The sequence below is a fragment of the Variovorax sp. DAIF25 genome (genome assembly GCF_050711835.1).
Lineage (GTDB): Bacteria > Pseudomonadota > Gammaproteobacteria > Burkholderiales > Burkholderiaceae_C > Variovorax.
In genome coordinates, this window is sequence record NZ_CP136636.1 from 1686385 (window position 1) to 1741877 (window position 55493).

The 55493-nt window shown below is 64.4% G+C and carries 56 protein-coding genes (2 of these 56 only partly in view); 50 read left to right on the forward strand and 6 right to left on the reverse strand.

The features are described from left to right. From R0232_RS07725 to R0232_RS07750, 6 genes are all read left to right on the forward strand, one after another. Positions 1-461, forward strand: partial view of a shikimate kinase gene (locus R0232_RS07725; protein ID WP_208509123.1) — the 3' portion only. Its footprint begins 103 nt before the window's first position; 461 of the gene's 564 nt are visible here — the last part of the coding sequence; its start codon lies off the left edge, out of view; the stop codon is at positions 459-461. Positions 462-556: 95 nt separating this feature from the next. Beyond that, positions 557-1684, forward strand: coding sequence for a 3-dehydroquinate synthase (gene aroB, locus R0232_RS07730; protein ID WP_431511766.1), 1128 nt, complete (start codon positions 557-559; stop codon positions 1682-1684). A gap of 35 nt (positions 1685-1719) precedes the next feature. After that, positions 1720-2871 carry a deoxyguanosinetriphosphate triphosphohydrolase gene (locus R0232_RS07735; RefSeq protein ID WP_431511767.1) on the forward strand — a complete coding sequence of 384 codons (1152 nt, stop codon included), beginning with the start codon at positions 1720-1722 and terminating at the stop codon, positions 2869-2871. After that, on the forward strand, positions 2868-4133 hold the full coding sequence (locus tag R0232_RS07740; protein WP_431511768.1) for a CynX/NimT family MFS transporter: 1266 nt from the start codon (positions 2868-2870) through the stop codon (positions 4131-4133). The genes R0232_RS07735 and R0232_RS07740 overlap by 4 nt, the downstream gene beginning before the upstream one ends. Continuing rightward, positions 4130-4705 (forward strand): DUF1415 domain-containing protein, encoded by a 576-nt coding sequence (locus R0232_RS07745; RefSeq protein WP_431511769.1) that lies wholly within the window; start codon positions 4130-4132, stop codon positions 4703-4705. The genes R0232_RS07740 and R0232_RS07745 overlap by 4 nt, the downstream gene beginning before the upstream one ends. Next, the gene (locus tag R0232_RS07750; RefSeq protein WP_431511770.1) at positions 4702-5610 is read left to right on the forward strand and encodes a class I SAM-dependent methyltransferase; all 909 of its coding nucleotides are present in this window, start codon (positions 4702-4704) and stop codon (positions 5608-5610) included. The genes R0232_RS07745 and R0232_RS07750 overlap by 4 nt, the downstream gene beginning before the upstream one ends. Before the next feature lie 18 nt (positions 5611-5628). On the opposite strand, the gene R0232_RS07755 is transcribed toward R0232_RS07750, so the two are convergent. Next, on the reverse strand, positions 5629-6336 hold the full coding sequence (locus R0232_RS07755) for a DUF1266 domain-containing protein (protein ID WP_431511771.1): 708 nt from the start codon (positions 6334-6336) through the stop codon (positions 5629-5631). Positions 6337-6420: 84 nt separating this feature from the next. Here R0232_RS07755 and R0232_RS07760 point away from each other — a divergent pair, with 84 nt between their 5' ends. The 9 genes from R0232_RS07760 (at position 6421) to R0232_RS07800 (ending at position 17824) form a co-directional block, all read left to right on the forward strand. Further along, positions 6421-7116, forward strand: a complete 696-nt coding sequence (locus R0232_RS07760) for a transposase (protein ID WP_296798341.1) — start codon at positions 6421-6423, stop codon at positions 7114-7116. 183 nt (positions 7117-7299) lie between these two features. After that, entirely contained in the window at positions 7300-12054 is a 4755-nt protein-coding gene (locus tag R0232_RS07765) for a glutamate synthase-related protein (protein WP_093351990.1), read from the forward strand. A 39-nt stretch (positions 12055-12093) separates the two neighbouring features. Beyond that, complete coding sequence (locus R0232_RS07770; protein WP_208508697.1) at positions 12094-13572, forward strand: glutamate synthase subunit beta; 1479 nt, start codon at positions 12094-12096, stop codon at positions 13570-13572. A 172-nt stretch (positions 13573-13744) separates the two neighbouring features. Continuing rightward, the gene (locus tag R0232_RS07775; protein ID WP_281077295.1) at positions 13745-14572 is read left to right on the forward strand and encodes an ABC transporter ATP-binding protein; all 828 of its coding nucleotides are present in this window, start codon (positions 13745-13747) and stop codon (positions 14570-14572) included. Next, on the forward strand, positions 14569-15351 hold the full coding sequence (gene mlaE / locus R0232_RS07780) for a lipid asymmetry maintenance ABC transporter permease subunit MlaE (RefSeq protein WP_208508699.1): 783 nt from the start codon (positions 14569-14571) through the stop codon (positions 15349-15351). Before R0232_RS07775 ends, mlaE begins: the two co-directional genes overlap by 4 nt. A gap of 40 nt (positions 15352-15391) precedes the next feature. Further along, complete coding sequence (mlaD, locus tag R0232_RS07785) at positions 15392-15880, forward strand: outer membrane lipid asymmetry maintenance protein MlaD (protein ID WP_093351981.1); 489 nt, start codon at positions 15392-15394, stop codon at positions 15878-15880. A 26-nt stretch (positions 15881-15906) separates the two neighbouring features. Beyond that, on the forward strand, positions 15907-16656 hold the full coding sequence (locus tag R0232_RS07790; protein WP_431511772.1) for an MlaA family lipoprotein: 750 nt from the start codon (positions 15907-15909) through the stop codon (positions 16654-16656). Positions 16657-16851: 195 nt separating this feature from the next. Continuing rightward, complete coding sequence (locus tag R0232_RS07795) at positions 16852-17514, forward strand: MlaC/ttg2D family ABC transporter substrate-binding protein (RefSeq protein WP_093351976.1); 663 nt, start codon at positions 16852-16854, stop codon at positions 17512-17514. A gap of 34 nt (positions 17515-17548) precedes the next feature. Next, entirely contained in the window at positions 17549-17824 is a 276-nt protein-coding gene (locus R0232_RS07800; protein WP_057596774.1) for an STAS domain-containing protein, read from the forward strand. Between the two features lie 27 nt (positions 17825-17851). Here the strand turns inward: R0232_RS07800 and R0232_RS07805 are convergent, their stop codons facing one another. Further along, positions 17852-19426, reverse strand: coding sequence for a serine hydrolase domain-containing protein (locus tag R0232_RS07805; protein ID WP_431511773.1), 1575 nt, complete (start codon positions 19424-19426; stop codon positions 17852-17854). Positions 19427-19585: 159 nt separating this feature from the next. Here R0232_RS07805 and R0232_RS07810 point away from each other — a divergent pair, with 159 nt between their 5' ends. From R0232_RS07810 to R0232_RS07870, 13 genes are all read left to right on the forward strand, one after another. Next, complete coding sequence (locus R0232_RS07810; protein ID WP_431511774.1) at positions 19586-20533, forward strand: ABC transporter ATP-binding protein; 948 nt, start codon at positions 19586-19588, stop codon at positions 20531-20533. Continuing rightward, the gene (locus R0232_RS07815) at positions 20530-21294 is read left to right on the forward strand and encodes an ABC transporter permease (protein WP_057596771.1); all 765 of its coding nucleotides are present in this window, start codon (positions 20530-20532) and stop codon (positions 21292-21294) included. The genes R0232_RS07810 and R0232_RS07815 overlap by 4 nt, the downstream gene beginning before the upstream one ends. A 119-nt stretch (positions 21295-21413) precedes the next feature. After that, entirely contained in the window at positions 21414-21656 is a 243-nt protein-coding gene (locus R0232_RS07820) for a BolA family protein (protein ID WP_057596770.1), read from the forward strand. A gap of 46 nt (positions 21657-21702) precedes the next feature. Next, on the forward strand, positions 21703-22998 hold the full coding sequence (murA, locus tag R0232_RS07825) for a UDP-N-acetylglucosamine 1-carboxyvinyltransferase (RefSeq protein ID WP_431511775.1): 1296 nt from the start codon (positions 21703-21705) through the stop codon (positions 22996-22998). After that, complete coding sequence (gene hisG, locus R0232_RS07830) at positions 22995-23636, forward strand: ATP phosphoribosyltransferase (RefSeq protein WP_057596768.1); 642 nt, start codon at positions 22995-22997, stop codon at positions 23634-23636. Before murA ends, hisG begins: the two co-directional genes overlap by 4 nt. Positions 23637-23659: 23 nt before the next feature. Continuing rightward, positions 23660-25030 carry a histidinol dehydrogenase gene (gene hisD, locus R0232_RS07835; protein WP_398501532.1) on the forward strand — a complete coding sequence of 457 codons (1371 nt, stop codon included), beginning with the start codon at positions 23660-23662 and terminating at the stop codon, positions 25028-25030. Positions 25031-25098: 68 nt separating this feature from the next. Beyond that, positions 25099-25947, forward strand: a complete 849-nt coding sequence (locus tag R0232_RS07840; protein ID WP_296798558.1) for a hypothetical protein — start codon at positions 25099-25101, stop codon at positions 25945-25947. Positions 25948-25955: 8 nt separating this feature from the next. Beyond that, positions 25956-26312: a hypothetical protein gene (locus R0232_RS07845; RefSeq protein ID WP_431511776.1), complete on the forward strand. Its 357-nt coding sequence runs from the start codon at positions 25956-25958 to the stop codon at positions 26310-26312. Between the two features lie 41 nt (positions 26313-26353). Further along, a complete protein-coding gene (gene hisC / locus R0232_RS07850) occupies positions 26354-27445 on the forward strand; it encodes a histidinol-phosphate transaminase (protein WP_431511777.1) in 1092 nt (363 codons plus the stop codon). Then, positions 27442-28077 carry an imidazoleglycerol-phosphate dehydratase HisB gene (gene hisB / locus R0232_RS07855; protein ID WP_203204635.1) on the forward strand — a complete coding sequence of 212 codons (636 nt, stop codon included), beginning with the start codon at positions 27442-27444 and terminating at the stop codon, positions 28075-28077. Before hisC ends, hisB begins: the two co-directional genes overlap by 4 nt. A gap of 51 nt (positions 28078-28128) precedes the next feature. Beyond that, positions 28129-28794 (forward strand): imidazole glycerol phosphate synthase subunit HisH, encoded by a 666-nt coding sequence (hisH, locus tag R0232_RS07860; RefSeq protein WP_398501506.1) that lies wholly within the window; start codon positions 28129-28131, stop codon positions 28792-28794. A gap of 66 nt (positions 28795-28860) precedes the next feature. Next, the gene (gene hisA, locus R0232_RS07865; protein ID WP_208513629.1) at positions 28861-29604 is read left to right on the forward strand and encodes a 1-(5-phosphoribosyl)-5-[(5-phosphoribosylamino)methylideneamino]imidazole-4-carboxamide isomerase; all 744 of its coding nucleotides are present in this window, start codon (positions 28861-28863) and stop codon (positions 29602-29604) included. Between the two features lie 16 nt (positions 29605-29620). After that, the gene (locus R0232_RS07870; RefSeq protein WP_431511778.1) at positions 29621-30808 is read left to right on the forward strand and encodes an AAA family ATPase; all 1188 of its coding nucleotides are present in this window, start codon (positions 29621-29623) and stop codon (positions 30806-30808) included. Positions 30809-30820: 12 nt separating this feature from the next. Here the strand turns inward: R0232_RS07870 and R0232_RS07875 are convergent, their stop codons facing one another. Together R0232_RS07875 and R0232_RS07880 are read right to left on the reverse strand one after the other, a co-directional pair. Continuing rightward, a complete protein-coding gene (locus R0232_RS07875; protein WP_431511779.1) occupies positions 30821-31717 on the reverse strand; it encodes an amino acid ABC transporter substrate-binding protein in 897 nt (298 codons plus the stop codon). 13 nt (positions 31718-31730) lie between these two features. Continuing rightward, entirely contained in the window at positions 31731-33038 is a 1308-nt protein-coding gene (locus tag R0232_RS07880) for a dicarboxylate/amino acid:cation symporter (protein ID WP_208513626.1), read from the reverse strand. 180 nt (positions 33039-33218) lie between these two features. Here R0232_RS07880 and R0232_RS07885 point away from each other — a divergent pair, with 180 nt between their 5' ends. The 9 genes from R0232_RS07885 (at position 33219) to tatC (ending at position 38136) form a co-directional block, all read left to right on the forward strand. Beyond that, positions 33219-34055 carry a D-hexose-6-phosphate mutarotase gene (locus R0232_RS07885; RefSeq protein WP_431511780.1) on the forward strand — a complete coding sequence of 279 codons (837 nt, stop codon included), beginning with the start codon at positions 33219-33221 and terminating at the stop codon, positions 34053-34055. A gap of 26 nt (positions 34056-34081) precedes the next feature. Next, entirely contained in the window at positions 34082-34861 is a 780-nt protein-coding gene (gene hisF / locus R0232_RS07890) for an imidazole glycerol phosphate synthase subunit HisF (protein ID WP_093351941.1), read from the forward strand. 40 nt (positions 34862-34901) lie between these two features. Then, positions 34902-35300 carry a phosphoribosyl-AMP cyclohydrolase gene (gene hisI, locus R0232_RS07895; RefSeq protein ID WP_431512873.1) on the forward strand — a complete coding sequence of 133 codons (399 nt, stop codon included), beginning with the start codon at positions 34902-34904 and terminating at the stop codon, positions 35298-35300. Beyond that, positions 35297-35677, forward strand: a complete 381-nt coding sequence (locus tag R0232_RS07900; protein ID WP_208513624.1) for a phosphoribosyl-ATP diphosphatase — start codon at positions 35297-35299, stop codon at positions 35675-35677. Before hisI ends, R0232_RS07900 begins: the two co-directional genes overlap by 4 nt. A 47-nt stretch (positions 35678-35724) precedes the next feature. After that, positions 35725-36114, forward strand: a complete 390-nt coding sequence (locus tag R0232_RS07905; RefSeq protein ID WP_057595255.1) for a DUF4870 family protein — start codon at positions 35725-35727, stop codon at positions 36112-36114. Beyond that, positions 36104-36463, forward strand: a complete 360-nt coding sequence (locus tag R0232_RS07910; protein ID WP_093351930.1) for a histidine triad nucleotide-binding protein — start codon at positions 36104-36106, stop codon at positions 36461-36463. The genes R0232_RS07905 and R0232_RS07910 overlap by 11 nt, the downstream gene beginning before the upstream one ends. A 62-nt stretch (positions 36464-36525) precedes the next feature. Next, positions 36526-36771, forward strand: coding sequence for a Sec-independent protein translocase subunit TatA (gene tatA / locus R0232_RS07915; RefSeq protein WP_093351928.1), 246 nt, complete (start codon positions 36526-36528; stop codon positions 36769-36771). 12 nt (positions 36772-36783) lie between these two features. Continuing rightward, entirely contained in the window at positions 36784-37245 is a 462-nt protein-coding gene (tatB, locus tag R0232_RS07920) for a Sec-independent protein translocase protein TatB (RefSeq protein ID WP_093351925.1), read from the forward strand. Positions 37246-37326: 81 nt separating this feature from the next. Further along, complete coding sequence (gene tatC / locus R0232_RS07925) at positions 37327-38136, forward strand: twin-arginine translocase subunit TatC (protein WP_093351923.1); 810 nt, start codon at positions 37327-37329, stop codon at positions 38134-38136. A gap of 95 nt (positions 38137-38231) precedes the next feature. On the opposite strand, the gene R0232_RS07930 is transcribed toward tatC, so the two are convergent. After that, positions 38232-39395: a S1C family serine protease gene (locus R0232_RS07930; RefSeq protein ID WP_093351920.1), complete on the reverse strand. Its 1164-nt coding sequence runs from the start codon at positions 39393-39395 to the stop codon at positions 38232-38234. A 304-nt stretch (positions 39396-39699) separates the two neighbouring features. Between R0232_RS07930 and R0232_RS07935 the strand changes: the two genes are divergently transcribed. Genes R0232_RS07935 through pdxA form a run of 3 tightly spaced genes read left to right on the forward strand, consistent with a single transcriptional unit; the run spans position 39700 to position 42883 of the window. Beyond that, positions 39700-41052 (forward strand): MFS transporter, encoded by a 1353-nt coding sequence (locus R0232_RS07935; RefSeq protein ID WP_431511781.1) that lies wholly within the window; start codon positions 39700-39702, stop codon positions 41050-41052. Next, the gene (locus tag R0232_RS07940; protein WP_431511782.1) at positions 41049-41822 is read left to right on the forward strand and encodes a Nif3-like dinuclear metal center hexameric protein; all 774 of its coding nucleotides are present in this window, start codon (positions 41049-41051) and stop codon (positions 41820-41822) included. Before R0232_RS07935 ends, R0232_RS07940 begins: the two co-directional genes overlap by 4 nt. Beyond that, on the forward strand, positions 41819-42883 hold the full coding sequence (pdxA, locus tag R0232_RS07945; protein ID WP_431511783.1) for a 4-hydroxythreonine-4-phosphate dehydrogenase PdxA: 1065 nt from the start codon (positions 41819-41821) through the stop codon (positions 42881-42883). The genes R0232_RS07940 and pdxA overlap by 4 nt, the downstream gene beginning before the upstream one ends. 36 nt (positions 42884-42919) lie before the next feature. On the opposite strand, the gene mscL is transcribed toward pdxA, so the two are convergent. Then, positions 42920-43351, reverse strand: coding sequence for a large conductance mechanosensitive channel protein MscL (gene mscL, locus R0232_RS07950; protein WP_208511627.1), 432 nt, complete (start codon positions 43349-43351; stop codon positions 42920-42922). Positions 43352-44044: 693 nt separating this feature from the next. On the opposite strand from mscL, the gene R0232_RS07955 reads away from it, so the two are divergent. The 10 genes from R0232_RS07955 to R0232_RS08000 all read left to right on the forward strand — a co-directional run. Beyond that, complete coding sequence (locus R0232_RS07955) at positions 44045-45208, forward strand: polysaccharide biosynthesis/export family protein (RefSeq protein WP_208511637.1); 1164 nt, start codon at positions 44045-44047, stop codon at positions 45206-45208. Continuing rightward, positions 45205-45660, forward strand: coding sequence for a low molecular weight protein-tyrosine-phosphatase (locus R0232_RS07960; protein WP_208511626.1), 456 nt, complete (start codon positions 45205-45207; stop codon positions 45658-45660). Before R0232_RS07955 ends, R0232_RS07960 begins: the two co-directional genes overlap by 4 nt. Then, positions 45657-47903 carry a polysaccharide biosynthesis tyrosine autokinase gene (locus tag R0232_RS07965; protein ID WP_208511625.1) on the forward strand — a complete coding sequence of 749 codons (2247 nt, stop codon included), beginning with the start codon at positions 45657-45659 and terminating at the stop codon, positions 47901-47903. The genes R0232_RS07960 and R0232_RS07965 overlap by 4 nt, the downstream gene beginning before the upstream one ends. Positions 47904-48127: 224 nt before the next feature. After that, positions 48128-49405 (forward strand): Vi polysaccharide biosynthesis UDP-N-acetylglucosamine C-6 dehydrogenase TviB, encoded by a 1278-nt coding sequence (gene tviB, locus R0232_RS07970; protein ID WP_431511784.1) that lies wholly within the window; start codon positions 48128-48130, stop codon positions 49403-49405. 16 nt (positions 49406-49421) lie between these two features. After that, on the forward strand, positions 49422-50483 hold the full coding sequence (locus tag R0232_RS07975) for an NAD-dependent epimerase/dehydratase family protein (RefSeq protein WP_208511636.1): 1062 nt from the start codon (positions 49422-49424) through the stop codon (positions 50481-50483). Between the two features lie 147 nt (positions 50484-50630). Further along, positions 50631-51569, forward strand: coding sequence for a WxcM-like domain-containing protein (locus R0232_RS07980; RefSeq protein ID WP_431511785.1), 939 nt, complete (start codon positions 50631-50633; stop codon positions 51567-51569). Further along, entirely contained in the window at positions 51563-52663 is a 1101-nt protein-coding gene (locus tag R0232_RS07985) for a DegT/DnrJ/EryC1/StrS family aminotransferase (RefSeq protein WP_208511635.1), read from the forward strand. Before R0232_RS07980 ends, R0232_RS07985 begins: the two co-directional genes overlap by 7 nt. After that, a complete protein-coding gene (locus R0232_RS07990) occupies positions 52641-53249 on the forward strand; it encodes an acyltransferase (protein ID WP_208511622.1) in 609 nt (202 codons plus the stop codon). Before R0232_RS07985 ends, R0232_RS07990 begins: the two co-directional genes overlap by 23 nt. Next, a complete protein-coding gene (locus R0232_RS07995) occupies positions 53246-54787 on the forward strand; it encodes an O-antigen translocase (RefSeq protein ID WP_431511786.1) in 1542 nt (513 codons plus the stop codon). Before R0232_RS07990 ends, R0232_RS07995 begins: the two co-directional genes overlap by 4 nt. Further along, positions 54784-55493 carry the 5' portion of a glycosyltransferase gene (locus tag R0232_RS08000; protein ID WP_208511620.1) on the forward strand. It continues 187 nt past the right edge of the window, so 710 of the gene's 897 nt are visible here — the first part of the coding sequence; it begins with the start codon at positions 54784-54786; its stop codon lies beyond the right edge, outside the window. Before R0232_RS07995 ends, R0232_RS08000 begins: the two co-directional genes overlap by 4 nt.

Sequence of the window (55493 nt, forward strand, 5' to 3'; positions counted from 1 at the left end):
TCGAGCAGCGCATCGGCTGCTCGATCCGCGATTACTTCGAGCGCGAAGGCGAAGCCGCCTTCCGAGACCTCGAGCAGCAGGTGATCGCCGAGCTGGCGGCGGGCGCGCATGGCGTGCTGGCCACCGGGGGCGGCGCGGTGCTGCGCGAGGCCAACCGGCAGCAGCTGCGCGGCCATTTCCACGTGATCTACCTGCGGTCCTCGCCCGAGGACCTGTTTCGGCGCCTGCGCCACGACGTCAAGCGACCGCTGCTGCAGGTGGCCGATCCGCTGGGCCGGCTGCGCGAGCTGCACGACGCGCGCGACCCCTTCTATCGCGAGACCGCTCACGATGTGGTCGACACGGGGCGTCCCACGGTCGCGACGCTCGTGAACATCATCGTGATGCAGCTCGAACTGGCCGGCATCGTGCCGCCCGGCGCGCACCCCGAGGGCCCCGAGCCGCCCGCTTCTTCGGGCTAGCCAGGCCCGGTCGGGGCACGGATCGCCCCTTGCGCGCCGAGGCGCTTGGCACCGGCGTTCCGGCCCCTGGGCGCCGCACCGCCTAAACTCCCGCCATGCCATCGCCTGCCGCTTCCGCTTCCGCTTCCTCGCCCCCCCTCGAACGCGTCGACATCCCGCTCGGCGACCGCAGCTATCCCATCCTCATCGGCGCCGGCCTGTTCGACGATCCCCGGACCTACGGCATCGTGCCGCAGGCGGCCAGCGCGCTGATCGTCAGCAACACCACGGTCGCGCCGCTCTACGCCCAGGCACTTCGCCAGGCGCTGGCCGGCCGGTTCCGCCAGGTGCATCTGCTCGAGCTGCCCGATGGCGAGGTCTACAAGAACCTCGAGACCCTGAACCTGATCTTCGACGCGCTGCTCGGACACGGCAGCGACCGCAAGACCGTGCTGTTCGCGCTCGGCGGCGGCGTGGTCGGCGACATGACCGGCTTCGCGGCCGCCAGCTACATGCGCGGCGTGCCCTTCGTCCAGGTGCCGACCACCTTGCTGGCGCAGGTCGATTCCTCGGTCGGCGGCAAGACGGCCATCAACCATCCGCTGGGCAAGAACATGATCGGCGCGTTCTACCAGCCCCAACTGGTGGTTTGCGACCTTGGCACCCTGCAGACGCTGCCGCCGCGCGAACTCAGCGCCGGCCTGGCCGAGGTGATCAAGTACGGGCCGATCCACGACATGGCCTTCCTCGACTGGATCGAAGCCAACATCGAAGCCCTGGTGGCGCGCGATCCCGCCGCGCTCGCGCATGCGGTCAAGCGCAGCTGCGAGATCAAGGCGCTGGTGGTCGGCCAGGACGAGCGCGAGACCGGCTTGCGCGCCATCCTCAATTTCGGCCACACCTTCGGCCATGCGATCGAATCGGGCCTGGGCTATGGCGAATGGCTGCATGGCGAGGCCGTGGGCTGCGGCATGGTGATGGCAGCGCGGCTGTCGCAGCGTCTCGGAGGCGTGGACGCGGCCTTCGTCGAGCGCCTGACCCGTCTGATCCAGCGCGCCGGCCTGCCCACAGTCGGTCCCGACCTGGGCGCTGACCGCTACCTGGAACTGATGCGCGTCGACAAGAAATCCGAGGCCGGCGAGATCCGCTTCGTGGTGATCGACAAGCCCGGCTCCGCGATCATGCGCGGCGCCCCCGACGCGCTGGTGCGCGAGGTGCTCGCGCAATCCTGCGCGGCCGCCTGACCCATTCCGATGGCCGGCATCGCCTCCGCGGATTCATGAGCCTCGCGCACTACGCCTCGCATCCCGCGCGTTCGCGCGGCCGCCGCCATCCCGAGCCGCCCGCGCCCACGCGCGACGCCTTCCAGCGCGACCGCGACCGCATCGTGCATTCGACGGCGTTCCGGCGGCTGGTCTACAAGACGCAGGTGTTCCTCAATCACGAGGGCGACCTGTTCCGCACGCGGCTCACGCATTCGCTCGAGGTGGCGCAACTCGGCCGCTCCATCGCGCGCGCGCTGCGGCTCAACGAGGACCTGGTCGAGGCGGTCGCGCTGGCCCATGACCTGGGCCACACGCCCTTCGGCCATGCGGGGCAGGACGCGCTCAATGCCTGCATGGCCGAGCACGGTGGCTTCGAGCACAACCTGCAGAGCCTGCGCGTGGTCGATGCGCTCGAACACCGCTATCCGCAGTACGACGGCCTCAACCTCAGCTTCGAGACGCGCGAGGGCATCCTCAAGCATTGCTCGCGCGCCAACGCCGAGAAGCTCGAGGCGGCCGAGCCCGGCGGCGTGGCGCGCCGCTTCATCGACCGCACCCAGCCCGGCCTCGAAGCGCAGCTGTGCAACCTGGCCGATGCGATCGCCTACAACGCCCACGACATCGACGACGGCGTGCGCTCCGGCCTGATCGCCGTCGAGCAACTGGCCGAGGTCGAGCTGTTCGAGCGCTACCGGCGCGAGGCGCTGGCCGAGTACCCCGCGCTGAGCGGCCGCCGCGTGCTCTACGAGACCATCCGCCGCATGCTCAGCGCCCAGGTCTACGACGTGATCGACGCCACCCGTGCCACGCTCGAGGCGCTCGCACCCGGCGATGCCGATGCGGTGCGCCGCGCGCCGCCGGTGGTCGCGTTCAGCGAGGGCATGCGCGCGCAGTCGGAGACGCTGCAGCGCTTCCTGTTCCGCAACCTCTACCGTCACCCGCAGGTGGTGCAGACCACCGACCAGGCGCGCGAGGTGGTGCGCGAACTGTTCGATGCCTACCTCGAGCGCGGCGCCGAGATGCCCGAGTCCTTCGCCGAGCGCGCCGACCGCCCACGCGCCGTGGCCGACTACATCGCGGGCATGACCGACCGCTTCGCGATGCGCGAGCACGAGCGGCTGACCGGCCGGCGCGGCATTGCGCGCGCCGACGGGCCGACGGCATGACATCGCCCGGCGCGCGCCCGCGCATCCCCGCGGCCGCCTTCGCGGTCGTGGTCGCGGGCGTCAGCGCCGCGCTGCACCTGGGCAAGCTGCCGCCCGCGGTGCCGGCGCTGCAGGCTTCGCTGGGCATCGGCCTGGTCGAGGCCGGCTTCCTGCTCTCGCTGGTACAGGTCGCGAGCATGACGCTGGGCCTGCTCGCGGGCCTGGCGGCCGACACCATCGGCCTGCGCCGCAGCATGCTCGGCGGACTGGCCGTGCTGACCCTGGCCAGCCTCGCGGGCGGCGCGGTCGGTAGCCACCTGCCCGCAGAGCAGGCCGTGCCCTGGCTGCTGGTGCTGCGCGCCGTCGAGGGCATTGGCTTCCTGTTGGCGGTGATGCCCGGCCCGGGCCTGATCCGCGCCCTCACGCCCGCGGGCGCCGACAAGGCGGCGCTGGGGCTCTGGGGTGCCTACATGCCGTTCGGCGTGGCGCTGGCACTGTTGCTCGGCCCGGTGCTGATCGGCTGGAACGGCTGGCCTGGCTGGTGGTGGGCGCTGTCGCTGGTGTCGGCGCTGGCGGCGGCCTGGCTGTTCGTCGCGGTGCCGGCCGACCGGCAACGCGCGCCGATCGCCGCCGCCGTGCCCGAGAGCGGCTGGTCGCGCCTGCGCACCACCGTCGGCGCGCGCGGCCCCTGGCTCACGGCGCTGAGCTTCGCCGTCTACTCGGCGCAGTGGATGGCGGTGATCGGCTTCCTGCCCGCGATCTATGCCGGCGCGGGCGTGCCGGCCGGCTGGAACGCGGTGCTCACGGCGCTGGCCGCGGCGATGAACATCGTCGGCAACATCATGGGCGGGCGCTGGCTGCAGCGCGGCATCGCGCCCGAGCGGCTGCTGCAGTGGGGCTTCCTGATCATGGCGCTGGGCGGCATCGCGGCCTTCGCGGAACTGCGCGGGCCGGGCGCCGATGCCATCGGGCTGCCCGCCTCGCTGCGCTTCGTGGCCGTCTGCGCCTTCTCGCTCGCGGGCGGCATGGTGCCGGCCACGCTGTTCCTGCTCGGCGTGCGCTTCGCGCCCGGACCGGCCACCGTGTCGACCACCGTCGGGCTGATGCAGCAGGCCTCGTCGCTGGGCCAGTTCCTGGCGCCGCCGACTGTCGCCTGGGTAGCGCACCGCGTCGGCGGATGGCACTGGACCTGGGTCGCGACGCTGGCCTGCTCGCTGACCGGCATCGCGATCGCGCGCCGGCTCGGCCGCGCGCGGCTGGCGCTGGAGGCCGCGGCGCCATGAGCAGCGGTGCCTTCGTCACGGCCGAGCAGGCCGTCGCCGACACGCGCCGCTGGCTCGAGCGCGCGGTGATCGGCCTCAACCTGTGCCCGTTCGCGAAGGCCGTGCACGTCAAGGGCCAGATCCACTACGCCACCTACCTGTCCGCCGAGCATGACGACCTGCTCGACGCATTGCTCGCCGAAGCCCGGCAGCTCGTCACGCTCGATGCTGCCGAGCGCGACACCACCTTGCTGATCGCGCCGAACGCGCTCGCGGACTTCCTCGATTTCAACGACTTCACGGCGCGTGCCGAGCGCCGGCTCGCCAAGGCCGGCTTCGACGGCGTGCTGCAGCTCGCGAGCTTCCATCCACGGTTCCAGTTCGGCGGCACCGAGCCCGACGACATCGGCAACGCGACCAACCGCGCGCCCTATCCCACGCTGCACCTGCTGCGCGAAGAGAGCGTGGACCGCGCGGTCGAGGCCTTTCCCGACGCCGAGGAGATCTTCGGCCGCAACATCGACACCCTCGAGGCCCTCGGACCCGAAGGCTGGGCCGCGCTCGACGTCGGCCCCGGGAGCACCCCCACATGAATGCCCACGCTTTGAACAAGACCCGCGACGACCATTCCGCCAAGGGCGGCAAGACCGCCAAGGTGGCGAAGGCCGATGCCGAGCTCGCCGAGGCCTTGCGCCCGGGCCAGTCGGTCGAGCTGCTCAAGGAGCTGCACATCCTCACGCGCGAGGGCCGGCTCAACCAGGACTCGCGCCGCAAGCTCAAGCAGGTCTATCACCTGTTCCAGTTCATCGAGCAGCTGCTGCGCGAGCTGCCCGAGGGCGGCGCCAACGCCACGCTGGCCGACCACGGCGCGGGCAAGTCGTACCTGGGCTTCATCGTCTACGACCTGTTCTTCCGCGCGGGGCGGGGCGGTCACGTCTACGGCATCGAGACGCGTGCCGAGCTGGTCAAGAAGTCGCGCGAACTGGCGCAGCGGCTGGGCTTCGACCGCATGTCCTTCCTCAACCTGACGGTCGCCGAATCGGCCAGCGCCAGCGAACTGCCGCCGCAGATCGACGTGGTGACCGCGCTGCATGCCTGCGACACCGCCACCGACGACGCCATCGCCTTCGGCCTCGCGAAGAAGGCGCGCTGCATGGTGCTGGTGCCCTGCTGCCAGGCGGAGGTGGCGGCCTGCCTGCGCGAGACCAAGGCGCTCGCGCTCTCGCGCACGCCGTTGGCCGAGCTCTGGCGCCATCCGCTGCACACGCGCGAGATCGGCAGCCAGCTCACCAACGTGCTGCGCTGCCTGTACCTCGAGGCCAACGGCTACAGCGTCACCGTGACCGAGCTCGTGGGCTGGGAGCACAGCATGAAGAACGAACTGATCCTCGCGCGCCATACCGGCCAGCGCAAGGCGAGTGCGGCCGCGCGGTTGCGCGAACTGCTGGCGCAGTTCGGGCTCGATGCGTTGGGCGATACGCGCTTTAGGCTCGACTGAGCCTGGCGCCGCGCCGGATCAGCGCGACGCGAGCAGCGCCGGCAGCGCGTCGCGCGCGGGCCAGTCCAGCGTCTTCCACGGGCTGCGCTCGTCTTCCAGCAGCCGTTCGGTCACCGAAGCCAGCACCTTGCGGCCCATGAAGTTGCTGCCCGCGGCATCGCGCTCGCCCTCGAGGAAGCTGCGGCCGTAGCGCTCCCAGCCGTCGAAGCGTTCGATCGCCAGCGCCACCGCCGGCTCGAGCGCGTCCAGCGCTTCGCGCGCTTCCAGGTAGCCGACCGCCGCCGAGCCGGTCGCGAGGTGCGCGAAACGGGCGATCCACACGGCCAGCTCGCCGTCCGCGCTGCGGGCCATCGCCTCGGCCGCGTCGTGGGTGTCGGCGATGGCTTCGCGTGCCTGTGCCTCGTCGCCCGCGTCGAAGTCGCGCGCCAGCAGCTTCTTCCACGGCGCGACTTCCTCGTCGGGGATCGGCACGCACAGCAGGTGCACCGCGCTGCGGTTCGCCTCCTTGGCGGCCTTGAGCTCGGGGGCGAAGGTCTCGCGGTAGATCGCGGCCAGCGCCACGGCCATGTTCTCGTAGCGCGACGAGGCCGCGAGCCGGGCCTCGAGCGTCGTGCCGTCCTGCTGGGCCTTGGCCTCGCGCTCGGCGGCTTCCTGCGCCAGCTCGGCGCGTCCCTCCGCCATGCCTTCCTTGACCGTATCGAGCATTTCCTTGAAGAACTTGAACATCGAATGGCTCCTCCCCCGCCAGGATGGAATGGTTCGGCGGGCGGCTTAGGATACAAGCCCCGCGCGTCAACCCCTTCCTGGCCCATGGCCCGCCTTCCCCGTCTCACCCTTGCCGGCCTGCCGCACCACGCGATCCAGCGCGGCAACAACCGCCAGCCGATCTTCGTGGACCGCGCGGACCACGAGAAGCTGCTCGCCCTGCTGGCCGACAGCGCCACGCGCTTCGGCGTCGCGGTGCATGCCTACGTGCTGATGGACAACCATTTCCACCTGCTGGCCACGCCCGACAGCGCCACCGGGTTGCCGCAGCTCATGCAGTCGGTCGGGCGCAGCTACGTGCGCTACTTCAACGACCGCCATGGCCGCAGCGGCACGTTGTGGGAAGGGCGCTACAGGTCGACCCTGATCCAGACCGAGCGCTACCTGCTGACCTGCATGGCCTACATCGACCTCAACCCGGTGCGCGCGGGGCTGGTGATCGATCCGCGCGACTTCGCGTGGTCCAGCCATGCGCACTACGCGGGGCTGCGGCACGACCGGCTGCTCACGCCCCATCCGCTGTACTGGGAGCTCGGCAACACCCCGTTCGCGCGCGAGGCGGCGTATGTCGAACTGGTGCGTGCGGGCGTCCGGGCCGCCGACCAGTCGGCGCTGACCGAAGCCACGCTGCGTGGCTGGGCGGCCGGCGATGCGGATTTTCTGGACGCGTTGCAGAAGAACACCGAGCGCCGAGTGCTGCCGGCCAAGGCCGGGCGGCCGCCTTCGGGTACCAAGAGCTGAACTGAAAAGGGCGGAAACCGCTGTCCAGTCGCGGCCTCCCGCTATCCAATTTGATGTGTCCCCAATTAAATTCTGACAAGAAAACTCAAGATTTAATTGGAATCTGACCCCCATTAAAGTGTTTGGCATTCTTTGTGCATCGCAATATGCTCCCAATCCCTGCGAAAACTGAAGGAGTGCGCCATGACGACGGCTGCCGAGATTCAACATCTCCAACAACACGGTCTGTATTCCGGTGCCGACGAGCACGATGCCTGCGGCGTCGGCTTCGTGGCCCACATCAAGGGCGAGAAGAGCCACGCCATCGTGCTGCAGGGCTTGAAGATTCTCGAGAACCTCGACCATCGCGGCGCCGTGGGCGCCGACAAGCTGATGGGCGACGGCGCCGGCATCCTGATCCAGCTGCCCGACCACCTGTACCGCGACGAGATGGCCAAGCAGGGCGTCACGCTGCCCCCGCCGGGCGAGTACGGCGTCGGCATGATCTTCCTGCCGAAGGAACACGCCTCGCGCCAGGCCTGCGAGCAGGAAATGGAACGCGCGATCAAGGCCGAGGGCCAGGTGCTGCTGGGCTGGCGCGACGTGCCGGTCAACCGCGACATGCCGATGTCGCCCACCGTGCGCGAAAAGGAACCGCTGCTGCGCCAGGTCTTCATCGGCCGCGGCAACGACGTGATCGTGCAGGACGCGCTCGAACGCAAGCTCTACGTGATCCGCAAGACCGCGAGCGCCAACATCCAGCGCCTGAAGCTCAAGCACAGCAAGGAATACTACGTTCCGAGCATGTCGAGCCGCACCGTGGTCTACAAGGGCCTGCTGCTCGCCGACCAGGTCGGCACCTACTACCTCGACCTGCAGGACAAGCGCTGCGTCTCGGCCCTGGGCCTGGTGCACCAGCGCTTCTCGACCAACACCTTCCCCGAGTGGCCGCTGGCCCACCCGTACCGCTACGTCGCGCACAACGGCGAAATCAACACCGTCAAGGGCAACTACAACTGGATGAAGGCGCGCGAGGGCGTGATGTCCTCGCCCGTGCTCGGCGCCGACCTGCAGAAGCTCTACCCGATCAGCTTCGCGGGCCAGTCCGACACCGCCACTTTCGACAACTGCCTCGAGCTGCTGACGATGGCCGGCTACCCGATCAGCCAGGCCGTGATGATGATGATTCCCGAGCCCTGGGAACAGCACAGCACCATGGACCCGCGTCGCCGCGCGTTCTATGAATACCATGCCGCCATGCTCGAGCCCTGGGACGGCCCGGCCTCGATCGTGTTCACCGACGGCCGCCAGATCGGTGCCACGCTCGACCGCAACGGCCTGCGTCCCTCGCGCTACTGCGTGACCGACGACGACCTCGTCATCATGGCTTCCGAGTCGGGCGTGCTGCCCGTGCCCGAGCAGAAGATCGTGCGCAAGTGGCGCCTGCAGCCCGGCAAGATGTTCCTGATCGACCTCGAGCAGGGCCGCATGATCGACGACGAGGAGGTCAAGGCCACCCTCGCCAACAGCAAGCCCTACAAGCAGTGGATCGAGAACCTGCGCATCAAGCTCGACAGCGTGCAGGCCGAGCCGGTGACCGCGCCGATCTCGCAGGTCGCGCTGCTCGACCGCCAGCAGGCCTTCGGCTACACCCAGGAAGACATCAAGTTCCTGATGAGCCCGATGGCGCAGGCCGGCGAAGAGGGCATCGGCTCGATGGGCAACGACAGCCCGCTGGCCGTGCTCTCGAGCAAGAACAAGCCGCTGTACAACTACTTCAAGCAGCTGTTCGCCCAGGTCACGAACCCGCCGATCGACCCGATCCGCGAAGCCATCGTGATGTCGCTGGTGTCCTTCATCGGACCCAAGCCCAATCTGCTCGACATCAACCAGGTCAACCCGCCGATGCGGCTCGAGGTGAGCCAGCCGATCCTCGACTTCGCCGACATGGCGAAGCTGCGCGACATCGGCAAGTACACGCAGGGCAAGTTCAAGAGCTACGTGCTCGACATCACCTACCCGCTCGCCTGGGGCGACGAAGGCGTCGAAGCCAAGCTGGCCTCGCTGTGCGCCGAAGCCGTCGATGCCATCAAGGGCGGCCACAACATCCTGATCGTCAGCGATCGCGGCGTCGGCCCGACGCAGGTCGCCATTCCGGCGGTGCTGGCGCTGTCGGCCGTGCACCAGTACCTGGTTCGCGAGGGCCTGCGCACCACGGCCGGCCTGGTGGTCGAGACCGGTTCGGCGCGCGAGGTGCACCACTTCGCCGTGCTCGCGGGCTACGGCGCCGAGGCGGTCCACCCCTACCTCGCGATGGACACCCTGGCCGGCATGCATGCCGACCTGCCGGGCGCGCTGAGCGCCGAGAAGGCGATCTACAACTACGTGAAGGCGATCGGCAAGGGTCTGTCGAAGATCATGTCGAAGATGGGTGTCAGCACCTACATGAGCTACTGCGGCGCCCAGCTGTTCGAGGCCATCGGCCTGAACAGCGAGACCGTCAGCAAGTACTTCACCGGCACCGCCAGCCGCGTGGAAGGCATCGGCGTGTTCGAGATCGCCGAGGAAGCCATCCGCATGCACAAGGCCGCCTTCGGCGACGACCCGGTGCTCGCCAGCATGCTCGACGCCGGCGGCGAATACGCCTGGCGCACGCGCGGCGAAGAGCACATGTGGACGCCCGACGCGATCGCCAAGCTGCAGCACAGCACGCGCGCCAACAACTGGAACACGTACAAGGAATACGCCCAGCTCATCAACGACCAGAACCGCCGCCACCTCACGCTGCGCGGCCTGTTCGAGTTCAAGATCGATCCGGCGAAGGCGATTCCGGTCGACGAGGTCGAATCGGCGGCCGACATCGTCAAGCGCTTCGCCACCGGCGCGATGTCGCTGGGCTCGATCAGCACCGAGGCGCACTCGGTGCTGGCCGTGGCCATGAACCGCATCGGCGGCAAGAGCAACACCGGCGAAGGCGGTGAAGACCCCGCGCGCTACCGCAATGAGCTCAAGGGCATCCCGATCAAGCAGGGCGACACGCTGCGCAGCGTGATCGGCGCCGAGAACGTCGAAGTCGACCTGCCGCTCAAGGACGGCGACTCGCTGCGCTCGCGCATCAAGCAGGTGGCCTCGGGCCGCTTCGGCGTCACGGCCGAGTACCTGCATTCGGCCGACCAGATCCAGATCAAGATGGCCCAGGGCGCGAAGCCGGGCGAGGGCGGCCAGCTGCCAGGCGGCAAGGTCACCGAGTACATCGGCAAGCAGCGCTACGCGGTGCCGGGCGTGGGCCTGATCTCGCCGCCGCCGCACCACGACATCTACTCGATCGAGGATCTGGCCCAACTGATCCACGACCTGAAGAACACCGCGCCGCACGCCAGCATCAGCGTGAAGCTGGTCAGCGAGATCGGCGTCGGCACCATCGCCGCGGGCGTGGCCAAGTGCAAGAGCGACCACGTCGTGATCGCCGGCCATGACGGCGGCACGGGCGCCTCGCCCTGGTCGTCGATCAAGCATGCGGGCAGCCCGTGGGAGATCGGCCTGGCAGAAACGCAGCAGACGCTGGTGCTGAACCGCCTGCGCAGCCGCATCCGCGTGCAGGCCGACGGCCAGATGAAGACCGGCCGCGACGTCGCGATCGGCGCGCTGCTGGGTGCCGACGAGTTCGGCTTCGCCACCGCGCCGCTGGTGGTCGAGGGCTGCATCATGATGCGCAAGTGCCACCTCAACACCTGCCCGGTGGGCGTGGCCACGCAGGACCCGGTGCTGCGCAAGAAGTTCTCGGGCAAGCCCGAGCACGTCGTCAACTACTTCTTCTTCGTCGCGGAAGAAGTGCGCCAGATCATGGCCCAGCTCGGTATCCGCAAGTTCGACGACATGATCGGCCGCGCCGACCTGCTCGACATGCGCAAGGGCATCGAGCACTGGAAGGCCTCGGGCCTCGACTTCAGCCGCCTGTTCGCGCTGCCGAACGTGCCGGCCGACGTCTCGCGCTTCCACGTCGAGAACCAGGACCACGGCCTCGACAAGGCGCTCGACGTCCGGCTGATCGAGAAGTCGCGTCCCGCGATCGACAAGGGCGAGAAGGTGCAGTTCATCGAGGTGGCGCGCAACGTCAACCGCTCGGTGGGCGCGATGCTCTCGGGCGCGCTGACCAAGGTGCATCCGCAGGGCCTGCCCGACGACTCGATCCGCATCCAGCTCGAGGGCACGGGCGGCCAGTCGTTCGGCGCCTTCCTGGCACGCGGCATCACGCTGTACCTGATCGGCGACGCCAACGACTACACCGGCAAGGGCCTGTCGGGCGGCCGCGTGGTGGTGCGCCCCAGCCTCGACTTCCGCGGCGAGGCCGTGCGCAACACCATCGTCGGCAACACCGCGCTGTACGGCGCGACCACCGGCGAGGCCTACCTGTGCGGCGTGGCCGGCGAGCGCTTCGCGGTCCGCCTGTCGGGCGCCACGGCGGTCATCGAAGGCACGGGCGACCACGGCTGCGAATACATGACCGGTGGAACCGTGGCCGTGCTCGGCAAGACCGGACGCAACTTCGCGGCCGGCATGAGCGGCGGCGTGGCCTTCGTCTACGACGAGGACGGCCAGTTCGCCTCGCGCTGCAACATGTCGATGGTCTCGCTCGAGAAGGTGCTGACCTCGGCCGAGCAGACCGCCAGCGTGCATCGCAAGATCTGGCACGGCGGCGAGACCGACGAGGCCCAGCTGAAGAAGCTGCTCGAGGAACACCACCGCTGGACCGGCAGCAAGCGCGCGCGCGAGCTGCTCGACACCTGGGCCGTGTCGCGCACCAAGTTCGTCAAGGTCTTCCCCAACGAGTACAAGCGCGCCCTCGGCGAGCTGCACGACCGCAAGGTCGAGCTCGCCAGCACCGGCAACAACGCGCACGTCGGCCTCGAGCCGCATGCGATCGCCGCCGCGCCCAAGACGGCGCCGGCCGCCGCCTGAAGGCGCCGGTGAACGAAGACACAACGAAGGAACAGCACGATGGGAAAGATCACCGGTTTTCTGGAGCATGAGCGCATCGAGGAGGGCTATCGCCCGGTCGAGGAACGGCTCAAGCACTACAAGGAATTCGTCGTCGGCCTGAACACCGACCAGGCGAAGGTGCAGGGCGCGCGCTGCATGGACTGCGGCACGCCGTTCTGCAACAGCGGCTGCCCGGTCAACAACATCATTCCGGACTTCAACGACCTGGTGTACCGCAACGATTGGCAGAACGCCTTCGCGGTGCTCGACTCGACCAACAACTTCCCGGAGTTCACCGGCCGCATCTGCCCCGCGCCCTGCGAGGCGGCCTGCGTGCTCAACGTGAACGACGACGCGGTCGGCATCAAGTCGCTGGAGCACGCGATCATCGACCGCGCCTGGGACGAGGGCTGGGTCGCGCCGCGCGTGGCCAAGCACAAGACCGGCAAGAAGGTCGCGGTGGTGGGCGCGGGCCCGGCCGGCATGGCCGCCGCGCAGCAGCTCGCGCGCGCCGGCCACGACGTGACGCTGTTCGAGAAGAACGACCGCATCGGCGGCTTGCTGCGCTATGGCATCCCCGACTTCAAGATGGAGAAGTCGCACATCGACCGCCGCGTCGAGCAGATGAAGGCCGAGGGCGTGGTGTTCCGCACCGGCGTGGTCGTCGGCGCCGCCAAGGATCCGCTGGGCAAGGGCTCCAAGGTCACCAACCTGGCCAAGGAAACCGTCACGCCCGAGCAGCTGCAGAAGGACTTCGACGCCGTGCTGCTGACCGGCGGCGCCGAGCAGTCGCGTGACCTGCCGGTGCCCGGCCGCGACCTCGACGGCATCCATTTCGCGATGGAGTTCCTGCCGCAGCAGAACCGCGTCAACGCGGGCGACAAGGTCAAGGGCCAGCTGCGCGCCGACGGCAAGCACGTGATCGTGATCGGCGGCGGTGACACCGGCTCCGACTGCGTGGGCACCAGCAACCGCCATGGCGCCGTGAGCGTCACGCAGTTCGAGCTGATGCCGCAGCCGCCCGAGGAAGAGAACCGCCCGCTGACCTGGCCCTACTGGCCGATCAAGCTGCGCACCAGCTCCAGCCACGACGAGGGCTGCGAGCGCGAGTTCGCGATCTCGACCAAGGAATTCATCGGCGAGAAGGGCAAGATCACCGGCCTGAAGACCGTTCGCGTCGAGTGGAAGGACGGCAAGATGCAGGAAGTGGCCGGCAGCGAGCAGGTGCTCAAGGCCGACCTCGTGCTGCTCGCGATGGGCTTCGTGAGCCCCGTGGCGACCGTGCTCGATGCCTTCGGCGTCGAGAAGGATGCGCGCGGGAATGCGAAGGCCAGCGTCGACTTCATCGGCGGCTATGCCACCAACGTACCGAAGGTCTTTGCCGCCGGCGACATCCGCCGCGGCCAGTCGCTGGTGGTGTGGGCGATCCGCGAGGGCCGCCAGGCCGCGCGCTCGGTCGACGAGTTCCTGATGGGCTTCAGCGACCTGCCGCGATAAGTCCAGGTGCCGCGCCCGCCCTCCCTCGGGAGGGCGGGCGTCTCCTCCAAACGGAGCAGGCCGGCCCGGCGGAAATTTGTTTCAATTCGGCGGGGCTTCTCGCGGCTCCTTTATCATCCGCGGAAACCGCATGCCGGGATGCCTCCTCAGGGCGCCCGGCTTTTTTATTGAGATGGACCCAGCCGCACAGCCACAGCCCTTCGTAGAGTTTCGCGACGTTCGCTTCGGCTATGGCGCGCGCGCGATTCTCGATGGCGTCTCGTTCTCGCTGCCGCGCGGCAAGGTCACGGCGCTCATGGGCGCGTCGGGCGGCGGCAAGACCACCGTGCTGCGCCTCATCGGCGGCCAGCAGCGCGCCCAGCGCGGCGAGGTGCTGTTCGACGGCCAGGACGTCGGCCGCATGGACTCCGCCGCGCTCTATGCCGCGCGGCGCCGCATGGGCATGCTGTTCCAGTTCGGCGCGTTGTTCACCGACATGAGCGTGCTCGACAACGTGGCCTTTCCGTTGCGCGAACACACCGAATTGCCCGAAGCGCTGGTGCGCGACATCGTGCTGATGAAGCTCGATGCCGTCGGCCTGCGCGGCGCGCGCGACCTGTTGCCCAGCGAAGTCTCGGGCGGCATGGCGCGGCGCGTGGCGCTGGCGCGCGCGATCGCGCTCGACCCCGACTTCGTGATGTACGACGAACCCTTCGCCGGCCTCGACCCGATCTCGCTCGGCACCGCGGCGCGGCTGATCCGCCAGCTCAACGACACGCTGGGACTCACCAGCATCATCGTGTCGCACGATGTGGAAGAGACCTTCCGCATCGCCGACCAGGTGATCGTGCTCGCCAACGGCGGCATCGCCGCGCAGGGCACGCCCGACGAGGTGCGCAACAGCAGCGACCCGCTGGTGCACCAGTTCGTGCATGCGCTGCCCGACGGGCCGGTGCGCTTCCACTACCCGGGCGTCAGCATCGAGGACGACTTCGGTCCGATGAGCGGGAGCGGGTCATGAGCTGGTGGAACCCCGGCGACGTCGGCTTCGCCGTGCGCAGCAAGCTGGCCGACCTCGGCTATGGCGCCAAGCTGTTCATGCGGCTCGCCTTCCAGGGCTCGCGCAGCCTGCGCCGCTTCGCGCTGGTGCGCGACCAGATCCATTTCCTCGGCAACTACTCGCTCGCGATCATCGCGGTGTCGGGGCTGTTCGTGGGCTTCGTGCTCGGCCTGCAGATGTACTACGCGCTGCAGCGCTACGGCTCCTCGGAAGCGCTCGGCCTGCTGGTCACGCTGAGCCTGGTGCGCGAGCTCGGGCCGGTGGTGGCGGCGCTGCTGTTCGCGGGCCGTGCCGGCACCTCCCTCACGGCCGAGATCGGCCTCATGAAGGCCGGCGAGCAGCTCAGTGCCATGGAGATGATGGCGGTCGACCCGGTGCAGCGCATCCTCGCGCCGCGCTTCTGGGCCGGCGTGATCACCATGCCGCTGCTGGCGGCCGTGTTCAGCGCGGTCGGCATCCTCGGCGGCTACGTGGTGGGCGTGCTGATGCTCGGCGTCGACCCCGGTGCGTTCTGGGGCCAGATGCAGGCGGGCGTCGATGTCTGGCGCGACGTCGGCAACGGCGTCATCAAGAGCATCGTGTTCGGCTTCACCGTGACCTTCATCGCGCTGCTGCAGGGCTACGAGGCGCAGCCCACGCCCGAGGGCGTGTCGCGCGCCACCACGCGCACGGTGGTGGCGGCCTCGCTGTCGGTGCTGGGGCTGGATTTCCTGCTCACCGCCATGATGTTCAGTATCTGAAGGGGCTCGCCCCCGATCGTTCTAGATAGAGAGTGCAACCATGCAACGTTCCAACAACGACATCTGGGTCGGCCTGTTCGTGCTGCTCGGTGCGGCCGGGCTGCTGTTCCTCGCGCTGCAGTCGGCCAACCTGCTGAGCCTGAACTTCCAGAAGACCTACACCGTCACCGCGCGCTTCGACAACATCGGCGGCCTCAAGCCGCAGACGGCCGTCAAGAGCGCTGGCGTGGTGATCGGCCGCGTGCAGTCCATCTCGTTCAACGACAAGACATTTCAGGCCGACGTGACGCTGGCATTGCAAAACCGTTACAGTTTTCCCAAGGACAGCTCGCTGAAGATCCTCACCAGTGGCCTGCTCGGCGAGCAGTACATCGGGATCGAGGCAGGCGTCGAAGAGAAGAACCTGCAGGCCGGCGACACGATCACAGCGACCCAATCGGCCGTGGTGCTCGAGAACCTGATCAGCCAGTTCCTCTACAGCAAGGCCGCCGAGGGAAGCTCCACGCCGGCCAACAGCAACAAGAAATGAAAAACCGTCACCCCATGTCGAATGCTATGAAGAACATAGCTACCTATGCCCGCTGGATGGGCGTTTCCGCCGTCCTGTCGGTGCTCGCCGCGTGCGCCACCGGCCCGCAGGCCAATCCGCTCGATCCGCTCGAGCCCTTCAATCGTGGCGTGACCCGCTTCAACGACGTCGTCGACGAGAACGTGCTCGTGCCGGTGGCCACCACCTACACCCGCGTGCTGCCCTCGCTCGTGCGCACCGGCGTCGCCAACTTCTTCAACAACGTGGGCGACGTCTGGAACCTCGCCAACAATGTGGCGCAGGCCAAGGTGCAGAACAGCGCGCAGACCTTCATGCGGCTGAACGTCAACACCATCTTCGGTCTGGGCGGCCTGCTCGACATCGCCACCGAGGCGGGCATCGACCGCCACGACGAGGACTTCGGCCAGACGCTGGGCTACTGGGGCGTCGGCTCGGGCCCGTACCTCGTGCTGCCGCTGCTCGGCCCCTCGACCGTGCGCGATACCGCGGCGCTGCCGGTGGACCGCTGGGGCGATCCGATCTCGCACATGAACGACGTGGCGTGGCGCAATTCGCTCAACGTGCTGAACCTGGTCGACACCCGCGCCAAGTACCTGCGCGCCGGCCGCCTGCTCGACGATGCGGCGCTCGACAAGTACACCTTCACGCGCGACGCCTACCTGCAGCACCGCCGCAGCGACATCTACGACGGCAACCCGCCCGACGAGCGCGAGGACATCGACGGCAAGGACAGCAAGGGCAACGACGGCAAGTAAGCGCCGGCCCGCCGTGCCTGGCGCATGGCGACCCAGGCCACCGGCTGCGGCATTTGCTTGCATCCGGTTGCAGGCTTCATCCGACGTTCAGGAACCCCGCGAGCCGGTACCCTGTCGAAACCGTTCCAGACTTGGCGCGGCTGCTCTCTTTTTCGAAGAGCCGCGCGGCAGATTCAACCAGAGGGACTCACGATCATGACAAAAACCCAGACCTTGATTCAACGACGCAGCCTCGGCCGCCTGGTGCTGGCCGGCGCGCTGCTGATCGGCGCCGGCGTCGCCTTCATGCGTCCCGCGCAGGCCGCGGACGAAGCGCCCGACGCGCTAGTCAAGCGCCTGTCGACCGACGTGCTCGAGACCATCAAGGCCGACACCTCGATCAAGGCCGGCGACGTCAACAAGATCATGCTGCTGGTCGACAGCAAGATCATGCCGAACGTCAACTTCCAGCGCATGACCGCCTCGGCCGTCGGCCCGGCCTGGCGCCAGGCCACCCCCGAGCAGCAGAAGCGCCTGCAGGAAGAGTTCAAGACCCTGCTGGTGCGCACCTATGCCGGCGCGCTCGACCAGGTGAGCGATCAGACCGTGACCGTGCGTCCCTACCGCGGTTCGCCCGACGACAAGGAAGTGCTGGTGCGTACCGAAGTCCGCGGCCGCGGCGATCCGGTCCAGCTCGACTACCGCCTCGAGAAGACGCCCGGCCAGGGCGGCGGCTGGAAGGTCTACAACCTCAACGTGCTCGGCGTGTGGCTGGTCGATACCTACCGCACCCAGTTCTCGCAGGAGATCAACGCCCGCGGCATCGACGGACTGATCACCGCGCTGGCCGCCCGCAACAAGGGCAGCGGCAAGGGCTGAGCCCGGCCGGCACGCCAAAAGAGGAGCCGAGGCCATGCTGGTCCTGCCGACGAAGCTCACGCACGACGAGGCACCCGCCTGCATGCGCATGCTGCAGAAGGGCCTCGCCGGCCAGGCCGATGCCTCCGCCACCGTGGTCGATGCCAGCGCGCTGGTGCAGTTCGACTCGTCGGCGCTGGCGGTGCTGCTCGAATGCCGCCGCGAGGCCAGCGCGCTCGGGCGCGGCTTCGCGGTGAAGGGCCTGTCGCCGCGGCTGCGCGAGTTGGCGGCGCTCTATGGGATCGCCGGCCTGCTGCCGGCCGCGCCCTGATCCCTTCTCCACCTCGTCTTTGTGCGCTCAGGAGGCCGGAACGGCCTCCATCAGCAGCTTCAGCGCATCGTTGAGCGACCGGCTGTAGACCGGCGCGCCCTTCGAGTGCCCGATGCGCACGATCACCAGGTCGTGCGAGGGCACGATCAGCACCACCTGCCCGTCGGCCCCCAGCATGTAGTAGGCCGAGGTCGGCACTGGGAACACGGTGGCACCGCTGATCGCGCCGTTGAGCCAGAAGAAACCGCCGTAGATCGGCCGCTTGTCGGCCGCCCAGCCCGGCGCCACGGTGCGCACGAAGTTCACATAGCCCTCGGGCAGCAGGCGCTCGCCGTTCCAGACCCCGTCCTGCAGGTACAGATTGGCCAGCCGCGCCCAGTCGCGGCCCGACATGAAGTCGTAGCCCTGCGCCAGGAAATTGCCGTAGGGGTCGGTCTCCAGCACCATCGAGCGGATGCCGATCTTGTCGAACAGCGCGCGCTGCGGGAACGAGAGGTACTCCTCGCCGCGCTTCTCGACCGCGAGGCGCACCAGGTAGCTGGCCAGCACCGGGTCGGTGTTGCGGTAGCGGCCCACGAGGTTGGGCTGCCATTGCTGCGGTCGCGTGGCGGCGTAGTTGAAGGCGTTGATGCGCCCCGTGTAGAAGTAGAGGTGGTCGGGGTAGGTGCCGTTGGGATCGAAGTCCGGATCGTCGGGCGCCTTGATGCGCAGCCCGCTCGACATGTGCAGCAGGTCCGAGATGCGGATCTTCTGGCGGCCGTCGCCTTCGCCCTGCCATTCGGGAATCGGCGCCGGCTGGTCGAGCGTGTAGACGCCCTGCTTGATCAGCACGCCCATCATCGTGGCCACGACGCTCTTGCCCATCGACCACGATTCCAGCGGCGTCGTCGGGCCGATGCCCTGCATGTAGCGCTCGCCGATGATCCGCCCCTTGTGCGTGACCACGAAGGCCGAGGTGTAGGCCTCGGGGATGGCGAAGGCGGCGTCCACGGCCTGCGCCACCTTGGCCATGTTCACGCCGACCGGCGGCGGGGTGCTCGGCAGCAGGTCGCCCATCGGCCAGGGCTGGGTGGCCGCATCGGGCAGCGTGCTCTTGACCTCGAGCGGCGTGAAGAACACGTCGTCGCGCCCGGGCGGCAGCGTCACGCAGCCCTGCGAGCCGAACTGGCGCGCGGTCAGCGTCGGGCCGCCGGGAATGGTGATGCGCACTTCGCGCTTCGTGCGGTCGACGACCGGCTTGCCCACCTTCCTGCGTTCCGAATACGGCCCGACGAAGTAGCCGATGGTCTCGGCGGCGACGTCCGGGTCGAGCCCGGTGATGAAGACCGCCGAGCACATCGCCTTGGCATAGCCCGAGGTGTTGTGTTCGAGCACGTTGCCGGGCGGCGGCACGTAGGGCGTGTTGAGCTCGAGCGACCGGGCGCGGGCGATCAGCGCCTCGCGGGCCGGCAGCTCGGCCGTGCTGGGCGGCGGCGCGCCGCCGACGCCGGGGAAGCCTCCGCCCCCGCCACCGCCACCGCCGCCACAGGCGGACAGCAGGCTCGCAAGAATGAGGGCCCCGGCGGCCAGCCAGGGCCGGGGAGGGCGGTGCAACGATCGCATCACGAGGGCTCCTTGCGACGGCCGGCGGTGGCGGTGCCCCGCCCGGTGTCGGGCGCGATTCTGACCCCAACCGGCCCCGCGGTCCTTAAGGGTCCGCCGGGCTTGCATTCCCGCACGAACTGCGCTGGGGGACCCGCGCCCTTAAAATCCCGGCCTCCCATGCCCGCGATCTCATTCCAATCGGTCTCCAAGACCTATCCTCCCTCACGACAGCAGCGGGCCCAGGGCAAGGCCGGGCTGCGAGCGGTCGACGAGGTCAGCTTCGACATCGAGCCCGGCGAGTTCTTCGGCCTGCTCGGCCCCAACGGCGCCGGCAAGACCACGCTGATCAGCATGCTCGCGGGCCTGTCGCGGCCCACGTCCGGGGCGATCCGCGTGCACGGCTTCGACGTGCAGCGCGACTACGCCGAGGCCCGCCGCCAGCTCGGCATCGTGCCGCAGGAGCTGGTGTTCGACCCCTTCTTCAACGTGCGCGAGTCGCTGCGCATCCAGTCGGGCTACTTCGGCATCAGGAACAACGAGGCCTGGATCGACGAGCTGCTGCAGAGCCTGGGCCTGGCCGACAAGGCCACCGCCAACATGCGCCAGCTCTCGGGCGGCATGAAGCGCCGGGTGCTGGTGGCGCAGGCGCTGGTCCACAAGCCGCCGGTGATCGTGCTCGACGAGCCCACCGCGGGCGTCGACGTCGAACTGCGCCAGACGCTGTGGCAGTTCGTCGCGCGGCTCAACAAGCAGGGCAGCACGGTGCTCCTGACCACCCATTACCTCGAGGAAGCCGAGGCGCTGTGCAACCGCATCGCGATGCTCAAGCTCGGCCGCGTGATCGCGCTCGACCGCACCAGCGAGCTGCTGAAGTCGGCGGCGAGCAACGTGCTGCGCTTCAAGACCGATGCGATGCTGCCCTGGGAAATCGCCCAGCACGCGCGCATCACGGGCCGCATCGTGCAGCTGCCGGCGCAGAACGCGCACGAGGTCGAACAACTGCTGGCCGCCATCCGGCAGGCCGGCGTGGCGGTGGAAGACGTGGAAATGCGCAAGGCGGACCTGGAAGACGTGTTCATCGACCTGATGGCGGGCGAGCAGACGCCGCTGGAGGTCGCGCGATGATGGCTGTCACGGGTTGGCGCGCGCTGCTCTACAAGGAAACGCTGCGCTTCTGGAAGGTCGGCTTCCAGACCGTCGGCGCGCCGGTGCTCACCGCGCTGCTGTACCTGATGGTGTTCGGCCATGTGCTCGAGGACCACGTGAAGGTCTACGGCACCGTCGGCTACACCGCCTTCCTGATCCCGGGCCTGGTGATGATGAGCGTGCTGCAGAACGCGTTCGCCAACAGCTCGTCCTCGATCATCCAGAGCAAGATCATGGGCAACCTCGTGTTCGTGCTGCTCACGCCGCTGTCGCACTGGGGCTGGTTCCTCGCCTACGTGGGCTCGTCGGTGATCCGCGGGCTGGCGGTGGGGCTCGGCGTGTTCCTGGTCACGATCTTCTTCGCCGTGCCGGACTTCGCGGCGCCCGTCTGGATCCTGGTGTTCGCGCTGCTCGGCTCGGCCATGCTTGGCACCTTGGGCCTGATCGCCGGGCTCTGGGCCGAGAAGTTCGACCAGATGGCCGTGTTCCAGAATTTCCTGATCATGCCCATGACCTTCCTGTCGGGCGTGTTCTATTCGATCGGTTCGCTGCCGCCGTTCTGGCAGTCGGTGAGCCACCTGAACCCCTTCTTCTACATGATCGACGGCTTCCGCTACGGCTTCTTCGGTGTCAGCGACGCCTCGCCGTGGCTGAGCTTCGGGATCGTCGGCAGTGCCTGGCTCGTGGTCAGCGCGATCGCGGTCCACCTGCTGAAGATCGGCTACAAAATCCGAGGCTGAAGCATGTTGACCCCCCGGCTTTTCACTCGCTGCGCTCGTGTAACTCCACCCCCCAAGGGGGAGGCGCGGACCGCCTTGGGGCGGCCCGGCGGCGTCCGCCACTGTCTCCCAATCCAACCATGACCGCAGACCAACTCAAGGCCATCATCCAGTCCCACCTGCCGTGCGAGCACATCGCGCTCGAGGGGGACGGCCGACATTGGTACGCCACCATCGTCTCGGCCGAATTCGAGGGCAAGCGCTCGATCCAGCGCCATCAGCGGGTCTACGCCACCCTCGGTGCGAAAATGCATACCGATGAGGTGCATGCGCTCTCGATGAAGACCTACACGCCGTCCGAATGGGCGGCGGCTGAAAAATAACTCTCCGGGCCTGCGGGCCCTTTGCGAGCCACTCGCTGGACCTTCGATGGACAAACTCCTGATTCGCGGCGGGCGCCAGCTCCGCGGCGAAGTACTCATTTCCGGCGCCAAGAACGCCGCGCTGCCCGAGCTGTGCGCGGCCCTGCTGACCGACCAGCCCGTGGTGCTGCACAACGTGCCGCGCCTGCAGGACGTGTCGACCATGCTCAAGCTGGTGCGCAACATGGGCGTGTCGGCCGAGCGCGACCCGAACGAGCAAGGTGGCGGCACGGTACGCCTGAACGCCGGCGACCTGACCCGCCCCGAGGCCCCGTACGAACTCGTGAAGACGATGCGCGCCTCGGTGCTGGCTCTGGGCCCGCTGCTGGCGCGCTTCGGCCACGCCAAGGTGTCGCTGCCGGGCGGCTGCGCCATCGGCTCGCGGCCGGTCGACCAGCACATCAAGGGCCTGCAGGCCATGGGCGCCGAGATCGTGGTCGAGCACGGCTACATGGTCGCGCGCCTGCCCGCGGGCCGCACGCGCCTGAAGGGCGCGCGCATCCTGACCGACATGGTCACGGTCACCGGCACCGAGAACTTCCTGATGGCTGCCGCACTGGCCGAGGGCGAGACGCTGCTCGAGAACGCCGCGCAGGAGCCCGAGATCGTCGACCTGGCCGAAATGCTGATCCGCATGGGCGCGAAGATCGAGGGCCACGGCACCAGCCACATCCGCATCCAGGGTGTCGAGACGCTGCACGGCTGCGAGCACGCCGTGGTGGCCGACCGCATCGAGGCCGGCACCTTCCTGTGCGCCGTGGCGGCCGCGGGCGGCGAGGCCTTCCTGCGCCATGCGCGCGGCGACCACCTCGACGCGGTGATCGACAAGCTGCGCGACGCCGGCTGCGAGGTCGGCTGCGAGCCGGACGGCATCCGCATCGCCTCGAAAGGCGCCGAACAGCTCAAGGCCCAGAGCTTCAGCACCACCGAGTACCCGGGCTTCCCGACCGACATGCAGGCGCAGTTCATGGCGCTCAACGTGATCGCGCACGGCGCCTCGATGGTCACCGAGACCATCTTCGAGAACCGCTTCATGCACGTGAACGAGATGGTGCGCCTGGGCGCGCGCATCCACGTCGAGGGCAAGGTGGCGATGGTCGAGGGCGTGCAGCAACTGTCGGGCGCCACCGTGATGGCGACCGACCTGCGCGCCTCGGCCAGCCTGGTCATCGCCGGCCTGGTGGCCGAGGGCGAGACCCTGGTCGACCGCATCTACCACCTGGACCGCGGCTACGACCGCATGGAAGCCAAGCTGCGCGGCCTCGGGGCCGACATCGAACGCGTGACCGGAGCCACCGCATGATCACCCTGGCGCTTTCCAAAGGCCGCATCTTCGAAGAGACCATGCCGCTGCTGGCCGCGGCCGGCATCGAAGTCACGGAAGACCCCGAGAAGTCGCGCAAGCTGATCCTCGGCACCACCCGTCCCGACGTGCGCGTGGTGCTGGTGCGCGCCTCCGACGTGCCGACCTACGTGCAGTACGGCGGTGCCGACCTCGGCGTGACCGGCCTCGACGTGCTGCTCGAGCACGGCAACCAGGGCCTGTACCAGCCGCTCGATCTGCGCATCGCCGCCTGCCGCCTCAGCGTGGCCGTGCGCGCCGACTACGACTACGCCTCGGCCGTGCGCCAGGGTTCGCGGCTCAAGGTCGCGACCAAGTACGTGGGCCTGGCGCGCGACTTCTTCGCCAGCAAGGGCGTGCACGTCGACCTGATCAAGCTCTACGGCAGCATGGAGCTCGCGCCGCTGACCGGCCTGGCCGACGCCATCGTCGACCTGGTCTCGACCGGCAACACGCTCAAGGCCAACCAGCTGGTCGAGGTCGAGCGCATCATGGACATCAGCGCGCGCCTGGTCGTCAACCAGGCCGCGCTCAAGCTCAAGCGCGAACCCATCCGCCGCATCATCGACGCCTTCGCGTCGGCCATTCCCTCCGCCTGATCCCTCGAACCGCACTTCGCCAAATGACCCTGCAAGCAGCCCCCGCCCGACTGTCCACGACTTCAGCCAGCTTCGATGCTGAATTCAAGGCGCGGCTGCATTGGTCCGCGGATGCCGATGCCGCGATCGAGAAGACGGTGGCCGACATCCTGGCCGACGTGCAGGCGCGCGGCGACGCGGCGGTGCTCGAGTACACGCGCCGCTTCGACGGCCTGGGTGCCGCTTCGGTGTCCGAACTCGAGCTGACCCAGGCCGACTTCAAGCAGGCCTTCGACTCGCTGCCCGCCGTGCAGCGCGAGGCGCTGCAGGCCGCGGCCGACCGCGTGCGCAGCTACCACGAGGCGCAGAAGAAGGCCTCGGGCGAGAGCTGGAGCTACCGCGACGCCGACGGCACGCTGCTGGGCCAGAAGGTCACGCCGCTCGATCGCGTCGGCATCTACGTGCCCGGCGGCAAGGCGGCCTATCCGTCGAGCCTGCTGATGAACGCGATTCCGGCCCACGTGGCCGGCGTGGGCGAGATCATCATGGTCGTGCCGACGCCCGTGAAGGGCAGCGTCGCCACCGGCGGCGCCGGCGGCGAATCGTCCGGCAAGGGCGAGCGCAACGTGCTGGTGCTGGCGGCCGCCTACGTGGCCGGCGTCACGCGCGCTTTCACCATCGGCGGCGCGCAGGCCGTGGCCGCGCTGGCCTACGGCACCGCGACCATTCCCGCGGTCGACAAGATCACCGGTCCCGGCAATGCCTACGTGGCGGCCGCCAAGCGCCGCGTGTTCGGCACCGTGGGCATCGACATGATCGCGGGCCCGAGCGAGATCCTGGTGCTGGCCGACGGCAGCACGCCGCCCGACTGGGTGGCGATGGACCTGTTCAGCCAGGCCGAACACGACGAGCTCGCGCAGAGCATCCTGCTGTGCCCCGACGCCGCCTACATCGACCGCGTGCAGGCCGAGATCGACCGCCTGCTGCCGACCATGCCGCGCGCGGCGATCATCGCCGCCTCGCTCAACGGCCGCGGCGCGCTGATCCACACGAAGAGCATGGAAGAGGCCTGCGAGATCAGCAACCGCATCGCGCCCGAACACCTGGAGGTCAGCAGCAGCGAGCCGCAGCGCTGGGAGCCGCTGCTGCGCCACGCCGGCGCGATCTTCCTCGGCGCCTTCACCAGCGAGAGCCTCGGCGACTACTGCGCCGGCCCGAACCACGTGCTGCCCACCAGCGGCACCGCGCGCTTCTCGAGCCCGCTGGGCGTGTACGACTTCCAGAAGCGCTCGAGCCTGATCGAGGTCAGCGAGGCCGGGGCCCAGGTGCTCGGGCCGATCGCCGTCACGCTGGCCGAGGGCGAGGGCCTGCAGGGCCACGCCGAGGCCGCGCGCATGCGGCTGCGCAAGGTTTGAGGGCCGCGGCCGCGGGCCCGGTTCCGATGGCATTTCCGTCCACAACCCGCTCGGGAGGAGCAAGCCTGATGATGAATCAACGTCTGCGTCGTTCGCGCCTGTTCAAGTTCGCCCTCGGCCTGCTGGCCGGTACCGCGCTGCTCGTGGCCTGCACCCCGATGCCGCGCACCCAGAGCCAGGCCGAGGCGGTGCCGAGCACGGCCGCCGCCGTTGCCGCGCCCGCCGCGCCGGCGCCGCGCCTGGGCACCCAGTGGGGCGAGGGCCGCGAATCGAACACGCGCAGCGTGCAGGTCCAGCGCTACACGCCCGACCAGCCCGACGAGGTCGCTTCCATCGGATACAACGACGCCGCCAGCGTGCGCCGCGGTGTCGGTGCCAACCCCGAGCGCCGGCTCAACCTGCAGCTGGCGCAGGGCGACGTCGAATGGTCGGTGATCGACGAATCGGGCCGCGCCATCCCGCTGCAGCGCGCGCGCCGCGGCAGCGGTGGCGACGAGAGCTTCCGCCTCGCGGGCGCCGAGGGCGCGCGCTACACGCTGCGCTTTCGCAACCTCAGCGACCGCAGCTACGAGGTGATCGCCACGGTCGACGGCCTCGACGTGCTCAACGGCAAGCCCGGCAGCCTGCGCAACGGCGGCTACGTGCTGCGTCCGCTGCAGGTGCTCGACATCGAGGGCTTCCGCAAGAGCCAGTCCGAGGTCGCGGCCTTCCGCTTCGCCACGCCGGGCCGGGCCTATGCCGCCAACACCGAGGCCGGCGACGCGCGCAACATCGGCATCCTCGGCGCCGCGCTGTTCGAGATCGCGCAGCCCGACGCCCCGCGCCGTCCGCGCCGCGGCCCCGATGCCGCGCAGCCCAATGCCTTCCCGGCCGACGGCGCGACCGGCTACGCGCCGCCGCCGCGCTACGCGAAGTGAGGGCCGCCATGCATCGCGTGCGTCTCTGTCTGCTGTTCGCGCTGGCCGCGGCCAGCCTGGGCGCGCAGGCCATGAGCATCCGCGAGTTCCACACCCTCGAGGTGAAGGAGAAGAAGGAAGGCAAGGCCTACGCCAGCTACTACCTGGTGGGCGTGCTCGAGGGCCTGCGCGAGGCGGGCGATGCCGCGCGGCGCGCGGGCCAGAAGCCGCTGTTCTGCGTCGACGGCCGCCGGCTCGAGCCCTCGATGGCGCGCTCGCTGTTCGAGGCCGAGCTCAAGCGCAACGCCGAGCTCTACGAGGCCGACATGCCGGTGCAACTGGTGCTGTCGACCGCGCTGCAGAACAGCTTCCGCTGCGCGTCCTGACCTTTCTTTCTTCCACGAACGTTCTTTCCTCCGAGTCCCCGATGTCCGACACCTCCGCCCCCGTCCCCGCGCTCCAGCGCATCCGCGCCGACGTGCGCGCCATGCATGCCTATGCCGTGCAGGACGCGCGCGGCCTGGTCAAGCTCGACGCGATGGAGAACCCCTTCGGCCTGCCGCCCGCACTGCAGGCCGAGCTCGGCGCGCGGCTCGGCGCGCTGGCGCTCAACCGCTACCCGGGCGAGCGCGGCGCCGACCTGCAGCGCGCGCTGGCCGCGCAGGCGCGCCTGCCCGAGGGCTTCTCGCTGGTGCTGGGCAACGGCTCGGACGAGCTGATCTCGCTGCTCGCGATCGCCTGCGACCTGCCGGGCGCCAGCGTGCTGGCACCGCTGCCGGGCTTCGTCATGTACGCCATGAGCGCCCAGCTTCAGGGCCTGCGCTTCGTGGGCGTGCCGCTCACGGCCGACTTCGAGCTCGACGAGGCCGCCATGCTGGCCGCGATCGCGCGCGAGAAGCCGGCCATCGTGTACCTTGCCTATCCGAACAACCCGACCGCCAACCTCTGGGACGACGCGGTGCTCGAGAAGATCGTCGAGGCCCAGGGCGCGCAGGGCGGGCTGGTGGTGATCGACGAGGCCTACCAGCCCTTCGCCACGCGCAGCTATATCGACCGGCTCGCGAAGCACCGCCACGTGCTGCTGATGCGCACCCTCAGCAAGTTCGGCCTGGCCGGCATCCGGCTGGGCTACCTGATGGGCCCGGCCGCGCTGATCGCCGAGATCGACAAGGTGCGCCCGCCCTACAACGTCAGCGTGCTGAACTGCGAGTGCGCGCTGTTCGCGCTCGAGCACGCCGAGGTGTTCGAGGCCCAGGCCCGGCAGATCCGCGAGGAGCGCGAGCGGCTGATGATGGGGCTCGGCCGGCTGCCGGGCGTCAAGGTCTGGCCGAGCGACGCCAACATGATCCTGCTGCGCGTGCCCGACGCAGCCCGCACCTTCGACGGCATGAAGGCGCGCGGGGTGCTGGTGAAGAACGTTTCTAAAATGCACGAACTGCTCGCGAACTGCCTGCGCCTGACCGTCGGAACGGCCGACGAGAATGCCAGGATGCTCGCGGCGCTCGAAGCCTCACTATGACCACCCCCCAAGCCGCTCCCGCGGCCACCCCCGACGCCCTCGCCGCGCGCACCGCCACGGTCGCGCGCAACACCGCCGAGACGAAGATCACCGTCAGCGTCAACCTCGACGGCACCGGCCGCGCCAAGCTGGCCACCGGCATCGGCTTCTTCGACCACATGCTCGACCAGATCGCCCGCCACGGGCTGATCGACCTCGAGATCGACTGCCAGGGCGACCTGCACATCGACGGGCATCACACGGTGGAAGACGTGGGCATCACGCTGGGCCAGGCCGTGGCCAAGGCCGTGGGCGACAAGAAGGGCATCCGCCGCTACGGCCATGCCTACGTGCCGCTCGACGAGGCGCTCAGCCGCGTGGTCATCGACTTCTCGGGCCGGCCCGGCCTCGAGATGCACGTGCCCTTCACCAGCGGGATGATCGGCGCCTTCGACAGCCAGCTCACCTACGAGTTCTTCCAGGGCTTCGTGAACCACGCCTTCGTCACGCTGCACATCGACAACCTCAAGGGCGTCAACGCGCACCACCAGTGCGAGACCGTGTTCAAGGCCTTCGCCCGCGCCCTGCGCGCCGCGCTCGAGCTCGATCCGCGTTCGGCCGGCGTCATCCCCTCGACCAAGGGCTCGCTCTGATCCTGCAAGCGGAACAGCGCGCCATCGCACGCTCCGCCTGTCATTGAAGCTATGAAAACTGTAGCAAACAACGCCAACACCGTCGCCGTGGTGGACTACGGCATGGGCAATCTGCACTCCGTCGCGCAGGCGGTGCGCCATGCCGCCGACCAGGTCGGCGTGGAGGTGTTCGTGACCTCCGATCCCGAGGTGGTGCGCAAGGCCACGCGCGTGGTGCTGCCGGGGCAGGGCGCCATGCCCGACTGCATGCGCGAGTTGCGCGATTCGGGCCTGCTCGAGTCGGTGCTCGAGGCGGCGGCGAGCAAGCCGCTGTTCGGCGTCTGCGTGGGCATGCAGATGCTGCTGTCGCGCAGCGACGAGGGGCCGACCGACGGGCTCGGCCTGATCCCGGGCGAGGTGGTCCGCTTCGAACTCGAGGGGCAGCTGCAGCCCGACGGCAGCCGTTTCAAGGTGCCGCAGATGGGCTGGAACCAGGTGCGCCAGGCGCAGCCGCACGCCGTGTGGGCCGGGGTGCCCGACGGCAGCTACTTCTATTTCGTGCACAGCTTCTACGCGCGGCCGGTCGATGCGCGGCACAGCGTGGGCGAAGCCGAATACGGGGCATGCTTTACCGCCGCCATCGCACGCGATAACATTTTTGCCACCCAGTTCCACCCGGAGAAGAGTGCGGACCACGGGTTGCAGCTCTACCGAAACTTCCTCCACTGGAATCCCTGAACACTTCGTTCCCCTGACCGGGCGCCGCCGGCCGGCGCCCTTTCGTTGCACTCTCGCGTCACTTTCATGCTCCTCATCCCAGCGATCGACCTCAAAGACGGCCATTGCGTACGCCTGAAACAAGGCGACATGGAACAGTCCACCATCTTCAGCGAAGACCCTGCCGCCATGGCGCGCAAATGGGTCGAGGCCGGTGCCCGGCGTCTGCACCTGGTCGACCTGAACGGGGCCTTCGCGGGCAAGCCGCAGAACCACGCGGCGATCAAGGCGATCCTGAAGGAGGTCGGCGACGACATCCCGGTGCAGCTCGGCGGCGGCATCCGCGACCTCGACACCATCGAGCGCTACATCGACGACGGCCTGCGCTACGTGATCATCGGCACCGCCGCCGTGAAGAACCCGGGCTTCCTCAAGGACGCCTGCAGCGCCTTCGGCGGCCACATCATCGTCGGCCTCGACGCCAAGGATGGCAAGGTCGCCACCGACGGCTGGAGCAAGCTCACGGGCCACGAGGTGGCCGACCTGGGCAAGAAGTTCGAGGACTACGGCGTCGAATCGATCATCTACACCGACATCGGCCGCGATGGCATGTTGTCGGGCATCAACATCGAGGCCACGGTCAAGCTCGCGCGCGTGCTGTCCATTCCGGTGATCGCCTCGGGCGGCCTGTCGAACATGGCCGACATCGACCAGCTCTGCGCAGTCGAATCCGAGGGCGTCGAAGGCGTGATCTGCGGCCGCGCCATCTACTCGGGCGACCTCGACTTCGGACAGGCGCAGGCGCGCGCCGACGAACTGGCCGGCGCCTGAGGGGGCCTGGCGGCGCGTGCTGTCCGCGCTCGCCATCGCCAACTACCGCTCGCTGCGCCAGCTCACGGTGCCGCTCGCGCGGCTCACCGTGGTCACCGGGCCCAACGGCAGCGGCAAATCGAGCGTCTACCGCGCCATGCGCCTGCTGGCCGAGATCGCCAACGGCGGCGCGATTCGTTCGCTGGTGCGCGAGGGCGGGCTGTCCTCCACGCTGTGGGCCGGGCCCGAGCGCTTCTCGGCCGCCATGCTGCGCGGCGAGATGCCGGTGCAGGGCACCACCACGCGCAGCGAACCGGTCGCGCTGAAGCTGGGCTTCGCAGGCGCCAGCTCCGAGGACTTCGGCTACGCGATCGACATCGGCCTGCCGCCGCCGATTCCCTCGACCGCCTTCTCGCGCGACCCCGAGATCAAGCACGAGGCCATCTGGAGCGGCCCGCTGCTGCGGCCGTCCACGCAGCTGGTCGACCGCAAGGGCGCCTCGCTGCGGCTGCGCGACGGCCGTGGCTGGCAGCCCGTGGGCCGGCCGATCCCGCCTTTCGCGAGCATGATGACCGAGCACGCCGATCCGCGCGATGCGCCCGAGATGCTCACCCTGCGCGAGCAGATGCGCTCCTGGCGCTTCTACGACCACTTTCGCTCGGACGCCGAGGCGCCGGCGCGCCAGCCGCAGCTCGGCACCCGCACGCCGGTGCTGGCCAACGATGGTGCCGACCTCGCCGCCGCGCTGCAGACCATCCGCGAGATCGGCGACGGCGAGGCGCTCGATCGCGCCGTGGACGATGCCTTCCCGGGCGCGCGCATCGAGATCGATGCCGCAGGCGACCGCTTCCAGACCCTGATGCACCAGCACGGCCTGCTGCGCGCGCTGACCGCCGCCGAGCTGTCCGACGGCACCCTGCGCTACCTGCTGTGGATCGCGGCGCTGCTGACGCCGCGGCCGCCCGCGCTGCTCGTGCTCAACGAGCCCGAGACCAGCCTGCATCCCGACCTGCTGCCCGCGCTCGGCCGGTTGATCGCGCATGCCGCGCGCGAGTCGCAGGTGATCGTGGTGTCGCACGCCTCGCGGCTGATCGCCGCGCTCGAGGAGGCGGCCGCGCGCGGCGTCGCGCTGCAGTCGGTGGTGCTCGAGAAACGCCTGGGCGAGACCCGCATCGCGAACCTCGACATGAGCGAGATACCGCGCTGGGAATGGCCGGCGCGCTGAAGCCGGCCCCCGCTACTCGGCCTTCACCGACATCGTCTTGATGATCGTCTCGAGCTGCGCGCTCATCGGCAGGTCGAGGCTGGCGCCCGTGGGCAGCTTGCGCAGGAACCAGCGCTTGTACTGGCGCTCGATCTCGCCGTCCTCGGCCAGCACCTGGAAGCTGTCGTTGATCACCTTCGCGAGCTGCGGGTCGCCCTTGCGGTACATGATCCCGTAGGGGTCGTAGGAGAGGAAGTCGCCGACCACGCGGTAGTCGGCCTTGGCGTTCTCCTGCGCGATCAGGCCGTAGAGCAGCACGTCGTCGGTCGCGAAGGCATCGGCCTGGCCGCTCTTCACGAGAGCGAAGGACTCGGCATGGTCGCGCGCCACCTGCAGCTGGATGCCGAGCTTGAACTTCTCGGAGAGATCGCGCAGCGTCTTCTCGTTGGTGGTGCCCGCCGTCACCGCCACCTTGCGGCCCGCGAGGTCGCGGAACGAGGCGATCGGCGTGCCCTTCTTCACCAGCACCTTGGTGCCCGAGACGAAGATCGTCGGCGAGAAGCTCACGCGCTTCTGGCGCTCGAGGTTGCTGGTGGTCGAGCCGCATTCGAGATCGACCTTGCCGCTCGTGACCGCGTCGAAGCGCGAGTCGGAGGTGACCGGCTCCCACTGGATCGCGAGCGTGCGGTCGACCGCGTTGCCGATCGCCGTGACCAGCTCGCGGCACAGCTCGATCGAGTAGCCGACCGGTTCCTTGCGCGTGTTGAGGAAGGAGAAGGGCACCGAGGATTCGCGGTAGCCGATGGTGATGGCGCCGCTGGCGCGCGCCTTGGCGAGCGTGCCGGTGAGCAGTTCCTGGGCCTGTGCTGCGCCAGCCGCGAGCAACAGGGCCGCGCAGGCCAAACCGGCCCTGCCAAGCATCGTCGTCATGCTGCGCATCGCCTCAGCCATGCGCCGGATGCGCGAGCGTCGCGGCCGCCTCTTCGTCGAGCTTGGCCGCGTTGAGTTCGGCCTCGCTCTCCGGCAGCAGCTCGCCCTCCCACTTCGCGACCACCGCGGTGGCGATCGAGTTGCCCACCGCGTTGGTGGCCGAGCGGCCCATGTCGAGGAAGGTGTCCACGCCCAGGATCAGCAACAGGCCGGCCTCGGGAATGTCGAAGTGGTTGAGCGTGGCGGCGATCACCACCAACGAGGCGCGCGGCACGCCGGCCATGCCCTTGGAGGTGAGCATCAGGATCAGCAGCATCGTGATCTGCGTGCTGATCGGCATGTGGATGTTGTAGGCCTGCGCGATGAACAGCACGGCGAAGGTGCAGTACATCATCGAGCCGTCGAGGTTGAACGAGTAGCCCATCGGCATCACGAAGCTCGAGATCTTGCGCTTGACGCCGAAGCGGTCGAGCGCCTGCAGGATCTTCGGGTACGCGGCCTCGGAACTGGCGGTGGCGAACGAGAGCAGGAAGGCTTCCTTGATCAGCACCAAGAGCTTGAACACGCGCGGCCCGAGGAAGGTGAAGCCCGCGAGGATCAGCACGCCCCACAGCACGAACAGGCCGAGGTAGAAGTCGCGCATGAACACCGCGAACTTGATCAGGATGCCCAGCCCGTTGACCGCCACCGTGGCGGCCATGGCGGCCAGCACCGCGAGCGGGGCGAGCTTCATCACGTAGCCCGTGATCTTCAGCATCGCGTGCGAGAGTTCCTCGGTGGCGGCGACCAGCGTCTTCGCCTTGTCGCCGAGCGAGGCCAGCGCCACGCCGAAGAACATCGAGAACACCACGATCTGCAGGATCTCGTTGTTGGCCATGGCCTCGATGAAGGACTTCGGCACCGTGTGGCTCACGAAGTCCTTGAAGGTGAACTTGGAGGTCGCGAGGTTCGCCGAGGCGCCGATATCGGGCAGCGGCAGGCCCAGGTTGGCGCCGGGCTCGAGCAGGTTGGCCATCACCAGGCCGATCACCAGCGAGATCAGCGAGGCCGTGAGGAACCAGCCGATGGCCTTGCCGAACACCCGGCCCACCGACTTGGCGTCGCCCATGTGCGCGATGCCGACCACCAGCGTGGAGAACACCAGCGGCCCGATCAGCATCTTGATCAGGCGCAGGAACACGTCCGAGACGATCGAGACGTAGCCCGCGATCTCCTTGGCGGTTCCCTTGTCCGGGAAGCTCGTGAAGATCATGTAGCCGAGGATGATGCCGAGCACCATGGCAATCAGGATCCACGCCGCCATCGGCAACTTCTTCTTCATTCGATTCCCCTTGTGCTTGGTTGTATGAGCGATTTTTTTGCAGGCACAGGGTATCCAAGAAGGCCCCCGGCTTGCAATCGGGGCCTGACCATGCAGTCTTTAGGCCCCATGGCCGTGCCGCGCGAGGCGCCGATGTTGCGCGAAGACGGTGCGACCGGAGCGCTGCCTACAATTCCTCACATGCACACCAGCTCGATCGAGTTTCGCGGCCAGCCCGCGCTGCGCGCCACCGGTGCCGACGGCAGCACCCTCACCGTGGCCCTGCATGGGGCGCATCTGCTCTCGTGGACCACGGCCGACGGCAGGGAACGGCTCTACCTGAGCCCGCGCGCCGTGTTCGACGGCAAGACCGCGATCCGCGGCGGCGTGCCCATCTGCTGCCCGCAGTTCAACCAGCGCGGCATGCTCCCCAAACATGGGTTCATGCGCAATCTGCCTTGGGAGAGCCAGGGTGTGGATGCCGAATCGGGCTCGCTGACCCTGCGGCTGCGCGACGACGACGCCACCCGGGCCCTGTGGCCGCATGCCTTCGAGGCGCGGGTCGCGTTCACGCTCGAGGCCGGGCAGCTGCGCACCGCGCTGAGGCTGCGCAACCTCGGCGGCGGGCCCTTCGGCTTCACGGCCGCGCTGCACACCTACCTGGCCGTGGACGACATCGCCGAGGCCCGCCTCGAAGGCCTGCAAGGCGCCAACCGCTGGGATGCGGTGCGCGACGACCGCCATGTGGAAACCGCGCCGGCCCTGCGCTTCGAATCCGAGTTCGACAGCGTCTATGCCGCGCCCGCTGAGCCGCTGCGGCTGGTGCAGCCCGGCGGCACGCTCGAGATCGCCCAGGGCGCCACCTGTACCGAAACCGTGGTCTGGAACCCGGGTGCCGCGCTCGGTGCGAAACTCGCCGACATGCCCGAGGACGGCTATCGCCACATGCTCTGCGTCGAAGCCGCGCGCATCGACGAGCCCGTGCAGCTCGCGCCCGGCGCCGAATGGCAGGGCTGGCAGCAGCTGCGCGTCCTCTGATACCCACTTCTTCCCGTTACCCCACCATGCTCGCCAAACGCATCATTCCCTGCCTCGACGTCACCGGCGGCCGCGTCGTCAAGGGCGTCAACTTCCTCGAACTGCGCGACGCGGGCGATCCGGTCGAGATCGCCGCGCGCTACAACGCGCAGGGCGCCGACGAGCTGACCTTCCTCGACATCACCGCCACCAGCGACGGCCGCGACCTGATCCTGCCGATCATCGAGTCGGTCGCCTCGCAGGTCTTCATTCCGCTGACCGTGGGCGGCGGCGTGCGCACCGTCGAGGACGTGCGCCGGCTGCTCAATGCCGGCGCCGACAAGACCAGCTTCAACTCGGCCGCCATCGCCAATCCGCAGGTGATCAGCGACGCCTCGGCCAAGTACGGCGCCCAGTGCATCGTGGTCGCCATCGATGCCAAGCGCCGCACGCCCGAGGAAGCGGCCAGCCGCGGTCCGGGCTGGGACGTCTACAGCCACGGCGGGCGCAAGAACACCGGCCTCGATGCCGTCGAATGGGCCACCGAGATGGCGCGCCGCGGCGCCGGCGAGATCCTGCTGACCAGCATGGACCGCGACGGCACCAAGAGCGGCTTCGACCTGGCGCTGACCCGCGCGGTCAGCGACGCCGTCAACGTGCCGGTGATCGCCTCGGGCGGCGTGGGCAACCTCGACGACCTGGCCGACGGCATCCAGAAGGGCGGCGCGGACGCCGTGCTGGCCGCGAGCATCTTCCACTACGGGGAGCACACGGTCGGCGAGGCCAAGGCGCGGATGGCCGAGCGCGGCATCCCGGTGCGGATTTAATGACCCTTCGGCGTCGGTCGCGGCCGGCCGATCGCCGACAATCCCGCCCATGATCTGGCTCGATGAAGTGAAATGGGACGCCAACGGCCTCGTGCCGGTGATCGCCCAGGAACAAGGCACCAACGACGTGCTGATGTTCGCGTGGATGAACCGTGAGGCGCTCGAGAAGACCGCCGAACTCGGCCGCGCGGTGTATTTCAGCCGCTCGCGCGGCAAGCTCTGGTTCAAGGGCGAGGAATCGGGTCACGTGCAGACCGTGCACGAGATCCGCCTCGACTGCGACAACGACGTGGTGCTGCTCAAGGTCACCCAGCTCGGCCACGAGCCCGGCATCGCCTGCCACACCGGCCGCCACAGCTGCTTCTTCCACAAGTACGAGAACGGCCAGTGGACCGTGACCGAGCCGGTCTTGAAAGACCCGGAATCGATCTACAAATGAGCGGCACCGTGAACACCAACGACGCCCTCGCACGCCTGGCCGCGGTCATCGAAAGCCGCCTGCCCGCCAATGGCGGCGATCCCGAGAAGAGCTACGTCGCGCGGCTGCTGCACAAGGGCCCCGACGCCTTCCTCAAGAAGATCGGCGAGGAAGCCACCGAAGTGGTGATGGCGGCCAAGGACGCCGACCATGGCGGCGACCGGACGAAGGTGGTCTACGAGGTGGCCGACCTCTGGTTCCACACCATGGTGGCGCTCGCGCACTACGGCCTGACGCCCGCCGAGGTGGTGGCCGAACTCGAGCGGCGCGAAGGCACCAGCGGCATCGAGGAAAAGGCGCTGCGCAAGGTGCAGGCCCGCGAAGCCGCCAGCGAGTGACCGCCTGAGCGCCGAGGGATGACTCTGACGACCGAAAGGACATCGCCATGCCCAACGACATCGTGAACGTTCAGCCCGACGACTCACTCAAGACCTGGGGCTGGGTCAGCTACATCTTGCACCTGATCGTCGCCATCGGCGCCGTGGTGCCGGGCGCCCAGGCCTCGGTGCTGCTGCTGCTGGTGGCGCTGGTGATCGACTTCGTGAAGCGCGACGACGCGGCCGGCACCTGGCAGGCCTCGCACTTCAGCTGGCGCATCCGCTCGGTGCTCTGGGCCGGGCTGCTGTACATCGTCACCTCGTGGCTCTGGCTGCTGCTCTTCGTCCCGGGCTGGATCGCCTGGAGCCTGATTTCGCTGTGGTTCCTCTACCGGATCGTGAAAGGCATGATCCGGATGAACGACGGCCGTCCCATGGAACCCAACGATGTCATCTGATCCGAACTGCATCTTCTGCAAAATCGTCGAGGGCAAGATCCCGTCGCGCAAGGTCTACGAGGACGAGGACGTCTTCGGCTTCCACGACATCGCGCCCTGGGCGCCGGTGCACTTCATGCTGGTGCCCAAGAAGCACATCGCGTCGATGGCCCAGCTGACGCCCGACGACGCGGCCCTGATGGGCAAGATCATGACCCTGGCGCCCAGGCTGGCGCTCGAGCAGGGCTGCAATCCGTACCCCGAAGGCGGCTACCGGGTGGTGGTCAACACGGGTACCGAAGGGGGGCAGGAGGTGCATCATCTCCATGTCCACGTCATGGGCGGTCCGCGCCCCTGGCTTCGCGGCTGAGCCGTTAAGTAAATTTGTCACATTCGCCGCGACTAAAATCGGCACATTCTTAGGAGTCTTCCATGGGTTCTTTTTCCATCTGGCACTGGCTGATCGTGCTGCTCGTCGTCGTCATGATCTTCGGTACCAAGAAGCTTCGGAACATGGGTTCCGACCTCGGCGGTGCCGTCAAGGGCTTCAAGGACGGCATGAAGGACGGTTCCGCGACCGACGCGCCGACCGCCACCGGCCCGGCCGCCCAGGTCACGAGCCAGTCGGCCGCCACCGACAAGCCGACGATCGACGTCGAAGCACGCCACAAGTCCTGATCCGGGCGACACGTGCTGGACCTCGGCATTGAGAAGATGGCGCTGATCGGCGTCGTGGCGCTGATCGTCATCGGACCCGAAAAGCTGCCGCGCGTGGCGCGCACCGTCGGGACCCTGCTCGGCAAGGCGCAACGCTACGTCAACGACGTCAAGGCAGAGGTCAACCGCTCGATGGAGCTCGACGAGCTCCGCAAGATGAAGACCACCGTCGAGGACGCGGCGCGCGACGTGGAGCAGAACATCCATTCGGGCGTGAGCGACCTCGAGAAGCAGTTCTCCACCCCCGCGGGCGAAACCCTCTCGGCGCTGGCCGAACCGGAACCGGTGGTGCCGGTCTACAAGCATCCGCGCAAGAACTGGCGCCTCAAGCAGGGCGCCACGCCGCAGTGGTACAAGTCCCGCAACGGCGTGCGCACCAAGGCACTGTCGGGCGCGGCGCGCGTCGCGCGCTACCGGCCGCACAAGGTCAGCTAGCAGCGGCGCGGCGCGTTTCCCCCTCCACCCAGCGTTCCCACGCGCGCCGCCCGTCGGCAGCCCACGCTTTCCATCTCCTCAATGGCTGATTCCGACTCCAAGAACAAAGAAGACGAGCTCGCCGGCACCGAGCAGCCTTTCGTCGCGCACCTGATCGAGCTGCGCGACCGGTTGCTCTATTGCGTCTACGGCATGGCGATCGCCGGCATCCTGCTGGCGGTCTGGCCCGGTCCGGGCGGCTTGATCGACATCATCGCGATGCCGATCCGCGCCCACATGCCGCCCGACGCCAAGCTGATCGCCGTGGGCGTGTTCTCGCCCTTCTTCGTGCCGCTCAAGGTGCTGATGATGGCCGCCGTGCTGCTCGCGCTGCCGTGGCTCATGTACCAGGCCTGGATGTTCGTGGCGCCGGGCCTCTACACCCACGAGAAGCGCTTCGCGCTGCCGCTGATCATCTTCGGCAGCCTGCTGGCCTACGCGGGCATCGCCTTCGTGCAGCTGTTCGTGCTCGACAAGATGTTCGGCTTCATCCAGAAGTTCACGCCGGCCGCGGTGGCGGCCACGCCCGACATCTCCTCGTACGTCGAGGCCATCCTGTCGCTCTATCTCGCCTTCGGTGTCGCCTTCCAGGTGCCGATCGTCGTGATGCTGCTGGTGCGCTTCGAGATGGTGACCATCGAGAAGCTGCGCTCGTTCCGCGGCTACTTCATCGTCGTGGCCTTCATCGTGGCCGCCGTGCTGACGCCGCCCGACGTGGTGTCGCAGCTCGCGCTGGCGATCCCGATGTGCGTGCTGTACGAGGTCGGGATCATCGGGGCCAAGTACTTCTCGCGCGTCTCGAAGTCGCCGGAGGACGAGGAAGCGGATTCGTCGTCGACCACGCCGCCCTGAGCGGCAAGGATCTTCCGGACCCGGCAAAGAAAAAGCGGCCCGTCGGCCGCTTTTTTCATGGTTGTGCGGACCCGGGGCCCGCGCGTCTCGTTCGTTCACTCGTTCTGGTTCGGCACCTGCCGCACCGGGCTCTTCGGCCGCAGCCCCGGCATCACGTCCAGTTCCATCTTGTCGCTGCCGCGCTGCAGCGCAAAGCGCGCGGTGCTGCCGGGCTTGAGGCCGGCCACGGCGGTCAGCAGCGCCTGCACGCTGTCGGTCTTCTTGTCGCCCACCGCGGTGATCACGTCGCCGGGGCGGATGCCGGCCTTGGCGGCCGGGCCGTTCTGCAGCACGCCGGTGATGATCACGCCGGCGTCGGCCTTCACGCCGAAGGTCTCGGCCAGCTCCGGCGAGAGGTCGCTCGGCTCGACGCCGATCCAGCCGCGGCGCACCTGGCCTTCCTTCACGATGCCCTCGAGCACGATCTTGGCCATCGACACGGGAATGGCGAAGCCGATGCCCATACTGCCGCCCGAGCGCGAGTAGATCGCGGTGTTGATGCCCAGCAGGTTGCCGTTGACGTCGATCAGCGCGCCACCCGAGTTGCCGGGGTTGATGGCCGCGTCGGTCTGGATGAAGTTCTCGAAGTTGTTGATGCCGAGCTGGTTGCGGCCCAGCGCCGAGACGATGCCGCTGGTCACGGTCTGGCCGACGCCGAAGGGATTGCCGATGGCCAGCACCTGGTCGCCCACCTGCAGCTCGTCGGAGCTGCCCAGCACGATCACCGGCAGCTTGTCGAGCTCGATCTTGAGCACGGCCAGGTCGGTGTCGGGGTCGGTGCCGATCACCTTGCCGCGCGCATGGCGGCTGTCGTTGAGCGTGACCTCGATCTCGTCCGCGCCCTCGACCACGTGGTTGTTGGTGAGGATGTAGCCGTCGGTGCTCACGATCACGCCGCTGCCCAGGCCGACCTGGGGCTGGTCGTCCTGGTCGCCGAAGAAGAAGCGGAACCAGGGGTCGTTGCTGCGCGGATGGCGCTGCGCCGCCTTGCTGGTGTTGATGCTCACCACTGCCGGCGAGGCCTTCTTGGCCGCGGCGCTGAGGCTGCCGGGCGCGGGCACGCCCGGCGTCGAGCTGGCGGGCGCCTCGATGATCGAGACCACGCCGCCCAGCGAGGTCGTGCGCCGGTTGATCCATTCGGGCTTGAGCGTGGCGACCACGAAATAGGCCGCCAGCAGGACGGTCACGGCTTGGGCGAAGAGCAGCCAGGTGCGTTTCATGAAAACTTGGTGAAAAGGCGCGAAAGGGCGAGGGCGCTGAGGGGAAAAGGCCGCGGGGCGCGGCACTGTGGACGATTGTCTCTCAACGGCAGGGGCCGAAGACCGCGCCGGCCGGTCGAGATTCGCGGTGGCTTGAGACGCCAATACGGGATAACCCTTAGCATCGGGGCCCTGCCGACCCGGCTCTCCTTCGCCGCCGCCCCACCCACCCGGTGGACTCGGCCCGGCACTTTCGTCGGCGTACCGCTTTCGCTTCCCATCCGGCCCTGCGGCCCCGGTGCGCAGCCATGACTCTCCGCCCGCCATGACTTCACACGCCACCACCCCGGACGGCACCACGCCGGCCCCGGCCCGCGCGCTCGACGCCCGCGACTACAAGACGCTCGCCCTGTCCGCCCTCGGCGGCACGCTCGAGTTCTACGACTTCGTCATCTACGTCTTCTTCGCCACCGTGCTGGGCGCGCTGTTCTTCCCGGCCGACATGCCCGACTGGCTGCGCCAGTTGCAGACCTTCGGCATCTTCGCGGCCGGCTACCTGGCCCGGCCGGTCGGCGGCATCGTGATCGCGCACTTCGGCGACCTGCTCGGCCGCAAGCGCATGTTCACGCTGTCGATCTTCCTGATGGCCGCGCCCACGCTGGTCATCGGCCTGCTGCCCACCTACGCCAGCATCGGCGTGGCGGCACCCCTGCTGCTGCTGGCCATGCGCGTGCTGCAGGGCGCGGCCATCGGCGGCGAGATGCCCGGTGCCTGGGTGTTCGTCGGCGAGCACGTGCCCGCGCAGCGCTACGGTTTCGGCGTCGGCACGCTGACCTCGGGCATCACCGGCGGCATCCTGCTGGGTTCGTTGGTGGCCGTGGCCATCAACCGGCACTACGCGCCCGAGCAGGTCAGCGACTTCGCCTGGCGCATCCCCTTCATCCTCGGCGGCGTGTTCGGGCTGGTGTCGGTGTACCTGCGCCGCTTCCTGCACGAGACCCCGGTGTTCCGCGAACTGGCCGATCGCCGCGGCGTGGCGCGCGAGCTGCCGCTGCGCACCGTGCTGCGCGAGCACCGCGGCGCCAGCGTGTTCGTCGCGCTGCAGACCTGGGTGCTGTCGGCCGCGATCGTGGTGATCGTGCTCTACACGCCCACCTACCTGCAGAAGGTGCACCACATCCCGGCCGCGCTCGCGCTCGAGGCCAATGCACTCGCCACCCTCACGCTGACCATCGGCTGCGTGATCGCCGGCTGGGCCAGCGACCGCCTCGGCACGCGCGCCGTGATGCTGATCGGCTGGGGCGGCCTGTTCGTGACCGCCTACCTGTTCTACGCCGGCCTGCCCGGCACGCCGGCCACGCTGTTCTGGCACTACGGGTTGACGGGCCTGTTCGTAGGCACCATCGCCACCGTGCCGATCGCCGGCGTGCGCGCCTTCCCGGCGCCGGTGCGCTTCACGGGGCTTTCATTCGCCTACAACATGTCGTACGCCGCCTTCGGCGGGCTCACGCCGGTGGTCCTCACGCTCTGGTTGCAGCACGACACCATGGCGCCCGCGCACTACGTGGCGGTGCTCGCCGCGCTCGGCTTCGTGCTCGCGTTCTGCCCCCTGGCGGCGCGCGGCCACCCCATGCGGGCTGGCGTGGCGCCGGCCGGCGGCGCGACAATGTCGCGATGAGCACCACCCGCCACGAACTGCTTCACGCATTCGACCTGCTGCTCGCTCCCGAGCGCTTCAAGGACTACGGACCGAACGGCCTGCAGGTCGAGGGCCGCACCACGGTGCGCAAGATCGTCTCGGGCGTGACCGCGAGCCGCGCGCTGATCGAGGCCGCCATCCGCGCCGAGGCCGATGCCATCTTCGTCCACCACGGCCTGTTCTGGCGCGGCCAGGACGGCCGCGTCACCGGCTGGATGAAGCAGCGGCTGGCGCTGCTGCTGAATCGCGATGTCAACCTCTTCGCCTACCACCTGCCGCTCGATGCGCATCCCGAGCTCGGCAACAACGCGCAGCTCGGCCTGCAGCTCGGTCTGCTGGCGCATCCCGGATCGGCCGGACGCTTCGGCGAGCAGGAGTTGGGCTTTCTCGGCGGCCTCGAGGACGGCGAGACCCTGGCCAACGCGAAGGCGCTCGCCGTCCACGTCGAGAAGGTGCTCAAGCGGCCCGTGACGCTGGTCGACACCGCCCATCGTCCGATCAAGACCATCGCCTGGTGCACCGGCGGCGCGCAGAGCTATTTCGAGGCCGCCATCGCGGCGGGCGCCGACGCCTTCATCACCGGCGAGATCTCGGAGCCGCAGGCCCACTACGCGCGCGAGATGGGCGTGGCCTTCCTGGCGTGCGGGCACCATGCCACCGAGCGCTATGGCGCGCCTGCCGTGGCCGAACACGTGGCTGCGCAGCTCGGGCTCCAGCACGAGTTCATCGACATCGACAACCCGGCATGACGAGCGCTGGTTCCGCGGGCAGGAAGCCCGTCGCCATCACGCTCGGCGATCCGGCAGGCATCGGGCCGGAGATCATCGGCAAGGCATTTCGCGATGCGCCCGAGGCCACGCGCGGCGCCTTCGTGGCGGGCGACGTGGGGACGATGCGGGCGGCGCTGCAGGCCCTGTCGGCGCCCGGGCATCCGGCGTGGCCCGTGGTCGAGATTGCTTCATCGGCCGAGGCGCTGGAGGTTCCGCCCGGTTGTGTGCCTGTGCTGCAGGTGATCGCGCCACCGCAAGGTGTGGTTCATGGCCGCATCAGCGCCGAGGCTGGCCGCGCGGCGGGCGATGCGGTGGTCTGGGCGGCCCGAGCCGCGTTGCGCGGCGAGATCGCCGCCATCGTCACCGCGCCCTTGCACAAGGAAGCGTTGTCGGCGGCAGGATTTCCCTTTCCGGGCCATACCGAACTGCTGCAGGCCGAGGCCGCGGCGCATCTGGGCCGCGGCGTGGCCGAGGTGCCCGTGCGCATGATGCTGGCCAACGACGAGCTGCGCACCGTGCTCGTCAGCATCCACATGTCGCTGCGCCAGGCGATCGAGGCCGTCACCTTCGACGGCGTGCTCGAGACCTTGCGCATCACTCACCATGCGCTCTCGCGCACCCTGGGCCGCGTGCCGCGCATCGGTGTCGCAGGGCTCAATCCGCATGCCGGGGAGGGCGGACTCTTCGGGTCGGAGGAGCAGGAGATCATCGTGCCGGCCATCGCCGCGGCACGTGCCGAAGGCATCGCCGCCGATGGGCCGCATGCGCCCGATACCGTCTTCATGCGTGCCCGCGCGAAGCGGCCCGGCGTGGCCGATAGCGGCGAGTTCGACGTGGTGGTGGCGATGTACCACGACCAGGGACTGATCCCGGTGAAGTACCTGGGCGTGGAGAAGGGCGTGAACGTGACGCTCGGGCTGCCGCTGGTGCGGACCAGTCCCGATCACGGGACGGCGTTCGATATCGCGGGCACCGGGCGGGCGGATGCATCGAGCCTGGTCGAGGCACTGCGCATGGCGCGCGCGGTGGCCGGTATCTGAGGGAGATGTGCGGCACGTGCCGGGCCGCGCTGCGCGTCAGGAGCGCTTGAGGCTGTCGCGGATCTCGCGCAGCAGCACGATGTCCTCGGGCGGTGCGGCGGGGGCGGCCGGAGCGGCTTCTTCCGTGCGGCGCAGGCGATTGATCTGCTTGACCATCATGAAGATGATGAAGGCGAGGATCACGAAGTTGACCACGATGGTGATGAAGTTGCCGTACGCCAGCACCGGCACGCCGGCCTTCTTGAGGTCCGCCAGGGTATTGGCGACACCTGCCGGCGCCGTGCCCAGCACCACGTAGAGATTCGAGAAGTCCAGCTTGCCGAACACCAGCCCGACGATGGGCATGATGATGTCGGCCACCAGCGAATCGACGATCTTGCCGAAGGCTGCGCCGATGATCACGCCGACCGCCAAGTCGACGACATTGCCCTTGACGGCAAACTCCTTGAATTCGCTGAGGATGGTCATGGTTGGGAGGGTGCGGGAGCACTGGGGTTGAGAGAGGCGTCAGTATGCATGGGGAAGCCTGATGTTTGGCTTCGTACGATAGCCATGCTTGGGGAGCTATTCACAAATCACAGATGTGACTTGTATGTTGCCTTGCATCGGGCGTCTGGGACCAAACTAGGCTGAAGAGCTTGGATGAAGCAGGCGCGTAACTGCGCGGATCGAGGCCTTGAGCCGAGGACGGCTCGCTCAGAACCGCACTCCCTCAAGCGAGGGATATGCAATATTTTGTTCATCTTTACACTTCCACAGGGTTATCTCCGAAGCTGAATGCTCGTTGACATGGCGCAACGCTAACCCCGGAAATCGGGTAGTGCAGCAGATGTTTAACACCTTGGTAATCATACAAAGGTTATAAGAAAAACTTTCCAACCCATGGATCTGTGTGTTGACGCGGAGTGCTAGGTACGAGCTGTGTCAAGGGACTCGCCTATGATCGACCTGTCAAGCTGCGGTCGGACACAATCTTTTGCAACTCACAAACCGGAAATGCCCGTATCGCGAACGGCGACAATCTCCGGTTGGCCCGCTGAAGATGACCGAACGCGGGCTTGCTTGACCAACAGTCGTGCAGGGAGGCCGTCGGCCATGAGCTGCAAGCCGATGCCATGTGCTTAGAGGGCTCGACTGTTGAACAAACCAATTTGTCGTGCGATGGGGATCGATTTGAGACGCTACGTGTACCCGTTTGGGTGGGGTGCCGCCTTGGTTGGCGCGCTTTTTCTTCAAGGTTGTGCTCCGGGATTTAGCCCTACTTCAGCCTATGAGGCTGATCAGGCGCTGCCACCGGAATTTCAGTACCTTCCTGCTGACGGCGCGTCGGAAGGCGTGATCACTTCGATCTCGCCTGCGTTGATTCGTGCGCTTGCCGAAACGCAGTCCACCGCTGTTCCATCGGAGGTCAAGGTGTTATTTGGCGAGTCGCCGGTCTACACCATCGGGCCGGGCGATGTAGTGGGTGTCATAGTCTATGACCACCCCGAATTGCTACCGAATGCGGGAGCGGTCATTTCGCAAACCACCGACCCGACCGGAGTGAGCGTCGCGCCAGGCTTCATTGTCGGCGCGACCGGCCTTATCAGCTTTCCCTATATTGGGCGCATCAAGCTACAGGGCTTGACCGAAATCGAAGCTTCTGACCTCATTGCTCAAAGGATCTCCAAGTACATCAAGGATCCGCAGGTTACGGTTCGTATTCAGTCTTTTAGAAGTCGCCGCGCCTTTGTCGAAGGAGAGGTGCGCTCACCGGGGCTCCAGATTTTTACTGACGTCCCAATGACTTTGGCTGAGGCGATCAGCCGTGCAGGCGGTATTACTGCCAATGGTGATCGTTCGTTTGTGACGTTGACGCGGGGTGAAAAGACGACGCTCATCAATCTGCAAAACCTTCAAGATGTAGGAGCGGATGCCAGTCGTATCCCGCTTCAGAACGGCGATATTGTTCAAATCCGAAATAGAGATGAGAGCAAAATTTATGTGATGGGTGAAATCCTTCGCCCTTCCGCGTTACTCATGCACAACGGTCGGCTGACGCTGAATGAAGCATTGGGTGAGGCAGGCGGTCCAAACTTGGGCACCGCTCACACTGGGCAGATTTATGTCATTCGCAATAACGCAAGGGGCACACCCGCTATTTTTCATCTGAATGCGAAAAATCCTGCTGCTCTCGCTTTGGCTGAACGGTTTCCCCTGCAGCCGCGCGACGTTGTCTATATTGACCCCGTCCCCCTCGTGACCTGGAATCGCCTGGTGAGCTTGATTCTTCCGTCGGCCCAAGTTATCAATACCGGCGATGAAATCTGGTCGCGACACAGATGAAATCCATACTCACAGTCTGTATCGGCAACATCTGCAGAAGCCCAATGGCCGAGGGCTTGTTGTCGGTAGGGTTGTCACATATGCATGTCGCCTCCGCGGGTATCGGAGCATTGATTGGAAAACCCGCCGATCCGATGGCTCAAGCGCTGATGAAACAGCGAGGCATCGATATCTCGGGCCATGTTGCACAGCAAATAAATCAGTTGCTCTGCCGACAGGCTGATTTGATTCTTGTAATGGACACGGAACAACGTCGTTACTTGGAAATAAATTACCCCTTTGTTCGGGGGAAGGTTTTTCGGATTGCAGAAAATGACAAGAAAGATGTGCCAGATCCCTATAAAAAAGGCGTCGCGGAATTTGAAAGTGCGTTAGCGCTTATTGATGCAGGGGCTGATTTTTGGAAAAATCGCATCAAAAAAATAACGGAACTCGAACGCCAATCGACATGAACGCATCTCCGCAAATTCCTCTTCCCCCTCAGCTTCGAGAAGATGATGAAAAACGAATCAACCTTGCTGAATATCTGGATATCATAATCGATAACCGTTGGCTTATTGTCGCCACGGTAGTCGTTTCCATGCTCTTGGGCTTGGCGTACGGAATTTTAAGTCGGCCAATATACGAAGCAAATCTTAGTGTCCAAGTAGAGGACTCTGGAAATTCTGCGGGCAGTTTTTTGGGGGACGCCGCATCTTCGTTGTTGAGCGTGAAAACGCCGGCCACTGGAGAGATTGAGATTCTCAGATCGCGGGCGGTTCTGGGGCAAGCTGTAGAGAATTTGAAACTCTATATCAGTGCTCAGCCACGTTACGTCCCGATAATTGGAGCTTGGCTTTCTCGTCGAGCTAAAGATCTATCTGATCCTGGTTTTCTGGGATTCTCCGGTTACGTCACGGGAACAGAAAGCATCAGAGTTGCGCAGTTCGATTTACCTTCCGAATTAGAGGGCGCCAGCTTCACCTTGACGGCACAGGAGGAGGGACGGTTCATGCTGAGTCAAGCTGATCTGGAGTCTCCGTTGGAGGGGCGAATCGGCACTCTTCTCGAGAAGAAAATCAGGGGGGGCACGATTAGATTGCTGGTTAGTTCCATCGATGCAAAGCCTGGCGCCCAGTTTCGAGTTTCCCGGCAATCAAAACAGCTGGCGCTTTTGGCATTGCAAAGCAATCTCAAGGTCGGTGAAAAAGGAAAACAATCTGGCGTTCTGGACGTCACCTTGCAAAGCCCCGATGCCGAAAAGCTGACTCTCATTCTGAATGAGATTGGGCGTTTGTACATTCGGCAAAATATTGAACGAAAAGCCGCGGAGGCGGAAAAAACCCTTGGTTTTTTGGATACGGCGCTTCCTCAATTCAAAAGCCAGCTGGAAACTTCGGAGAACTTGTACAACAGTTACCGAAATCAAAATGGAACGGTCAGCCTGGACGATGAAGCTAAAAATGCGCTGACCCAGACCGTTGATTTGCAAGGAAAGCTTCTCGAGGCAGAGCAAAAGCGACGGGAGCTTTCCGCGCGATTTACAGACCAGCACCCCAGCATTCAAACCCTCGACGCCCAGATCGCAGCTTTTAAGAGCGGGATTTCCGAGGTCGACGCTCGCATTCGAAAAATGCCGATGCTGCAGCAAAATACCGTACGGATGCAGCGAGACATAAAAGTGAATACTGATTTGTATGTATCACTTCTTAATAGCTCTCTGCAAATGCGTTTGGCAAAAGAAGGTAAGGTGGGGAATGTTCGGCTATTGGATGAAGCTTTTGTTCCAGAAGTACCAGTGAAGCCGCAAAAGGGTTTGGTTGTTGCTTTTTCGCTTGTACTGGGAATCGTGCTTGGTGGAGTGGCTGCCATTTTGCGTAACTTGATCTTTGGAGGAATTCGTAATCCAAATGAAATCGAGGCGCATACCGGGTTGAGTGTTTACAGCACCATTCCGCTGAGCAAGGTGCAGCGTGTGATGGATCGAGACATCGAGAGTAAGGTGGGGGGTGTCCACGTATTGGCGAACTCTCATACAGAAGACCCCGCTATTGAAAGTCTCCGGAGTCTTCGGACAGCACTGCAATTTGCAATGCTCGAAGCTTCCAATAATCGAATAATCATCACAGGAGCTACTCCAGGGGTGGGGAAGACTTTTGTTTCGGTAAACTTTTCCGCAATTGCGGCTGCCTCTGGAAAGCGAGTGCTTCTGGTTGATGCTGATTTACGAAAAGGGCGAGTCAATCAATTTTTCTCGATGAATCGAACTACAGGTCTCTCGGAACTGATTGCAGGAACGAGTACTCGTCAAAATTCAATTCACTCTCAACTCCTTCCGAATTTGGATGTAATTACCACTGGTGTGCTTCCTCCGAATCCAGCGGAACTGCTCATGAGTGAGTCTTTTTCACAATTGCTGGACTCCTTCTCTGCTGACTATGACCTCGTGGTAATCGATACAGCGCCTGTGCTGGTCGCAACAGACACCACGGCTGTCGCTCCGTTGGCTGGCACTCTCCTGCTCGTTGCAAGAGCTGAAAAGACGCACCTCGGCGAACTAAATGAAAGCGTGCGAAGACTTGCTCATGCCGGGTGCGCGGCAAACGGTGTCATTCTGAACGCCGTAGATTTGTCGAGACGCCACATTGGAAGCCACGGCTACAAATATGGTGGCTATAGGTATACGCACTACGCATATAAGGAGCCGACGGAATGAGTCACTTTGATGCTCGACATTCGCTAGATGTCTCGTGACTTTGACGGGTGAGGCCTGCTTAACGTGAGCAACGAGAGAATAAATTGTTATGAACGCCTCGTGTCCGGTTTTTATAAATTTTGCCTTAAATAGATTGTCAAATTTGCAAAATTGAGCTCGGCAGCTTTACCTAAGTTGAAGCTGTCGGAAGTGAGTTGATTTCAAGGTTTTGAATTGGGAAAAAAATGGAAATCGAAGGTAAGGTTATTGCCGTTATCGGATTGGGTTACGTGGGATTGCCCCTGGCGGTAGAGTTTGGTCGAGGCCAAAAGGTGATCGGGTTCGATATCAATCCGAAAAGAATTTCTGAACTCCAGGGCGGTAAGGATGGCACACTAGAGGTTGAATCCAAGGAGTTGGCGGAAGCTTCCTTTCTGCAATATAGCCATTCGCTCGAGGATTTGAGGGCGTGCGAAATATTTATCGTCACCGTTCCCACTCCGGTGGATGCCGCAAACCGGCCTGACATGACGCCTCTTGTTAAGGCCAGCGAGAGCATCGGAAAAGTGATGCGTCCAGGTGCAATTGTTATATACGAATCCACTGTATATCCGGGAGCGACTGAGGAAGTTTGCGTTCCGACTCTGGAACGATTCAGCGGGATGAAATTCAACGTTGACTTTTTCTGCGGCTATAGCCCCGAGCGTATTAATCCTGGCGACAAAGAGCACCGCCTGCCTACGATTAAAAAAGTCACTAGCGGAAGCACCCCTGAAGTGGCCGATGCTGTGGACCGGCTATACAAGCAAATCATTACTGCTGGAACTCACAAAGCCAGCAGCATCAAAGTGGCGGAAGCGGCAAAAGTCATCGAAAATACTCAACGAGATATTAACATTGCGTTGATGAATGAATTGAGTTTGATTTTTCATAAGTTGAACATTGATACGCTGGAAGTGCTTCAGGCGGCTGGAACGAAGTGGAATTTTCTGCCATTTCGGCCGGGTTTGGTCGGGGGCCATTGCATCGGTGTAGATCCGTACTATCTCACCCACAAGGCTCAGGAAGTAGGCTATCACCCAGAAGTCATCTTGGCCGGTCGGCGAGTCAATGACAATATGGCCAGCCATGTCGCTGACGAAACCATCAAATTGATGCTCCGCAAAGGATTTCCGGTTCTTGGAAGCAAAATTCTTGTTCTTGGGTTGACCTTTAAAGAGGACTGCCCTGACGTTCGAAATACCAAAGTGGTCGATATCGTGCGTGCCTTGAAAAGCTACAACGCACAAGTTGACATTTACGATCCCTGGATCGAAATCTCGGAGGCCGAGCATGAGTACGGGCTCAAGTGTTTGTCAGAAATGCCATTAAATGGTCAATATGCAGCGATAGTATTGGCGGTGGGTCACCATCAGTTTATCTCATTGGGCATTGATGAAATAAAAGCGCTTGGCCAAGCTAACGCAGTTTTGTTTGACGTTAAAAGCGTCTTTCCTCTTGGTGCGGCAGATGGGCGACTTTGAAGTTGTGAGCACCAATATGAATTCCACGGCGATAAAAATTGAAGATGCACGCGACTATGAGCAACTCAAGTTGCAGCTCATTAAACGCCCGTACGTTTGGCTTGTTACGGGAGTGGCTGGCTTCATTGGGAGCAATCTTCTGGAGACTTTGCTCAAGTTGAATCAGCGCGTAGTGGGAATAGATAATTTTGCGACAGGCCATCAAAAAAACCTTGATGAGGTCCAAGGGACGGTCTCTTTTGAGCAATGGAGTAATTTTTCATTTATTCGAGGTGATATTCGCAGTTTGGCCGATTGTCACTCAGCATGCAGCGGGGTCGATTATGTGCTGCATCAGGCTGCGCTTGGAAGCGTGCCTCGAAGCTTGGCGGATCCCATTGCGACCAATAACGTAAACATCGATGGGTTTTTGAATATGCTGGTCGCCGCCCGTGATGCGGGCGTAAGAAGCTTTACTTATGCGGCAAGCAGTAGCACGTATGGTGATCATCCTGAACTCCCCAAACGGGAAAATACGATTGGGAAGCCGCTAAGCCCATACGCCGTTACAAAATATGTAAATGAGCTCTATGCGGAGGTGTTTTCTCGCAACTATGGTTTTCATTCCATAGGATTGAGATATTTTAATGTTTTTGGGAAAAGACAAGACCCGAATGGTGCTTACGCCGCCGTAATTCCTAAGTGGGTTGATTCTTTAATAAGTGGTGAAGCTGTTTATATTAATGGGGATGGAGAGACTAGTCGCGATTTTTGTTTTGTCGAAAATGCAGTGCAAGCTAATCTGCTCGCAGCTACCACCGAGCTCATTGGTGCAAAGAATCAGGTCTATAACGTTGCGGTTGGCGCGCGTACAACACTCACCGCGCTGTTTAAATTGTTGAGGGAAAACCTCCGGCCTCATGGTGTCGGACAGGATGCTGAGCCGATATACAGAGAGACCCGTGCGGGAGATGTTAAGCACAGTCAGGCGGACATCGAAAAGGCAAAAGTCTTGTTGAAATACCGTCCCACGCATACTTTGGAGCTCGGGATTTCAGTTGCTATTCCATGGTACGTGTCCCACAGGGCTATAAAGTAGCGGCGTTCAGCAGTACTATTGAGAATTTTGGCTGGCCGGATGCGTGGTTTTTGTGTATTGCAATTCTACATTGGCCAACTAATTGTTAGCTCATTTTTTGAGCAAAACTGATCGGCTCTGTATGCCAAATGAGTTTGGGAGATTTCGATGTCGAGTTCTTTTGTGCATCCACTTGCCGATGTAAAGTCCACCCGAATTGGAGAGAATAGCCGAGTGTGGCAATTTTCGATCGTTCTTCCTGGTGCTGAAATCGGAAGAGATGTGAATATCTGTTCGCATTGCTTCATCGAAGACGATGTAGTTATCGGAAATGGAGTTACCATAAAAAATGGCGTTCAGATCTGGAACGGCCTGCGGATAGAAGATGGGGTGTTTATTGGACCCAACGTGTCATTCTCCAATGACAGATTTCCACGAAGTCGTGAATGGCCGGCAACGTTCGCGGTAACAAAAATCCGTGAGCGCGCATCTATTGGTGCTGGTGCTGTGGTACTTCCGGGGGTAGAAATCGGGCGGAATGCAATGATAGGTGCCGGGGCAGTCGTTACGCGATCGGTTCCACCGAATGCTATTGTGGTGGGAAATCCTGCAAAGATTGTTGGCTATGTGGATGCGGCCCGGGGCGAAAAAATCGCACCCGCACCCAGCATTTCGGAAGTTGGGCCGCTCAACACCCGAGTTAAAGGTGTAGCGCTATACAACATGCCGCGTGTGGCTGATATCCGAGGCAGCCTCACAGTCGGGGAATTTGAGCGTAGCATTCCATTTCCAGTAAAGCGCTATTTCATGGTTTTTGACGTCCCAAGTGTTGAAACCCGAGGGGAGCATGCACATCGCGAATGCCATCAGTTTCTGATTTGTGTGCGCGGAAGTTGCGCGGTGGTTGCGGATGATGGATCCAATCGGCAGGAATTCTTGCTGGATCGTCCAGACGTCGGAGTGCATCTGCCACCTATGATTTGGGGGATCCAGTACAAATATTCTTCAGATGCGGTGCTTCTGGTTTTTGCATCACATCATTATGAAAATAGCGATTACATTCGTGACTACTCAGAATTTGGTCGACTGATTGGAGAGAAATCGTGATCCAATTTCTGGACCTGAAGGCACCGTATCTTGAACTCCGATCCGAGATCGATGAAGCGGTTTCCCGCGTCGTGGAATCGGGTTGGTTTATTGGAGGTGAGGAGGTTGAGCTTTTCGAAGCAGACTATGCAAAGCATTGTGGAGTTGCATATGCTGTTGGCGTCGCAAATGGTCTAGATGCATTGCACCTTGCGCTCAGAGCAATGGATATCGGTGCAGGCCACGAGGTTATAGTTCCGAGCAATACCTATATTGCTACTTGGTTGGCAGTCAGCCAATGTGGAGCCATTCCGGTACCTGTCGAGGCAGATCCCGCAACGCAAAATATCGACCCTACACGCGTAGAAGCTGCGATTAGTCCTAGGACCAAGGCAATCCTCCCCGTACACCTATACGGTCAGCCGGCAGATATGGATCCTATTCTAGCTATTGCCCAAAAATATGGACTGATGGTGCTCGAAGATGGGGCGCAGGCCCATGGTGCGCGCTACAAGGGTAAGCCTTTGGGAGGGCATGGTGATGCCGTTGCTTGGAGTTTTTATCCAGGGAAGAATCTAGGGGCAATGGGGGACGCTGGAGCGGTTACGACAAATGATAGAGAAATTGCTGACCGAATTCGCATTCTCAGAAACTACGGTTCCAGAATAAAGTACGTGAATGAAGTGCTCGGGTACAACAGTAGATTGGATCCGATGCAGGCTGCAATTCTTCGTGTGAAGCTTAAATATTTAGATGCCTGGAATCTTCGTAGACAGGAAATTGCGAACCGATACCAAGAGGGTTTGTCGACGCTCGACTTGATTCTTCCTCACGTCCCTGAGTGGGCGGAATCCGCTTGGCACCTCTATGTTGTTCGACATTCTCAGCGTGACATGTTGCAAAAATCTCTCGCAGATGGTGGCGTAGGTACGTTAATTCATTACCCAATTCCTCCGCATCTTCAAAAAGCATATGCTCATGAAAAATGGAAAGAAGGGGTTTTTCCGATTGCTGAACAATTGGCAAATGAAGTTTTGAGCTTGCCGATAGGACCTCATCTAGGACTTGATGACGTGAGTCAAATTATTAGCGATGTCAAGCGCATTCTGGCATAAAAGGCTTGCCCCAAAATTGGGGCGATTATTTTGGCGTTTGATTCAAGCCCCACGAATTTTCTTCTACAAATGCATCTCGAGTTGTCGGGTTATTGGTCGTCCGACGCTGTATCAGCCGCTCTTAACGCCTGGAAAAGGGGTTGTGGAATTTTCTGGGAAGGTGTCAATCGGAGTTTTTCCTTCTCCATACTTTCTTGTCACCTATGCCCATATTGAAGCGCGGCATTCGTCGGCAACTGTAAAGATAGACGGAGGGACTTGGATAAACAATAATTTCTGTGCCATTGCAGAATATTCGGAGATTCATATAGGGCGAAGAGTTCTCATCGGTTCAAACGTGGAGATTTATGACAGTGATTTTCACGGCATAAAATTAGTGGATAGGCGTAGGTCCAATCCCGCCCACGCCAAGCCAGTGCGGATAGGAGATGATGTCTTTGTTGGATCGAACGTTCGAATACTGAAAGGTGTTAATGTTGGCGAGGGGGCCGTGGTCGCCAATAGCGCGGTAGTTATTCGTGATGTGGATCCCTACACCATAGTTGGTGGAAACCCGGCGCGTGTAATTGGATATGTTCCCAAATGACTCACGCCGGATATCGAGGGATATTACGCTCGACCTCTATCATTGGTGGGGCGTCCATTGTAAATATATTAATAGGCTTGATTCGCGTAAAGGTTGCCGCAACATTTCTTGGACCTGCTGGTATCGGACTGATCGGGCTGATGACCAATTTGATTGGTGTCGCTTCGAACGTTGCGGCTTTGGGACTAGGAACCGTTGGGACAAAGCAAATTGCCGAAGCCGCGGCCTCCAAGGTGCCGGACGATTTACAGGCTTCCAGAAGAATTCTTTTTTGGGCAACGACGTTGTCGGCGTTGCTTGGAGGGGCGATATTTTGGGTTATTCGAGATATCGTCGCAAATCATATATTGGCGGGGGCTCTAAGTGCCGATCAAGTTGGCTGGTTGAGCATTGGCGTAACTTTAACTGTCATAGCGGGCTCGCAAGTTGCGCTGCTTAACGGACTTCGACGTATTGGAGACCTCGCACGACAAAGCGTCTACTCCGCCGCTCTTGGCACCGCTACTGCTTGCTTGGCGCTCTACTTTTGGCGAGTTGATGCAGTAATTGTTTTTGTTCTGTTGCCCCTCGCATTTAGCTGCTTTTTTGGGTTCACCTATACCAGAAAAATACCAAGGACTGCGACTTCTCAGGTACTACATTGGCGAGAGGCTATTGAGAAAATGAGCCCTATTTTTCGTTTAGGGCTTGCGATTATGTTTGCGGGCCTCGCTATGACGGTGGGCCAACTCTGCGTCCGGACCATCATTCAACGGCAATTGGGGGTTGAGGCGTTAGGTCTCTTTGAATCATCGTGGATGATCTCCATGACATACATCGGATTTGTACTCAAGGCGATGGGCACTGATTACTATCCAAGACTAACGAAAGACATCTCGAACAGCAAAACTACGAACCGAGTCGTGAATGAGCAAACCGAGGTTGCATTGTTGCTGGCCGCGCCTGTTTTCTTGGCAATGTTCACCATGTCACCATGGGTAATCCAACTACTCTATTCCGAGCGATTTCTCGGAGCGGTGGGAATTCTCCGATGGCAGATTATTGGTGACCTTTTGAAGGTGCTGAGTTGGCCCTTGGGCTACGTGCTCCTAGCTGCAGGAAAAGGTAGGCTTTTCATGCTCTGTGAAACAACAGTGGTGCTGGTTTTTGTCTTGTCTAGCTGGGTGGCCATTCCGCTTATTGGATTGCAGGGGGCAGGAGTTGGATTTTTATTGATGTATGTGGTCTTGTTGCCGTTGGTTCATTTTCTTGTAAAGACCAAAACGAATTTTCACTGGGAAAAGTTCGTATTTTTCTATGCATTATCTATTTGCTGTGCATTTTTATCTATCTATGTGCTGAGTCTTTGGAATCAGCCGGTATCGAATGCATGGGGGGGTGTGTTGACTATTGGATTCTCTCTGTTTGGCGTCCATCGCTTGTCTACTCTGGCTGGGTTTTCGAAGTACGGAAATTCTCGAGTGGCAAAGATTTCAAGCAAACTAATGAAATCAGCGATAGAAAAATATGAGATCGCAAAGAAGGGATTCAAAAAATGAATAACGTCACCCCTTTGGTTTCAGTTCACTTGATCTGCTTCAATCAGAAGGACTACATCCGTGAAACGCTAGATAGCATTCTGCAACAAGAATACGAGAATATAGAAATTATTGTTGCAGATGATGGGTCGACTGACGGGACCGCAGAAATAATTCTTGAGTATGCAGAAAAAAACAAGAAAATAGTTCCTCTCGTCGGCGGAATAAATCTCGGAATAACGGGGAATAGCAATAGAGGGCTGCAAAAATGCAATGGGGAATATGTTGCATTTTTGGGCGGGGATGACTTGATGGCGCCGAATAAGATTGTCCGTCAAGTTGAATTCATGATGGCAAACCCGGGGGTTGCCGTTTCCTATCACAATCTGGATGTGTTTGATTCGGAAAGTGGAAATACCATCCGACCGCTAAACAAAAAAAATAGCTATTCCGGATTTTGCGCAGATTACGTCAAGCGCGGATGTGTCAACGGAGGCTCTTCAACGATGATCAGAGCCAGTGCGATCCCGGATAAGGGATTTGATCCAGTCTTTCCGGTCGCTTCGGATTGGTTCTTCTGGGTTCAAGCCATGATGAAATCAGGCGGAAAAATCGAGTATCTTGACCTCGTTCTCGGACGCTATCGCCGGCATGATCGCAATGTAACTAGCCAGCTTTCTCCTTTTGCGACGCAGGGGTTGCGAGACTCAATTGCAACTTGCGCACG

Excerpts from the sequence above, each read along its gene's own strand:
- R0232_RS07790 (WP_431511772.1), top strand. The coding sequence starts at position 15,907 with ATGAAGAACATAGCTACCTATGCCCGCTGGATGGGCGTTTCCGCCGTC.
- R0232_RS07755 (WP_431511771.1), bottom strand. The coding sequence starts at position 6,336 with ATGTTCAAGTTCTTCAAGGAAATGCTCGATACGGTCAAGGAAGGCATG.
- R0232_RS07770 (WP_208508697.1), top strand. The coding sequence starts at position 12,094 with ATGGGAAAGATCACCGGTTTTCTGGAGCATGAGCGCATCGAGGAGGGC.
- hisG (WP_057596768.1), top strand. The coding sequence starts at position 22,995 with ATGATCACCCTGGCGCTTTCCAAAGGCCGCATCTTCGAAGAGACCATG.
- R0232_RS07775 (WP_281077295.1), top strand. The coding sequence starts at position 13,745 with ATGGACCCAGCCGCACAGCCACAGCCCTTCGTAGAGTTTCGCGACGTT.
- hisB (WP_203204635.1), top strand. The coding sequence starts at position 27,442 with ATGACCACCCCCCAAGCCGCTCCCGCGGCCACCCCCGACGCCCTCGCC.
- R0232_RS07935 (WP_431511781.1), top strand. The coding sequence starts at position 39,700 with ATGACTTCACACGCCACCACCCCGGACGGCACCACGCCGGCCCCGGCC.
- R0232_RS07995 (WP_431511786.1), top strand. The coding sequence starts at position 53,246 with ATGACTCACGCCGGATATCGAGGGATATTACGCTCGACCTCTATCATT.
- R0232_RS07820 (WP_057596770.1), top strand. The coding sequence starts at position 21,414 with ATGACCGCAGACCAACTCAAGGCCATCATCCAGTCCCACCTGCCGTGC.
- mscL (WP_208511627.1), bottom strand. The coding sequence starts at position 43,351 with ATGACCATCCTCAGCGAATTCAAGGAGTTTGCCGTCAAGGGCAATGTC.
- R0232_RS07845 (WP_431511776.1), top strand. The coding sequence starts at position 25,956 with ATGCATCGCGTGCGTCTCTGTCTGCTGTTCGCGCTGGCCGCGGCCAGC.
- aroB (WP_431511766.1), top strand. The coding sequence starts at position 557 with ATGCCATCGCCTGCCGCTTCCGCTTCCGCTTCCTCGCCCCCCCTCGAA.
- R0232_RS07875 (WP_431511779.1), bottom strand. The coding sequence starts at position 31,717 with ATGACGACGATGCTTGGCAGGGCCGGTTTGGCCTGCGCGGCCCTGTTG.
- R0232_RS07840 (WP_296798558.1), top strand. The coding sequence starts at position 25,099 with ATGATGAATCAACGTCTGCGTCGTTCGCGCCTGTTCAAGTTCGCCCTC.
- R0232_RS07940 (WP_431511782.1), top strand. The coding sequence starts at position 41,049 with ATGAGCACCACCCGCCACGAACTGCTTCACGCATTCGACCTGCTGCTC.
- R0232_RS07745 (WP_431511769.1), top strand. The coding sequence starts at position 4,130 with ATGAGCAGCGGTGCCTTCGTCACGGCCGAGCAGGCCGTCGCCGACACG.
- R0232_RS07900 (WP_208513624.1), top strand. The coding sequence starts at position 35,297 with ATGAGCGGCACCGTGAACACCAACGACGCCCTCGCACGCCTGGCCGCG.
- R0232_RS07765 (WP_093351990.1), top strand. The coding sequence starts at position 7,300 with ATGACGACGGCTGCCGAGATTCAACATCTCCAACAACACGGTCTGTAT.
- R0232_RS07740 (WP_431511768.1), top strand. The coding sequence starts at position 2,868 with ATGACATCGCCCGGCGCGCGCCCGCGCATCCCCGCGGCCGCCTTCGCG.
- R0232_RS07810 (WP_431511774.1), top strand. The coding sequence starts at position 19,586 with ATGCCCGCGATCTCATTCCAATCGGTCTCCAAGACCTATCCTCCCTCA.
- R0232_RS07965 (WP_208511625.1), top strand. The coding sequence starts at position 45,657 with ATGAACGCATCTCCGCAAATTCCTCTTCCCCCTCAGCTTCGAGAAGAT.
- R0232_RS07815 (WP_057596771.1), top strand. The coding sequence starts at position 20,530 with ATGATGGCTGTCACGGGTTGGCGCGCGCTGCTCTACAAGGAAACGCTG.
- R0232_RS07880 (WP_208513626.1), bottom strand. The coding sequence starts at position 33,038 with ATGAAGAAGAAGTTGCCGATGGCGGCGTGGATCCTGATTGCCATGGTG.
- R0232_RS07930 (WP_093351920.1), bottom strand. The coding sequence starts at position 39,395 with ATGAAACGCACCTGGCTGCTCTTCGCCCAAGCCGTGACCGTCCTGCTG.
- R0232_RS07980 (WP_431511785.1), top strand. The coding sequence starts at position 50,631 with ATGTCGAGTTCTTTTGTGCATCCACTTGCCGATGTAAAGTCCACCCGA.
- hisA (WP_208513629.1), top strand. The coding sequence starts at position 28,861 with ATGCTCCTCATCCCAGCGATCGACCTCAAAGACGGCCATTGCGTACGC.
- R0232_RS07800 (WP_057596774.1), top strand. The coding sequence starts at position 17,549 with ATGCTGGTCCTGCCGACGAAGCTCACGCACGACGAGGCACCCGCCTGC.
- hisH (WP_398501506.1), top strand. The coding sequence starts at position 28,129 with ATGAAAACTGTAGCAAACAACGCCAACACCGTCGCCGTGGTGGACTAC.
- R0232_RS07955 (WP_208511637.1), top strand. The coding sequence starts at position 44,045 with ATGGGGATCGATTTGAGACGCTACGTGTACCCGTTTGGGTGGGGTGCC.
- R0232_RS07750 (WP_431511770.1), top strand. The coding sequence starts at position 4,702 with ATGAATGCCCACGCTTTGAACAAGACCCGCGACGACCATTCCGCCAAG.
- pdxA (WP_431511783.1), top strand. The coding sequence starts at position 41,819 with ATGACGAGCGCTGGTTCCGCGGGCAGGAAGCCCGTCGCCATCACGCTC.
- R0232_RS07910 (WP_093351930.1), top strand. The coding sequence starts at position 36,104 with ATGTCATCTGATCCGAACTGCATCTTCTGCAAAATCGTCGAGGGCAAG.
- R0232_RS07960 (WP_208511626.1), top strand. The coding sequence starts at position 45,205 with ATGAAATCCATACTCACAGTCTGTATCGGCAACATCTGCAGAAGCCCA.
- hisC (WP_431511777.1), top strand. The coding sequence starts at position 26,354 with ATGTCCGACACCTCCGCCCCCGTCCCCGCGCTCCAGCGCATCCGCGCC.
- mlaE (WP_208508699.1), top strand. The coding sequence starts at position 14,569 with ATGAGCTGGTGGAACCCCGGCGACGTCGGCTTCGCCGTGCGCAGCAAG.
- R0232_RS07735 (WP_431511767.1), top strand. The coding sequence starts at position 1,720 with ATGAGCCTCGCGCACTACGCCTCGCATCCCGCGCGTTCGCGCGGCCGC.
- R0232_RS07905 (WP_057595255.1), top strand. The coding sequence starts at position 35,725 with ATGCCCAACGACATCGTGAACGTTCAGCCCGACGACTCACTCAAGACC.
- R0232_RS07885 (WP_431511780.1), top strand. The coding sequence starts at position 33,219 with ATGCACACCAGCTCGATCGAGTTTCGCGGCCAGCCCGCGCTGCGCGCC.
- murA (WP_431511775.1), top strand. The coding sequence starts at position 21,703 with ATGGACAAACTCCTGATTCGCGGCGGGCGCCAGCTCCGCGGCGAAGTA.
- tviB (WP_431511784.1), top strand. The coding sequence starts at position 48,128 with ATGGAAATCGAAGGTAAGGTTATTGCCGTTATCGGATTGGGTTACGTG.
- tatA (WP_093351928.1), top strand. The coding sequence starts at position 36,526 with ATGGGTTCTTTTTCCATCTGGCACTGGCTGATCGTGCTGCTCGTCGTC.
- hisD (WP_398501532.1), top strand. The coding sequence starts at position 23,660 with ATGACCCTGCAAGCAGCCCCCGCCCGACTGTCCACGACTTCAGCCAGC.
- mlaD (WP_093351981.1), top strand. The coding sequence starts at position 15,392 with ATGCAACGTTCCAACAACGACATCTGGGTCGGCCTGTTCGTGCTGCTC.
- hisF (WP_093351941.1), top strand. The coding sequence starts at position 34,082 with ATGCTCGCCAAACGCATCATTCCCTGCCTCGACGTCACCGGCGGCCGC.
- R0232_RS07805 (WP_431511773.1), bottom strand. The coding sequence starts at position 19,426 with ATGCGATCGTTGCACCGCCCTCCCCGGCCCTGGCTGGCCGCCGGGGCC.
- R0232_RS07990 (WP_208511622.1), top strand. The coding sequence starts at position 52,641 with ATGTCAAGCGCATTCTGGCATAAAAGGCTTGCCCCAAAATTGGGGCGA.
- tatC (WP_093351923.1), top strand. The coding sequence starts at position 37,327 with ATGGCTGATTCCGACTCCAAGAACAAAGAAGACGAGCTCGCCGGCACC.
- R0232_RS07795 (WP_093351976.1), top strand. The coding sequence starts at position 16,852 with ATGACAAAAACCCAGACCTTGATTCAACGACGCAGCCTCGGCCGCCTG.
- R0232_RS07975 (WP_208511636.1), top strand. The coding sequence starts at position 49,422 with ATGAATTCCACGGCGATAAAAATTGAAGATGCACGCGACTATGAGCAA.
- R0232_RS07760 (WP_296798341.1), top strand. The coding sequence starts at position 6,421 with ATGGCCCGCCTTCCCCGTCTCACCCTTGCCGGCCTGCCGCACCACGCG.